The 57,671-nt window shown below is 39.9% G+C and carries 66 protein-coding genes and 2 riboswitches (2 of these 68 cut by a window edge); of the genes, 53 read left to right on the top strand and 13 right to left on the bottom strand.

Annotated features, from left to right (window positions below; all coding sequences use genetic code 11):
- Both ABD010_RS00610 and ABD010_RS00605 read left to right on the top strand, forming a co-directional pair.
- Positions 1-94 carry the 3' portion of a C40 family peptidase gene (locus ABD010_RS00610; protein ID WP_343809304.1) on the top strand. Its footprint begins 1,160 nt before the window's first position, so the window shows 94 of its 1,254 coding nt (coding positions 1,161-1,254); its start codon lies off the left edge, out of view; its stop codon occupies positions 92-94.
- Positions 95-319: 225 nt separating this feature from the next.
- Positions 320-910, top strand: a complete 591-nt coding sequence (locus ABD010_RS00605) for a nitroreductase family protein (RefSeq protein WP_343809302.1) — start codon at positions 320-322, stop codon at positions 908-910.
- Positions 911-977: 67 nt separating this feature from the next.
- Here ABD010_RS00605 and ABD010_RS00600 read toward each other — a convergent pair whose 3' ends face one another.
- The gene (locus ABD010_RS00600) at positions 978-1,544 is read right to left on the bottom strand and encodes a YitT family protein (protein WP_343809300.1); all 567 of its coding nucleotides are present in this window, start codon (positions 1,542-1,544) and stop codon (positions 978-980) included.
- Between the two features lie 127 nt (positions 1,545-1,671).
- Positions 1,672-1,763: riboswitch (guanidine-I (ykkC/yxkD leader) on the top strand.
- A gap of 47 nt (positions 1,764-1,810) precedes the next feature.
- Here ABD010_RS00600 and ABD010_RS00595 point away from each other — a divergent pair.
- The 4 genes from ABD010_RS00595 to ABD010_RS00580 all read left to right on the top strand — a co-directional run bounded on the left by ABD010_RS00595 (position 1,811) and on the right by ABD010_RS00580 (position 3,540).
- Positions 1,811-1,945 carry a hypothetical protein gene (locus tag ABD010_RS00595; RefSeq protein ID WP_343809298.1) on the top strand — a complete coding sequence of 45 codons (135 nt, stop codon included), beginning with the start codon at positions 1,811-1,813 and terminating at the stop codon, positions 1,943-1,945.
- 73 nt (positions 1,946-2,018) lie between these two features.
- Complete coding sequence (locus tag ABD010_RS00590; RefSeq protein WP_343809296.1) at positions 2,019-2,357, top strand: DMT family transporter; 339 nt, start codon at positions 2,019-2,021, stop codon at positions 2,355-2,357.
- Positions 2,354-2,668, top strand: a complete 315-nt coding sequence (locus tag ABD010_RS00585) for a DMT family transporter (protein ID WP_343809294.1) — start codon at positions 2,354-2,356, stop codon at positions 2,666-2,668. The genes ABD010_RS00590 and ABD010_RS00585 overlap by 4 nt, the downstream gene beginning before the upstream one ends.
- Before the next feature lie 68 nt (positions 2,669-2,736).
- Entirely contained in the window at positions 2,737-3,540 is an 804-nt protein-coding gene (locus ABD010_RS00580) for a VLRF1 family aeRF1-type release factor (RefSeq protein ID WP_343809292.1), read from the top strand.
- Between the two features lie 423 nt (positions 3,541-3,963).
- On the opposite strand, the gene ABD010_RS00575 is transcribed toward ABD010_RS00580, so the two are convergent.
- From ABD010_RS00575 to ABD010_RS00545, 7 genes are read right to left on the bottom strand one after another with little or no spacing between them, the layout of a single operon-like run.
- Entirely contained in the window at positions 3,964-5,157 is a 1,194-nt protein-coding gene (locus ABD010_RS00575) for an SH3 domain-containing protein (protein ID WP_343809290.1), read from the bottom strand.
- Between the two features lie 60 nt (positions 5,158-5,217).
- A complete protein-coding gene (locus tag ABD010_RS00570) occupies positions 5,218-5,553 on the bottom strand; it encodes a fluoride efflux transporter FluC (RefSeq protein WP_343809288.1) in 336 nt (111 codons plus the stop codon).
- A complete protein-coding gene (gene crcB, locus ABD010_RS00565; RefSeq protein ID WP_343809286.1) occupies positions 5,550-5,924 on the bottom strand; it encodes a fluoride efflux transporter CrcB in 375 nt (124 codons plus the stop codon). Before crcB ends, ABD010_RS00570 begins: the two co-directional genes overlap by 4 nt.
- Positions 5,924-6,337, bottom strand: coding sequence for a Fur family transcriptional regulator (locus tag ABD010_RS00560; RefSeq protein ID WP_343809284.1), 414 nt, complete (start codon positions 6,335-6,337; stop codon positions 5,924-5,926). The genes crcB and ABD010_RS00560 overlap by 1 nt, the downstream gene beginning before the upstream one ends.
- A complete protein-coding gene (locus ABD010_RS00555; protein ID WP_343809283.1) occupies positions 6,334-7,188 on the bottom strand; it encodes a metal ABC transporter permease in 855 nt (284 codons plus the stop codon). The genes ABD010_RS00560 and ABD010_RS00555 overlap by 4 nt, the downstream gene beginning before the upstream one ends.
- Positions 7,189-7,205: 17 nt before the next feature.
- The gene (locus ABD010_RS00550) at positions 7,206-7,961 is read right to left on the bottom strand and encodes a metal ABC transporter ATP-binding protein (protein WP_343809282.1); all 756 of its coding nucleotides are present in this window, start codon (positions 7,959-7,961) and stop codon (positions 7,206-7,208) included.
- 13 nt (positions 7,962-7,974) lie between these two features.
- On the bottom strand, positions 7,975-8,907 hold the full coding sequence (locus ABD010_RS00545) for a metal ABC transporter solute-binding protein, Zn/Mn family (RefSeq protein ID WP_343809280.1): 933 nt from the start codon (positions 8,905-8,907) through the stop codon (positions 7,975-7,977).
- Positions 8,908-9,134: 227 nt separating this feature from the next.
- On the opposite strand from ABD010_RS00545, the gene ABD010_RS00540 reads away from it, so the two are divergent.
- Positions 9,135-10,052 carry a proline dehydrogenase family protein gene (locus ABD010_RS00540; protein WP_343809278.1) on the top strand — a complete coding sequence of 306 codons (918 nt, stop codon included), beginning with the start codon at positions 9,135-9,137 and terminating at the stop codon, positions 10,050-10,052.
- A 131-nt stretch (positions 10,053-10,183) separates the two neighbouring features.
- Here the strand turns inward: ABD010_RS00540 and ABD010_RS00535 are convergent, their stop codons facing one another.
- Entirely contained in the window at positions 10,184-11,035 is an 852-nt protein-coding gene (locus ABD010_RS00535) for a YitT family protein (protein WP_343809276.1), read from the bottom strand.
- Positions 11,036-11,259: 224 nt separating this feature from the next.
- On the opposite strand from ABD010_RS00535, the gene ABD010_RS00530 reads away from it, so the two are divergent.
- The 21 genes from ABD010_RS00530 (at position 11,260) to ABD010_RS00430 (ending at position 34,134) form a co-directional block, all read left to right on the top strand.
- Complete coding sequence (locus tag ABD010_RS00530; RefSeq protein ID WP_343809274.1) at positions 11,260-13,659, top strand: 3-hydroxyacyl-CoA dehydrogenase/enoyl-CoA hydratase family protein; 2,400 nt, start codon at positions 11,260-11,262, stop codon at positions 13,657-13,659.
- Between the two features lie 21 nt (positions 13,660-13,680).
- A complete protein-coding gene (locus tag ABD010_RS00525) occupies positions 13,681-14,856 on the top strand; it encodes an acetyl-CoA C-acetyltransferase (RefSeq protein WP_343809272.1) in 1,176 nt (391 codons plus the stop codon).
- 238 nt (positions 14,857-15,094) lie between these two features.
- Positions 15,095-16,879, top strand: a complete 1,785-nt coding sequence (locus ABD010_RS00520; protein ID WP_343809270.1) for an acyl-CoA dehydrogenase family protein — start codon at positions 15,095-15,097, stop codon at positions 16,877-16,879.
- Between the two features lie 260 nt (positions 16,880-17,139).
- The gene (locus ABD010_RS00515) at positions 17,140-17,496 is read left to right on the top strand and encodes an arsenate reductase family protein (RefSeq protein ID WP_343809268.1); all 357 of its coding nucleotides are present in this window, start codon (positions 17,140-17,142) and stop codon (positions 17,494-17,496) included.
- 63 nt (positions 17,497-17,559) lie between these two features.
- Positions 17,560-17,943: a glycine cleavage system protein GcvH gene (gene gcvH / locus ABD010_RS00510; RefSeq protein WP_343809266.1), complete on the top strand. Its 384-nt coding sequence runs from the start codon at positions 17,560-17,562 to the stop codon at positions 17,941-17,943.
- A 190-nt stretch (positions 17,944-18,133) separates the two neighbouring features.
- Positions 18,134-18,487, top strand: a complete 354-nt coding sequence (locus ABD010_RS00505) for a toprim domain-containing protein (RefSeq protein WP_343809264.1) — start codon at positions 18,134-18,136, stop codon at positions 18,485-18,487.
- A gap of 10 nt (positions 18,488-18,497) precedes the next feature.
- On the top strand, positions 18,498-18,809 hold the full coding sequence (locus ABD010_RS00500) for a thioredoxin family protein (protein ID WP_390350875.1): 312 nt from the start codon (positions 18,498-18,500) through the stop codon (positions 18,807-18,809).
- Between the two features lie 362 nt (positions 18,810-19,171).
- Complete coding sequence (locus tag ABD010_RS00495; RefSeq protein WP_343809260.1) at positions 19,172-19,342, top strand: YuzK family famiily protein; 171 nt, start codon at positions 19,172-19,174, stop codon at positions 19,340-19,342.
- 306 nt (positions 19,343-19,648) lie between these two features.
- Positions 19,649-20,434: a Fe-S cluster assembly ATPase SufC gene (gene sufC / locus ABD010_RS00490; protein ID WP_343809258.1), complete on the top strand. Its 786-nt coding sequence runs from the start codon at positions 19,649-19,651 to the stop codon at positions 20,432-20,434.
- Between the two features lie 18 nt (positions 20,435-20,452).
- Complete coding sequence (gene sufD / locus ABD010_RS00485) at positions 20,453-21,763, top strand: Fe-S cluster assembly protein SufD (protein WP_343809256.1); 1,311 nt, start codon at positions 20,453-20,455, stop codon at positions 21,761-21,763.
- Positions 21,763-22,983, top strand: a complete 1,221-nt coding sequence (locus ABD010_RS00480; RefSeq protein WP_343809254.1) for a cysteine desulfurase — start codon at positions 21,763-21,765, stop codon at positions 22,981-22,983. The genes sufD and ABD010_RS00480 overlap by 1 nt, the downstream gene beginning before the upstream one ends.
- Positions 22,973-23,410, top strand: coding sequence for a Fe-S cluster assembly sulfur transfer protein SufU (gene sufU, locus ABD010_RS00475; protein WP_343809252.1), 438 nt, complete (start codon positions 22,973-22,975; stop codon positions 23,408-23,410). Before ABD010_RS00480 ends, sufU begins: the two co-directional genes overlap by 11 nt.
- Before the next feature lie 51 nt (positions 23,411-23,461).
- Positions 23,462-24,859, top strand: a complete 1,398-nt coding sequence (gene sufB, locus ABD010_RS00470) for a Fe-S cluster assembly protein SufB (protein WP_343809250.1) — start codon at positions 23,462-23,464, stop codon at positions 24,857-24,859.
- 313 nt (positions 24,860-25,172) lie between these two features.
- Positions 25,173-26,660, top strand: a complete 1,488-nt coding sequence (locus ABD010_RS00465) for an MFS transporter (RefSeq protein ID WP_343809248.1) — start codon at positions 25,173-25,175, stop codon at positions 26,658-26,660.
- Positions 26,661-26,940: 280 nt separating this feature from the next.
- Positions 26,941-27,756 (top strand): sulfite exporter TauE/SafE family protein, encoded by an 816-nt coding sequence (locus tag ABD010_RS00460; protein WP_343809245.1) that lies wholly within the window; start codon positions 26,941-26,943, stop codon positions 27,754-27,756.
- Positions 27,757-27,767: 11 nt separating this feature from the next.
- Positions 27,768-29,162, top strand: a complete 1,395-nt coding sequence (locus tag ABD010_RS00455; protein ID WP_343809243.1) for a bifunctional metallophosphatase/5'-nucleotidase — start codon at positions 27,768-27,770, stop codon at positions 29,160-29,162.
- An 87-nt stretch (positions 29,163-29,249) separates the two neighbouring features.
- Positions 29,250-29,552 (top strand): YunC family protein, encoded by a 303-nt coding sequence (locus tag ABD010_RS00450; RefSeq protein ID WP_343809241.1) that lies wholly within the window; start codon positions 29,250-29,252, stop codon positions 29,550-29,552.
- Between the two features lie 68 nt (positions 29,553-29,620).
- On the top strand, positions 29,621-30,409 hold the full coding sequence (yunB, locus tag ABD010_RS00445) for a sporulation protein YunB (RefSeq protein ID WP_343809239.1): 789 nt from the start codon (positions 29,621-29,623) through the stop codon (positions 30,407-30,409).
- Positions 30,410-30,455: 46 nt separating this feature from the next.
- Positions 30,456-30,635, top strand: a riboswitch (Lysine riboswitch).
- A 105-nt stretch (positions 30,636-30,740) separates the two neighbouring features.
- A complete protein-coding gene (locus ABD010_RS00440) occupies positions 30,741-32,291 on the top strand; it encodes a Na+/H+ antiporter NhaC family protein (RefSeq protein WP_343809237.1) in 1,551 nt (516 codons plus the stop codon).
- A 202-nt stretch (positions 32,292-32,493) separates the two neighbouring features.
- On the top strand, positions 32,494-34,035 hold the full coding sequence (locus ABD010_RS00435) for a sodium-dependent transporter (RefSeq protein ID WP_343809235.1): 1,542 nt from the start codon (positions 32,494-32,496) through the stop codon (positions 34,033-34,035).
- Entirely contained in the window at positions 34,036-34,134 is a 99-nt protein-coding gene (locus ABD010_RS00430) for a methionine/alanine import family NSS transporter small subunit (RefSeq protein ID WP_343809233.1), read from the top strand.
- Between the two features lie 203 nt (positions 34,135-34,337).
- On the opposite strand, the gene ABD010_RS00425 is transcribed toward ABD010_RS00430, so the two are convergent.
- Together ABD010_RS00425 and ABD010_RS00420 are read right to left on the bottom strand one after the other, a co-directional pair.
- Positions 34,338-35,300 carry a M23 family metallopeptidase gene (locus tag ABD010_RS00425; RefSeq protein WP_390350874.1) on the bottom strand — a complete coding sequence of 321 codons (963 nt, stop codon included), beginning with the start codon at positions 35,298-35,300 and terminating at the stop codon, positions 34,338-34,340.
- Positions 35,301-35,335: 35 nt separating this feature from the next.
- Complete coding sequence (locus ABD010_RS00420; RefSeq protein ID WP_343809229.1) at positions 35,336-35,887, bottom strand: YhcN/YlaJ family sporulation lipoprotein; 552 nt, start codon at positions 35,885-35,887, stop codon at positions 35,336-35,338.
- 140 nt (positions 35,888-36,027) lie between these two features.
- Between ABD010_RS00420 and ABD010_RS00415 the strand changes: the two genes are divergently transcribed.
- Complete coding sequence (locus ABD010_RS00415; protein ID WP_343809227.1) at positions 36,028-36,303, top strand: YutD family protein; 276 nt, start codon at positions 36,028-36,030, stop codon at positions 36,301-36,303.
- 20 nt (positions 36,304-36,323) lie between these two features.
- Here the strand turns inward: ABD010_RS00415 and ABD010_RS00410 are convergent, their stop codons facing one another.
- A complete protein-coding gene (locus tag ABD010_RS00410) occupies positions 36,324-36,665 on the bottom strand; it encodes a hypothetical protein (RefSeq protein WP_343809225.1) in 342 nt (113 codons plus the stop codon).
- 401 nt (positions 36,666-37,066) lie between these two features.
- On the opposite strand from ABD010_RS00410, the gene cpaB reads away from it, so the two are divergent.
- The 20 genes from cpaB to ABD010_RS00310 all read left to right on the top strand — a co-directional run bounded on the left by cpaB (position 37,067) and on the right by ABD010_RS00310 (position 53,683).
- Positions 37,067-37,885, top strand: a complete 819-nt coding sequence (gene cpaB, locus ABD010_RS00405) for a Flp pilus assembly protein CpaB (protein ID WP_343809223.1) — start codon at positions 37,067-37,069, stop codon at positions 37,883-37,885.
- A 35-nt stretch (positions 37,886-37,920) separates the two neighbouring features.
- Positions 37,921-39,048, top strand: coding sequence for a CpaE/TadZ family protein (locus tag ABD010_RS00400; protein ID WP_343809222.1), 1,128 nt, complete (start codon positions 37,921-37,923; stop codon positions 39,046-39,048).
- Between the two features lie 18 nt (positions 39,049-39,066).
- Positions 39,067-40,437: a TadA family conjugal transfer-associated ATPase gene (locus ABD010_RS00395; protein WP_343809221.1), complete on the top strand. Its 1,371-nt coding sequence runs from the start codon at positions 39,067-39,069 to the stop codon at positions 40,435-40,437.
- Positions 40,409-41,338 carry a type II secretion system F family protein gene (locus ABD010_RS00390; protein WP_343809220.1) on the top strand — a complete coding sequence of 310 codons (930 nt, stop codon included), beginning with the start codon at positions 40,409-40,411 and terminating at the stop codon, positions 41,336-41,338. Before ABD010_RS00395 ends, ABD010_RS00390 begins: the two co-directional genes overlap by 29 nt.
- 3 nt (positions 41,339-41,341) lie before the next feature.
- Positions 41,342-42,277, top strand: coding sequence for a type II secretion system F family protein (locus ABD010_RS00385; protein ID WP_343809219.1), 936 nt, complete (start codon positions 41,342-41,344; stop codon positions 42,275-42,277).
- A 17-nt stretch (positions 42,278-42,294) separates the two neighbouring features.
- A complete protein-coding gene (locus ABD010_RS00380) occupies positions 42,295-42,516 on the top strand; it encodes a Flp family type IVb pilin (RefSeq protein WP_343809218.1) in 222 nt (73 codons plus the stop codon).
- Between the two features lie 88 nt (positions 42,517-42,604).
- The gene (locus ABD010_RS00375) at positions 42,605-42,826 is read left to right on the top strand and encodes a Flp family type IVb pilin (protein WP_343809217.1); all 222 of its coding nucleotides are present in this window, start codon (positions 42,605-42,607) and stop codon (positions 42,824-42,826) included.
- A 53-nt stretch (positions 42,827-42,879) separates the two neighbouring features.
- Positions 42,880-44,295: a VWA domain-containing protein gene (locus tag ABD010_RS00370; protein ID WP_343809216.1), complete on the top strand. Its 1,416-nt coding sequence runs from the start codon at positions 42,880-42,882 to the stop codon at positions 44,293-44,295.
- An 18-nt stretch (positions 44,296-44,313) separates the two neighbouring features.
- Positions 44,314-45,750 carry a hypothetical protein gene (locus ABD010_RS00365; protein WP_343809215.1) on the top strand — a complete coding sequence of 479 codons (1,437 nt, stop codon included), beginning with the start codon at positions 44,314-44,316 and terminating at the stop codon, positions 45,748-45,750.
- A gap of 65 nt (positions 45,751-45,815) precedes the next feature.
- Positions 45,816-46,637, top strand: a complete 822-nt coding sequence (locus ABD010_RS00360) for a hypothetical protein (protein ID WP_343809214.1) — start codon at positions 45,816-45,818, stop codon at positions 46,635-46,637.
- 34 nt (positions 46,638-46,671) lie between these two features.
- The gene (locus ABD010_RS00355) at positions 46,672-47,382 is read left to right on the top strand and encodes a YciC family protein (protein ID WP_343809213.1); all 711 of its coding nucleotides are present in this window, start codon (positions 46,672-46,674) and stop codon (positions 47,380-47,382) included.
- Positions 47,383-47,444: 62 nt separating this feature from the next.
- A complete protein-coding gene (locus ABD010_RS00350) occupies positions 47,445-48,797 on the top strand; it encodes a hypothetical protein (protein ID WP_343809212.1) in 1,353 nt (450 codons plus the stop codon).
- Positions 48,798-48,846: 49 nt separating this feature from the next.
- A complete protein-coding gene (locus ABD010_RS00345; RefSeq protein WP_343809211.1) occupies positions 48,847-49,677 on the top strand; it encodes a hypothetical protein in 831 nt (276 codons plus the stop codon).
- 31 nt (positions 49,678-49,708) lie between these two features.
- Complete coding sequence (locus ABD010_RS00340) at positions 49,709-50,116, top strand: TadE/TadG family type IV pilus assembly protein (protein WP_343809210.1); 408 nt, start codon at positions 49,709-49,711, stop codon at positions 50,114-50,116.
- Positions 50,113-50,784, top strand: coding sequence for a Tad domain-containing protein (locus ABD010_RS00335; protein WP_343809209.1), 672 nt, complete (start codon positions 50,113-50,115; stop codon positions 50,782-50,784). The genes ABD010_RS00340 and ABD010_RS00335 overlap by 4 nt, the downstream gene beginning before the upstream one ends.
- A gap of 18 nt (positions 50,785-50,802) precedes the next feature.
- Positions 50,803-51,321 carry a hypothetical protein gene (locus ABD010_RS00330; protein WP_343809208.1) on the top strand — a complete coding sequence of 173 codons (519 nt, stop codon included), beginning with the start codon at positions 50,803-50,805 and terminating at the stop codon, positions 51,319-51,321.
- Positions 51,322-51,342: 21 nt separating this feature from the next.
- A complete protein-coding gene (locus ABD010_RS00325; protein ID WP_343809207.1) occupies positions 51,343-51,540 on the top strand; it encodes a hypothetical protein in 198 nt (65 codons plus the stop codon).
- Positions 51,541-51,660: 120 nt separating this feature from the next.
- Positions 51,661-52,683 (top strand): hypothetical protein, encoded by a 1,023-nt coding sequence (locus tag ABD010_RS00320; protein ID WP_343809206.1) that lies wholly within the window; start codon positions 51,661-51,663, stop codon positions 52,681-52,683.
- Positions 52,684-52,713: 30 nt separating this feature from the next.
- Positions 52,714-53,292, top strand: coding sequence for a hypothetical protein (locus tag ABD010_RS00315; protein ID WP_343809205.1), 579 nt, complete (start codon positions 52,714-52,716; stop codon positions 53,290-53,292).
- A gap of 22 nt (positions 53,293-53,314) precedes the next feature.
- A complete protein-coding gene (locus ABD010_RS00310) occupies positions 53,315-53,683 on the top strand; it encodes a hypothetical protein (protein WP_343809204.1) in 369 nt (122 codons plus the stop codon).
- 36 nt (positions 53,684-53,719) lie between these two features.
- On the opposite strand, the gene ABD010_RS00305 is transcribed toward ABD010_RS00310, so the two are convergent.
- Positions 53,720-53,923 carry a hypothetical protein gene (locus ABD010_RS00305; protein WP_343809203.1) on the bottom strand — a complete coding sequence of 68 codons (204 nt, stop codon included), beginning with the start codon at positions 53,921-53,923 and terminating at the stop codon, positions 53,720-53,722.
- Positions 53,924-54,020: 97 nt separating this feature from the next.
- Between ABD010_RS00305 and ABD010_RS00300 the strand changes: the two genes are divergently transcribed.
- From ABD010_RS00300 to ABD010_RS00285, 4 genes are all read left to right on the top strand, one after another.
- Positions 54,021-54,716 carry a hypothetical protein gene (locus ABD010_RS00300; RefSeq protein WP_343809202.1) on the top strand — a complete coding sequence of 232 codons (696 nt, stop codon included), beginning with the start codon at positions 54,021-54,023 and terminating at the stop codon, positions 54,714-54,716.
- Between the two features lie 312 nt (positions 54,717-55,028).
- The gene (locus tag ABD010_RS00295) at positions 55,029-55,631 is read left to right on the top strand and encodes a hypothetical protein (protein WP_343809201.1); all 603 of its coding nucleotides are present in this window, start codon (positions 55,029-55,031) and stop codon (positions 55,629-55,631) included.
- Positions 55,632-55,660: 29 nt separating this feature from the next.
- Positions 55,661-56,671, top strand: a complete 1,011-nt coding sequence (locus tag ABD010_RS00290) for a hypothetical protein (RefSeq protein WP_343809200.1) — start codon at positions 55,661-55,663, stop codon at positions 56,669-56,671.
- A 33-nt stretch (positions 56,672-56,704) separates the two neighbouring features.
- Positions 56,705-57,671 carry the 5' portion of a vWA domain-containing protein gene (locus ABD010_RS00285; protein ID WP_343809199.1) on the top strand. Its footprint extends 386 nt past the window's final position, so only the first 967 of its 1,353 coding nucleotides appear in the window; its start codon is at positions 56,705-56,707; the stop codon falls past the right edge of the window.

The raw sequence follows: 57,671 nt of genomic DNA, 5'->3' as shown, positions 1-57,671 counted from the left end.
CGGTGCGCAAAGCAGTACCGGCGTGGCGGTTGCCAGTGTGAATAATGTTTATTGGAGCAAACACTTCAGTGGTCATGTACGTCGTATTAAATAGATAGTGCTATTATCTAAAAGATCTATCCTTAAAACAGGGTAGGTCTTTTTTGTAGGTTAATGAATTGGGGTAGATGGACCATGTATCTAAAAGCGAATATCACCGGAGATGAAGGCAGCATTCACAACTCAAGCGTATAAGTTACATAAATAATATAAGATATGTATAATGAATTTCGGGATTCTATATTTATATGATTTAAACACCAGAGGAGGGAACTGCAATATGCAAGATGTTAAAGAACTTCGTGCGGCAGCACACGATATTGATCCGATCTATATTAACAGATGGTCTCCGAGATCATTTTTGAATAAAGAAGTTCCTGAGGATGTTCTGCAGAGTGTATTTGAAGCAGCTCGCTGGGCACCATCGGCAGCAAATATTCAGCCATGGAGGTTCATCATCGCCCGTAAACCTGAAGATCGCGGCCGTTTCCATTCCTTTATTTATGATGGGAATGTTGCATGGTGTGAAAAGGCACCTGTTCTTGCAGCGGTTGTTTCAAAAACTGATGCCGAATTTACAGGTGGACACAATCCTTCACATGGATTTGATACGGGCGCTGCATGGGGCTACCTGGCACTTGAGGCAGCAAGGAAAGGTTTATCTACACACGCAATGGGCGGCTTTGATAAAGAAAAGGCAAAAGCAGTACTTGGTATTCCCGATAACTATGTTGTACATGCTATTGTAGCGATTGGTTATCAGGGGGACAAAGCAGCATTGCAGGAACAATTCCGTGACCGGGAAAAACCGTCTGATCGAAATGAGAAAGGATCATTTATTTCAGAAGGATTATTCAAGGAAAAATTATAATATCTATAAATAAACGTTCCAGGAGGAAGGAATAAATGAAAAGTAAGCAGTTGACAGTGGTGCACTGTCAGCTGCTTTTTTTCGTAATAACTGATGTGGTCAATCCAACAACACCAACCATCAGACTGGAATAAAAAATGGTTGTTTCCTTAATAACAGTTGATCCAATCAAAATGACAAGGCCATCAATGAAAAGGATAACCATTCCGACATTCAGGGAAGTACTTTTTGAAATCATTAAAGCGAGAAGGTCAGTCCCGCCCGTGCTTATCTTTGTATACAACATCATTCCAATACCTGTTCCGATTAACACACCTCCAGTTAACGCACTGATAAGAATCGGTGCTGTATGCAGTGTGGATAATGGGTGAAACAAATCAATAAGAAATGATGAAACTAGCAGACCATGTATTCCATTGTAGAAATATGTGCGAAAATAAAACCAGGCATACATGTATAAAGGCAGGCTAAGCAGGATAATGGTTAGACCAGGCTTTAACCCGATGGTATATTTGGCAATCAGACCGAGGCCGATAATTCCGCCATCCACTAAATGATGCGGAATAACAAAACAGTTAATTCCAATTGCAATCAGGCAGCTGCCGAGCAATGTGGAAATCATTTTTTTGAACATGTAAGCAGTCACCACATATCTCGTCCAAATTTCGTTCCTTATAAATAGATATGTACATGCAGCAGGAAATATCCGTCCGTCTTTCAAAAAAAGTTGACCGGAAAAGCAATATTGGTTATACTCATGTTATTAAGTCTTCTAGGGTTCCGCGGTGATGACCGGACTGGTCCAAGAGAAGACGCACGTACGTGTACACGGAGGGAGAAAAGCCCGGGAGGATATCAGCGCGATATCTTCCCGGGCTTTTTGTTTTGGATAGCCGGCTATTGGCGAAACGAGAGGAACATCAACTGGTTCCGGATGAAACATCAACCGAGTGGGGGAGAACATCAACCATTGAGGCGAAACATCAACCGTTCCCAGGAGAACATCAACCGATTGTGACACAACATCAACCGTAAACGGGGAATATCAACTGATCAGTGTAAAACATCCCCATTAACGGAAGGTATTAACACTTCAGGAGGCTGAAAAATGAACAAAAGCTGGAACATTGTATTTTTGGCAGGGTTATTTGAAATTGGCTGGGTAGTTGGACTAAAACATTCCTATAACGTTGGAACTTGGCTGTTAACAGCACTTGCGATTTATTTCAGTATGCACTTGCTGATCATTGCGTCAAGAAACTTGCCGGTTGGGACTGCGTATGCGGTTTTCACGGGAATGGGAACAACTGGCACTGTAATTCTGGGCTTTACCGTTTTCGGTGAGCCGTTCAGTCTGGCAAAAACAGTCCTGATTGCAATTTTGCTTACCGGGGTTATCGGGTTAAAAATGATTACGTCTGAAGAAGAAGGGGAGCGGGCATCATGAGCTGGGTATTTTTACTTGTTGCGGGAGCTGGTGAGATTGTTGGTGTTATGGGAATAAACAAAGTAAATACTAAAAAAGGTATTGCTTCATTTGCCTGGCTGCTGGGAGGCTTTGCCATCAGTTTTATTTTCCTGACTATTGCTATGCAAACAATCCCGATGAGCACTGCTTATGCGGTCTGGACAGGAATTGGAACGGTTGGCAGCGCCCTGGCAGGCATTATATTCTATAAGGAATCCACCGACTGGCGCCGGGTGCTGTTCATCAGCATGGTGCTGTCAGCTGCCGTGGGACTAAAACTGTTCTCCTGACATGTTTATTAAAAGGTAATATCGGAAACGAAACAAGTAACAACTATTTAAAGGAGTGCCGATATTACATGGAATTGACCGAACAAATCAAGCAACTGGAAAATGTTAAAAAAGGCGGTACAAATAAAGTTTTCTCAATGTATCTGAATACCGATTTATCTGATCCGGAGCAGCAGGCAGGCGAGTGGAAGATTCATCTTAAGAATGGCTTACGGAATTTTGAAAGTTACCTGGAGCAATCCGATGACCAGGAAGAACTAAAGAACTTTCAACTTGTGAAACAGAAAGTGGAAAAATATATTCACTCAAATGAGCAGCACTTGCGCAGAGGGGTCATTCTGTTTGCTTCTGCAGATGAAAGTGTGTGGTATGCAGACAGGGTTCAAATGCGTTTAAAGACAGAATTTTACTGGGAGGAAACCCCACAGCTTGATCAACTGAGAAAGCTCCATGAACAATTTCCGAAGTCCGGAATTATTTTGGTGCAGCAGGATCAGATTAAAGTGATAGAAACAGCGTTAAATGAAATTCTGGATACATCTTATTATCAATTCGATTTGGATACAGACCATTGGCGTCAGTTTACAGGGCCGCATAAAGCGGATGCATCGATGGGATCCGGTGGTAAAAGTACACAGCAGGATGAATTCAAAGAACGCTATCAGGCCAATAGGCAGCGCTGGTACAAACAAATCGCCCCAAAAATGGACAAGATGGCAAAGGATCATGACTGGGAAAAAATATATGTTGTTGGTGAATCGGACGGATCACATGAGCTGGAAGAACAGATGAATAAACAGGCGGAATCTGTCATTCATAAGAACATGCTCGACCATGAGGAAACAGAAGTCCTGCAAACGGTATTTGGGTAAAAGGAATGTTTATTAAAAGAAAAATATGAATTATCTTGGGAAGGCTCATCTAGCCGCTCCGGTACTATATTTCGTTTTTATTTTCGAGTGAAAGCGCGACATCAGCTCAGGTTAAAACCTCTGCATTGTCTTTTTTACCCGGGCGGCTGGTGAGTCTTCCTGGCAGATAAAAAACTATAAAACTTTCTTACTGCAACTAAGGCTGTCACACAAAGACTTGGTGACAACCAAGTTTTCTAATAACGTCAGAAAGTATAAATTATGGTTGACCTTATAAGAAAAACTTCGGCAATCGCTATAAGACGAGGCGAATGCCGAGTTTTTCTAATGTTTGGTGTTGACCGCACTGCGGAGTCCCACTTATACTTTTCCTTACGCTGGGTTTGCGTATATTCCTACAGCTAAATTTCTAACCTATCCTAATCAATAATTTCCCAACGCACTTCTTGGAGTCTGGATAATTACCGGGTTTTTGGCTGGATCAAGCCATTGCAGAATTTTAATTACATTGCCTTTTGAAACGCCGGTACAACCGAGTGTATAACTGTTTGAAATATGAAAGAAAATGGCGCTGCCGGCACCTGGTGTTTTCTGCGTATTGTAGTTAATGACGAAACCATATGTATATGCCGGGATGTTCATGTTTTCTGCACTGTTCCATTTCTGCTTTGTTGCCTGTTTGGATTGCCATGTGTTGTACAATGCAGAATCTGAATCATCCACCCAAACAATATCAGATGTGATGTTTCGGAATGGTAGCTTTGTACCGGGATTCCCGCTTCGTCCAAAGGCAAAGCCTATTGAGTATTTACCAGTCGGACTTTTTCCGTCACCTTCCACTTTGTTTGCCGCAAAACCATTTTTACCAATATGCCCTGGAACGGACAGTATCTGTTCCCATGATCCCGTTGAGTCACGTTCAAATGTCTGAACGGTGGCCGAACTCGTTCCATATCCATTGGTCGTTACCAAAATTAATTGGTTACTTGCGCCAACGGTATCAAGTTTCCGTGCATCATTCTTTGGAGGAGTTGGTTTCTGTTCGTTTGAATTATTTTTTGTCGAATCCTTTTTCTGTTTATTGGTATCTTTTTTAGTTGAATCCTTCTGCTGATGCGAATCTGAGTTTTGTGGTTGGTCCTTTTTTTCATTTTTATTGTTCGTGTCGCCGCTCTTGGTTGCAGCGGAAACTACTTTGATTTTTTCATCGGAAAGATAGTTTTGATTTACATAGCCCTGAAGATTATCACCATTTACTTTCACCCAGCCGTTGATTGCATTTTCCATTGCTGCTTCAATTGTTTCGTTTAAGGTCAACACGTCTATTACGTCATGTTCAACACCTGGACCGCTACGGACATTCAGTTCAGAAACTGCTATATATTTGGTGGTATAGGATTGGGTATTTTGTTTGTTTCCCGGTGCTGCTTTTTTGTTTTTTTCTTTTTGGGGAGTCTTCACGACTACTGATTTTTCTTTAAGCGTATTTTCCATGGGATTATGTAATTTTGCTTCATGGTGTGTTTTCTTTTCATTTGCGTTCACAGTGATAACTAAAATAAGTGCTGTCAGGAAAAAAATAGCAATCCCCAGCATGACGGATTTTCCTTTCGACATATAACTCCTCCTTTACTTTCTTAGTATACAGGAAAAAAAGGGGAGTTTTGTATAAAAAAGTTAAATAATTAAACCTGCAGCAGTCAGGGTGATTGCCAGAGATCCAAACACATACAATGCTGCTGTTTTATACTTTTGTGCCAGTACTAATTGCAGTGTTTCATTGCCGAATGTGGAAAACGTCGTAAATGCACCGCTGAAACCTGCTCCCGCCAGGTGCCAAAACCAGTCGGGTAAATGGCCGTTCAGATAAAAACGCAGTAGTGCCGCCAATAAAACGGAACCTAGTGTATTTGCGATCCAGGTGCCAATTGGCCGTTTTCCAGTTTTTTGCACAATAAAAAACCGTGCCATACTGCCAAAAAAACCGCCAATCGCTACCAGTAAAAAATTCATCTGTCCACCTGCTTTCCGGCCGTTCGGAATCCTGCATAACAAAACAGAAGACCGCCAACTACGCTGATGATTGAATAGGTAATGGCCAATCCCGGATGTTCATGCCATAATTTGATTGTTTCAATGGTAAAGGTTGAAAAGGTGGTGAACGATCCTAACAATCCAGTACCAAGAGCGGTGAATACATTTCTGGACAGTATTGATTTGATTTTTGACTGGTTGAATAGAAAACTCAGCAGGAAACAGCCAGTTAAATTGACAAGTAACGTTGCAAACGGGAATCCGGAACCTGCCACAATTAGAATGGAAACTGCGTAACGTGCTACCGCACCTGCCATGCCACCAATGCCAACAGCTAAATAAATAGACATCAGGCACTCTGACACATTGGACACAAACCATAAATCTCGAATTTGTGCCCCTCAATGGAATAATTACCAAGGTCGTTTTTTATTTCATCCATCGGACAAACAGCAATTTCTTTTGTCTTGCCGCACTCCTTACAGATGAAGTGATGGTGGTGGTCGTCGGTGCAGGTGAGCTGAAACTGTTTTTCTCCGTTTAAAACGGTTGTTTCCAGGATACCGACTTCATCAAACAGGTGCAGGTTCCGGTAGACGGTGTCAAAGCTGATTCCCTTGTACGTTGGCTCCATAAATTGAATCAGGTCTTTGGCCGTTCGGTAACCGTCAGCTTTCGCAAAAAATGTCAGCATATCTTTTCGTTTTGCTGTTGTCTTGTAACCTTTTTCCTTTAGTTGATTAATAGCTTCCCTCAGTTTCATTTGAGTTCACTCTCTCCCTTTGATTTTAATGAAAATCGTTTCATTCCAATTGATATCAGTAAAATAATGATGGAGATAACAACAATCGTTCCTCCAGGCGGAATGCTGAAATAATAGCCGCTGATCAATCCGAGAATAACGGCAAGTTCACCAAAAATAATGGAAAGCACAAGCATTTGCTTAAACCCCCGTGCCAGCCGCATGCTTGCTGCAACCGGCAGAGTCATCAGCGCAGATACAAGCAGGACTCCGACAACACGGATGGATGCAGCAATGACAAGTGCCGTCATTACAATGAAAAGCAGATGGATCCGCTTGGAATGGATTCCTGAAACAATGGCATGCTCTTCATCAAACGACAGGGTGACAAGTTCCTTATAAAAAACCCGGATGACGATTATAATGACAATGGAAATGCCCAGAATGGAATAAAAATCGGTTTTACTTACCGCCGAAACGGAGCCGAACAGGTAATTAAACAGTTCGGTGTTAAATCCGTCCGCAAGTGAAATAAAGATCACACTCAGTCCAACGCCTCCTGACAGGATAATAGGAATCGCCAGTTCTTCGTATGCCTTATAAACACCGCGGAGTTTTTCGATAAGGATGGACCCAAGCACCGAAAATCCCATTCCGCTGTATAGTGGTGTGATGATTCCCGCCGCAACTTTTTTTTCAATTAATAGACCAAAGGCGATTCCGGCAAGTGTCACATGTGATAATGCATCTGCAATCAATGACAGACGCCGGACAACAATGAACGTTCCCAAAAGCGGGGCAATAATTCCGATCAGCAGCCCGGTCAGAAATGTATGTCGTAGAAAATCGTATTGTATAAAATCGGCCAGCATGATAGTTCCCCCAACAGTTAGTGATCGTGTGCCACAATATTTACAGGGTGTCCGTAAAATCGTGATAAATCTTTCTCAGACAATGATGTGTATTCTTCCGGCTTTCCATGAAAATGGAGTGTCTTATTCAGACAGACAATATCGGTTGCATGCTCAGTCATCGTGCCGGTATCGTGTGTAACAAGCAGTAATGTAATATTATTTTCATCATTGAGCCGGTGCAACAGTTCATAAAACCGTTTGACATTTTCGTAGTCAACCCCGACCGTCGGCTCATCCAAAATCAGCAATTCCGGTTCACTGACAAGGGAGCGGGCGATAAATATCCGCTGCTGTTGGCCACCTGACAACGTCCCAATATTTTCATAGGCATACTCCCGCATTCCCACCTGATCAATAGCGTGCAGGATTTGTTCTTTGTGTTTCGGTTTAAGAAATGAGAAGTAACCGACTTTTGCAGTCAACCCCATCGAAACAACTTCAAAAACGGTTGCAGGAAAGCCCTTGTTGAAGGAATTTGCTTTTTGGGAAACAAAACCAATCTTACTTCTTGCTTTCAATTTCTCAAGCGGCCCACCGAATAGCCGGATCGTGCCTTGATCCGGCTTCAGCAACCCGAGAATCAATTTAATCAGCGTCGTTTTTCCGCCGCCGTTTGGGCCCACCAGCCCCATAAAGGCGCCGGTTGGAATCTCAAAATTAATTTGGTTCAGGACGGTTTTATTTTCGTATGCGTACGTGATATTTTCCATGGAAACAATCGGTTCACCCAAGGTTATACCTCCCTTACTTGGTTGCTTTATCAAGCACTTTTATATTGTGTTTCATCAGCGATAAATAATCTTCACCATCATCAATATTCTCCTGGGTCAGAACGGAAAGGTTATGGATGTGCAATGCTTCCAAACCAAGCTGCTCCTGAATTATTTTGGATACCTGATCGGCTCCGTTCTGTTCAAAAATGACATACCTCATATTATGTTTTTTTGCGGTATCGATAATTTGCGTCAATTCCTTTTGTGATGGTTCTTCGCTTGATGACAGTCCGCTGATGGCAATTTGTTCGATACCATAGCGTTCTTCCCAATATCCATAGGCGGCATGTGCCACGAGAATTTTTTTGTTTTCCTTATCTTTTAACGTTTGTTTAAACTGTTTATCCAATGCAAGCAAATCTTTTTTCAGCTTGTTAAAGTTATTGATATAGACTTGTTTATTTTCCGGATTCATGTCAATCAGTTTCCCTTTAACGATTCCGGCCATATCAAGCATGCGGGTCGGATCAAGCCAAATATGCGGATCTTTATCCCCATGCTGATGTCCTTCATGATGGTTGTGTTCATGGTGGGAATCTTTATGAAAAAGTTCCTGCTGTGTTCCGAGTTCAATAAGATTGACATCCTGCGAACCGAGTGCGTCTGCTGCGGATTCGGCAAAGCCTTCCATGCCGGCACCAAGATAAATGAATGCATTAGCATCGGCAATATCCGTCATTTCCCTTGTTGTTGGTTCGTAAGTGTGTGCATCAACTCCGGGCGGGTACACGGATTCAGCATCCACTGTATCACCGCCGATTCGCTCCACCGCATATTGTATCGGGTAAATTGATGTGTAAACGGTAAGATGCGCATTATCGGATTGACTTGACGGGGATGAAGCGCATCCTGTTGTAATAATTACTGTAATTACGAGTGTAAGTAGTAGTTTGTAAAAACGCATGGTTAATTCCTTTCTCTAATTAATGGACTTCACAATCATATCGTAATGATTACGATTTGTAAACAGGAATGATTCCGGTTTTATACTGTTTTCTAAACTAAATAAAATTTAAGTGAGACTAAACTTATCTTTCGACAAAAAAGTAAAAAATATATCCTTTTTGAAAAAATAATGATAAAGTAATAGATATAGAAATCAGAATAAAATTTTGTTTGGGGGTAATCTACGTGGAACAGCTTATGCGTAACTTCTTTTTATTTTTATCCAATAATAAAACGCTTACAAGATTGGCGAAAAAATACGGATTTAAATTTGGAGCATCGCGGTTTGTTGCCGGGGTTGATTTTGAACATGCTTCACGTAAGATAAAAGAAATTAATGATGATGGTTTTGTTGTTACGGTTGACCATCTTGGTGAGTTTATCGACAATGAAAAAGAAGCAAGAGAATCTGCTGATGAGTGTATTCATGCAATCAAAATTATTCATGATAAGAAGCTTGATTCACAGCTTTCCCTGAAATTAACGTCATTGGGACTTGATATTTCAGAAGATTTGGTAATGGAAAACATACGTCGGATTTTGGATGCCGGCAAACAATATAATGTAACCGTCACAATAGATATGGAAGATCAAACAAGACTAGATAAGACACTGAATATCTTTAAAGAATTGCGTAACGAATATGATAATCTTGGTACTGTTCTGCAGGCATATTTATATCGTACGGAAGAAGATTTGGAGAATCTGGATAAATATGATCCATATCTTCGTCTTGTTAAGGGTGCTTATAAAGAACCGGAAGAAGTTGCTTTTCCAGATAAAAAAGACGTTGATGAAAACTACAAGAAACTTATTAAACAGAGCCTGGAAAATGGAAATTATACCGCTATCGGAACGCATGATGATGCTATTATCGCTTATGTAAAACAATTGGAAAAGGATATGGGTTTGTCTCGCAATCAATTCGAGTTTCAAATGCTGTTTGGAATCCGAATTGAGCTGCAAAATAAATTGGTCAAAGAAGGCTACAAAATGCGTGTTTACGTTCCATATGGCGATGACTGGTTCGGGTATAACATGCGCCGCCTTGCCGAGCGCCCGGCCAATGTTATGTTTGTCCTGAAAGGTGTATTTAAAAAATAACCAGGCAGCGCTAGTGCGCCGCCTGGTTATTTATTGGCAGCTACTGCATAACTACAACGAAGACCTTCACTTAAAGGATTGGTGACAAATACCGATAAAACATCAAACTGCAAAAATGAACGGGCCATGGATTACAATTTCTGTCCATAATACTTGTCCAATGAGAAGCCGCGGCCGAGTATTTCCGACGCATTCAGGAAAATGACAAATGAAGTTGGCTCTTCATGCTGCAGCCTCCGTTTCAGTTGTACCGCTTCCTGTTGTTCGGTGACACAGAGGATCATCGTTTTGTCCTCATTCGAGTATCCGCCTACCGTACGGATTTTCGTCATGCCGCGGTCAATTTGCTCATTAATGATGCCTTGAATTTTTTCCTCGTTCTCGGTGATGATCAGAATAAGCTTCGATGCTGATGTTTGCAACTGTACCATATCGATTGTTTTACTTGTAATGTAAATACACATTAATGCAAATAATGTCAATTCCAAATTAAAGACAATGATAGAAGAGATAACGACAAATCCGTCAACGATCAATTGCGAATATCCACTGGAGAGCCCGGTGAATTTTTTAACAACCTGGGCAATTGCTGCTGTTCCGCCGGTGGATCCCCTTCCTTTATAAACTGTCCCGAGTCCAATACCAAGGATGATTCCGCCGTAAATGGCTGCCAATAATGGATTGGTAATGGTATATGGAATATCTGCACTCAGATAAATGACAAATGGAACCCAAAATGTCCCGACCAGGGTTTTCCAGCTGAAGTCTTTTCCTAAAGCAATCCAGCCCAGAATAAAAATCGGTAAATTAATCAGAAACTGCGTATACGCAGGACTCAGCCCGTACATTTCATACAGAATCGTACTAACTCCGGAAATCCCCCCCGCTGCAAGTTTTGCCGGCAGCAGGAATATATTGTAAGAGAGTGCGACCAACGTTGCTCCGACAATAATCAAAAAGTATTCATACATTAACTTTTTCATATCTGCAAATTCCTTTCTGTGAATGATGCCTATAATAGTTTAACGCAGTTTGCAACGGGGTAACAGTCTGACGGACGATAAATTTCATTAAAACAAATTCATTTTTATTTGCTAAAAGTCAGATAATAATTTATAATTGAGTTTAGATGGATAGGGAGCTATCTTTTATTTTTACGATAAAAATGAATGAGTATTCATTCAAATGGGAGTTAGGGGGACAAATTATGAAGCACTCAATCAAGCGTGCCGCAGTGTTGGGCTCAGGTGTGATGGGGTCCGGAATCGCTGCTCACCTGGCAAACGTGGGTATACCGACAATCATGCTCGATATTGCACCGCGTGAACTAACCAAGGATGAAGAGAAAAAGGGATTCACACTGGAAGCTAATGCGGTCCGAAATCGGCTGGCGGCACAAAGTAAGAAAGCATTGCTTAAACAAAAACCGTCACCTATTACATCCAAAAAAAGCCTTGATTTAATTGAAATCGGCAATATGGATGATGATATGGAGAAACTGGCTGACGTTGACTGGATTATTGAAGTCGTTGTTGAAAACCTGGATATTAAGAAGAAAGTTTTTGCCGATGTGGATAATTACCGCAAAGAAGGATCAATTATCAGTTCCAATACATCAGGAATTTCTGTGGAAGCAATGGCAGCCGATCGTTCAGAGGATTTCCGCAAGCATTTTCTCGGAACACACTTTTTCAATCCGCCACGCTATCTGAAGTTGCTGGAAGTTATTCCGACGCAAGATACCAATCCGGAAATTCTCGAATTCATGAAAAAGTTTGGCGAGGATGTGTTAGGAAAAGGTGTTGTGGAAGCGAAGGACACACCGAATTTTATTGCAAATCGTATCGGAACGTATGGACTTTTGGTAACAGTTGAGGAAATGCTGAAGGGTGGCTACAGCATCGGGGAAGTGGATTCTGTAACAGGTCCAATGATCGGACGTCCAAAAAGCGCCACATTCCGCACATTGGATGTTGTCGGACTGGATACGTTCATTCATGTTGCCAATAATGTGCATGATCAGGTGGAAGGCAAGGAAAAAGAATTATTTAACGTGCCTGATTTTATGCTGAAAATGCAGGAGAAAGGCTGGATTGGTGCTAAGAGAGGTCAAGGATTTTTCCTGAAAAAGAAAGGAAAAGGCGGCAGTACAATCTATCAATTAAATCCGAACACACTGGAATATGAGGATCGTGGAAAATTAAAGACCCAGGCAACAGAAATGGCCAAACAAGAGAAAGGTTCAAGGCAAAAATTGAAAGCGCTTGTAAACGCGAAAGGTGACCGTGCGGGCGATTTGGTATGGGCTGTACTGAAACCGGCATTACTTTACTCAGCTGAACTGACTGGTGAAATTGCGGATGACATTGTTTCAATTGATCAGGCAATGAAGTGGGGATTCGGCTGGGAAATCGGTCCGTTTGAAACATGGGATGCCATCGGTGTGAAAAAATCGGTTGAACGTATGCAGGAAGAAGGGGAAACCATTCCTGAATGGGTATTAAAAATGCTTGAGAACGGTAATGATTCTTTCTATAAAACGGAGAATGGAAACGTCTATTACTATGATAAAGGTGAATACAAGCAACAGTATTTTAACCCGAAAGAGATTAATATAAAGCGGATGAAAAATGTGAAAGGGGTTATTAAGAAAAATACCGGTGCCAGTTTGATAGATATGGGTGATGATGTAGCCCTGCTTGAATTCCATTCCCAAAGCAATGCCATAGGGCTTGATATCATTCAAATGGTAAATTACGCCATTGAGGAAGTCGGAAGAAATTATAAAGGACTTGTCATCGGCAACCAGGGCAAAAATTTCTGTGTTGGAGCCAATCTTGGCATGATGCTGATGGAAGCACAGGATGACAATTTCTTTGAACTCGATATGGTTGTCCGCCAGTTCCAGAACATGGCGATGAACATTAAGTATTCCGTAAAACCGGTGGTCACTGCGCCATTTAACATGACACTCGGCGGTGGTGCGGAAGTTTCCCTGCCAGCAGCAGCTATTCAGGCATCAGCTGAAACGTATATGGGACTTGTTGAATTTGGTGTCGGACTTATTCCGGGCGGTGGAGGAACGAAAGAACTTTATTTAAAGGAACTCCGTAATCTGCCAAAAGGAGTTGACCTGGATTTGACAAAAGTTGCCAATGATGTTTTTGAAAAAGTGGCAATGGCAAAAGTCTCCACATCTGCGGAGGAAGCGGTGGAAAATGGATATCTAAACAATAACGATGCAATCAGTGTAAATCCTGATCATCTGCTGCATGATGCCAAGCAACGCGTGCTTGCTCTCGATCAAGCAGGCTATAAAGCACCAAAACGGGAAAAAATTCCGGTTGTTGGGGATGCTGGCTATGCTGCAATGCTTTTGGGTGCCAAAACACTGCGCTTTGGCGGATATGCATCAGATTATGATGTGAAAATCGCAGAAAAACTGGCATTTGTCCTATCAGGCGGACGTATTAAAGAGGGAACTTTAATTGATGAACAGACAATGCTTGATTTGGAACGGGAAGCATTCCTGAGTCTGATCTCAGAACCACTGACACAACAGCGCATGCAGCACATGCTGTTAAAGGGTAAACCATTACGCAACTAATTAGAAGAGGGGGAAGAAATTGTGAAGGAAGCAGTAATTGTTGCAGGTGCAAGAACCCCTGTGGGTAAAGCAAACAAGGGATCACTGGCAAATACAAGACCTGATGATCTGGCAGCATTAACAATAAGAGAAACGTTAAAACGGGCCGGAAACTACGACGGCAATATTGATGATGTCATTATCGGATGTGCGATGCCGGAAGCAGAACAAGGTATGAATATGGCGCGAAATATTGCGGGGCTTGCCGGACTGAAAAATGACGTACCGGGAATAACAATCAACCGCTACTGTTCATCCGGTCTGCAGAGTATCGCTTATGCAGCAGAACGCATTATGATCGGTGCCAGCAATACTATGATAGCCGGTGGCGCAGAATCAATGAGTCTCATTCCGATGGGCGGTCATGTGATTAAGCCAAATACAAAGCTTGTTCAGGATGCACCAGGCTATTATATGGGAATGGGTTATACCGCAGAAGAAGTGGCAAATCGTTTTAATATTTCCCGTGAAGATCAGGATAAGTTCGCGGCACAAAGTCATGAACGTGCAGCAAAAGCAATTAATGAAGGGAAATTCAAAGATGAAATCGTACCGGTTGAAGTGACCGAGCGGGTTGTCGGTGCAAAGAATAAAATTGAGGAGAAGAAAACAACCTTTGAGATGGATGAAGGCGTACGGGAAGGCACTACACCGGAAATCCTGGCAAAACTTCGTCCAGCTTTCCATGTGAAAGGCTCCGTGACCGCTGGAAACGCTTCGCAAATGAGCGATGGAGCGGCGTCGGTTCTGGTGATGGATCGCGAAAAAGCCGATGCAGAAGGACTGACGCCATTGGCAAAATTTCATTCCTTCGCGGTGGCCGGTGTCGAGCCGGAAATTATGGGGGTCGGCCCGGTCGAAGCAGTTCCGAAAGCATTGAAAATTGCTGGGCTTGATTTGAAAGACATTGGCTTGATTGAACTGAATGAAGCCTTCGCATCTCAATCAGTGCGTGTTATCCAAGCACTTGATCTTGATCCAAACATTGTCAATGTGAACGGCGGCGCAATTGCGCTTGGCCATCCGCTTGGCATGACAGGAACGAAATTAACGCTCAGTCTAATTCATGAAATGAGACGCCGCAACGTACAATATGGTGTCGTTACCATGTGTATTGGCGGAGGAATGGGCGCTGCCGGCGTATTTGAATTGCTGTAAGTGTCCGAAAGCACTGATGTGAGGTCTGACAGCACTTGAATTTTGCTAGAATGCTTTCGTTACAAGTGAATCGGATACGAACATATTCACGTTTACTGGAACTTACTGAACTATTTATACGGCGCATTTTGACACATTCCCCGGCAACGGCACGGCTATAAACGAATAATACGGTTTACATTTGACGGGTAAGCGTATGGCCTGACCAAGTATTCCATAATAGAAAGGGACGATTATAATGGGCGAAACGAAAGAAAAGCTTTTTAAGGGTGGGGCATTTTTAATTGAAGACCTGACAGGCGATGATGTTATAACACCTGAAGATTTTACCGATGAACATAAAATGATAGCTAAAACAACGGAAGATTTTGTATCCGGTGAAGTATTGCCGAAAATAGATAATCTGGAAAATCATGAATTTGAACATTCCGTTGATTTGTTGAAAAAAGCAGGGGAACTTGGTCTGCTTGGTGCTGATGTTCCGGAAGAATATGGCGGTCTGGCGCTGGACAAAATCAGTTCCTCTTTGATCACGGAGAAATTTTCACGGGCAGGCGGGTTTTCGGTAACACACGGAGCGCATGTCGGGATCGGCTCACTGCCAATCGTATTTTTCGGGGATGACACACAAAAAGAAAAATACCTGCCAAAACTGGCGACAGGTGAATTGCTGGCCGCATATGCACTGACCGAGCCAAGTTCAGGTTCTGATGCGCTTGGTGCAAAAACGACGGCAAAATTGAATGACGCCGGTACACATTACCTTTTAAATGGTGAAAAACAATGGATTACCAATTCAGCTTTTGCTGATGTCTTCATTGTTTATGCTAAAATTGATGGCGAACATTTCTCTGCTTTTATTGTGGAACGTGAATTCCCGGGTGTTTCCACTGGTCCGGAAGAGCACAAAATGGGGATCAAGAGTTCATCGACTCGCACACTTATTTTAGAAGATGCGGAAGTTCCTGTGGACAATCTACTCGGTGAAAAAGGAAAAGGACATAAGATTGCATTTAATATTCTGAACGTTGGCCGGTATAAGCTGGCAATCGGCGGTGTCGGCGGATCAAAACGCGGAATTGAACTAGCAACAAAATATGTAAATGAACGTAAGCAATTTCATACACCAATTTCCAGTTTCAGCCTGACGCAGGAAAAATTGGCAACAATGGCAGCACGCACATATGCCAATGAAAGTGCCGTTTACCGGACAGTAGGATTGTTTGAACAGCGGATGGGAGCATTAACCGATGAACAGTTAAAGGATGGACGTGAGGTTGCAAAAGCCATCGCAGAGTATCAGATTGAATGCTCGATGAACAAATATACAGCGACAGAGTGTCTGGATTATGTTGCTGATGAGGCGGTACAGCTGCATGGTGGGTATGGTTTCATGGAAGAGTATGAAGTTGCCCGGATGTATCGTGACTCACGGATCAACCGAATTTTTGAAGGAACCAACGAAATTAACCGGTTGATTGTACCAGGAACATTACTGAAAAAGGCAATGAAAGGCGAATTGCCGCTGCTCCAAAAAGCACAAACTTTGCAGGAAGAGCTCATGATGATGATGCCGGAAGAAGTTGGTGACGAACCACTGGAGCAGGAAAAACATCTGTTGAAAAACGCGAAGAAAATGGTGCTGCTTGGCGCTGGTCTTGCTGCACAGAAATATATGAAAAAGCTGGAGAATGAACAGGAAATCCTGGTTAACCTGGCTGATATGACAGCAGAAGTTTACAATATGGAAGCTGCCATTCTCCGTACTGAAAAAGCACTCAATAAAGACGGTGCAGAAAAAGGGAAGCAAAAACTTCTGTACACGCAAGTATATGTACAGGAGGCATTTAACCGTATCGAAGCGGACGCGAAAGAAACGTTAATTGCTGTTGAATCCGGTGACACACTCCGCATGATGCTGTCATCACTGCGGAAACTGACCCGTCACACACCGACAAATGTAATTGAGAAAAAACGTGAAATTGCAGCGGGAATCATCGAAGCAGAAAAATATTACGTGTAGGGATGAAACAAAACTGCCGCATTATACCGGTGCGGCAGTTTTGTTTTGCTTGGCAGATAAGAAAGGATAAAACTTTCTTACTGCATAAGTGCAACTAAGGCTGTCACCTAAAGGCTTGGTAATAACCAAGTTTTCTAAGCATGCCCTCGCTTGACAAGGGCCCTGAATATTGTCGGATTTTCTTATTGGTTTTTCCATCGACCTTTTTCTAAGATGTTTGCTATAATATACCTAAAAGAGGCAAATGGAGGGATAACGGAATGGGATTAACATTTTACTGGTATCCGAACTGTGGTACTTGTAAAAAGGCGAAGAAATGGCTGGACGAACAGAAGTTGGACTATCAGCCTGTACATATTGTGGAAACACCGCCGTCCAAAGATAGGCTGCTCGAACTGATTGATAAAAGTAATCTGCCAGCCAAAAAATTTTTTAATACGAGTGGAAAAAAGTATCGGGAGCAAAATATTAAAGAAAAAATTAAAGATGCGGATATCGAGGAAATGGCAGCATTGCTTTCGTCAGACGGCATGCTGATAAAGCGTCCGATTGTTACGGATGGGAAAAATGTAACAGTTGGATTTAAGGAAGAGGTTTTTGCGGAAACCTGGAAGTAATACTGGAAAAAACAGACTGGACTTAGTATAGTAAAATTGCAATCTATAATCGGAGGGATTTAAATGAGTTTACCGAAAGATTTATTATATTCAGAGGAACACGAATGGGTAAAAAAAGAAGGCGACAAAGTGCGGATTGGGATTACGGACTTTGCACAATCCGAACTAGGTGACATCGTATTTGTTGAACTTCCGGAAGCTGGTGATAAACTCGAATTGGACGAGCCTTTTGGCAGTGTGGAGTCCGTCAAAACAGTATCCGAATTATATGCACCAATCAGCGGCAAAGTAGTTGAAATCAACGAGGAGCTGGAAGACAGTCCGGAATTTGTTAATGAATCTCCATACGACAAAGCATGGATGGTAGTAGTGGAGCCATCAGATGAATCGGAACTTGATAAATTACTTTCACCGGAAAAATACGAAGCAATTGTAGATGAAGATTAAGAACCAAAGCGGGCTCACGGCCTGCTTTTCTTTTTGCAAAAAGGGCAGTTGTTATAGAAAGTTTATTTTAATGGTGGCCAAACGTTGTAATCGTAATGAATTATTGTTCCAAGGCATAAAATAACAATACAGACTGGGTGCTGTGTTATAATTTAAAATAAATCTGTTTTCAGCTGGGAGCGATATGGTGATGACGGATGATCCGGGAAAGATAATTATAGTGGAAGGCCTTACAGATAAGAAGCAAATTAAAAAGGTTATAACGGAAAAACTGGATATCGTTTGCACGAATGGAACGCTTGGCGTTGAAAAATTTGATGAGTTGCTGGAGATATATGACTTGGATGATCGCGAAGTCTATATTTTAGTTGATGAGGACAGTTCCGGAATAAAATTGCGGCGGCAGTTGACACGGGAACTTCCCCATGCCGAGCATATGCATGTCAGCGGTGAATACCGCGAAGTTGCAGCAACCCCGGAACATGATATAGCAGTGGAATTGGCTGGTAAAGGGATCAAGGTCAATCCAATTTTTCTACAATAGGGTGATGATTTTGCAAGAAGTAACAAAAGAAGTTCTACAGCAGGAACGTTTTCTGCTATATATATATACACCATTTTGCGGAACGTGCAGTCTGGCGCGATCGATGCTTGATAAAATTGAATCGGTGCATGGCGAGCATATTTTTTATGAGTTGAATGCATCTTTGAATCCTGAGTTTATGCAGGAAAATAAAGTGGAAAGTGTTCCGTGTCTGCTGATTAAAGACGGCAATAAAGTGAAGGAAAAGATTTATGCATTCCGTTCCATTTCAAATATTTATAATTACCTGATGGAATATAAGCCGGAGTTATTTGTGAAATAATAATAATGGACATTTGCGTCTTTCTGTATATTTACAGAAAGACGTTTTCAATTTATATGGCGCAGAACGATGACTGCAGTATACTGATTTGAGTTGAGTTTATAAGATATAGCCGTTAACGGCTGTTGAAGCTGGACGGCGAATGTTTTCCTGAAAAAGTCGAATTTTAAGGAAATCATAGCAATCGGGAGTATTTTGCCAAATATTTTTATGGTGGCTGGCTATCTATTTTTCAGCGAAACAAATATGGAACTGGGGTGTCACACTGGTTTAAATCGCTTTTGGAGCGGGAATTGTTCTGTGTTACGATAATTGTTGTAAATAATTTGAAAGGATGATTCACTATTTATAGTGGAATTAGAATGAATTACACTCCAGAGATGGAGAAAGCGATGCAACAGTCGCACAAAATTGGATTTGCCGAGTATGAAAGAAAGCTTGAAAAACGCATTTCCGTTGAAAAGAGACGACACCATGAATATGATAAATGTAAGAAAATTGTAGCTGAAATTGACAATCAACTCCATAAATAGAGACAATCGCTGGTACTTCATAGGTGCCAGCGATTTATTTTTTCCGCTGTCTAAGAGAATCTGGATGAAAAGTATCAATCCTTGATAACCCGTTACAGTTAATTTTTTATAAAAAATATTATATAATAATGAAGAAACTTGGCTTTAATCCTGAAGTTTTTTTAAATTCAAATATCTTATTTCATACGTATTAAAGAGTTGATTATAGATTCGAAATGATTTAAGATTATAATGAGAATAGATTGAGAATGGATATAAAAAGTCCATTTGAGATAATGAACATAAATAGTATCTGGAGGTATTGATATGGCAGGATCAACGTTAGAAATCAAGAATCTTCATGTAACCATTGAAGGTAATCAAATATTAAAAGGTGTAAACCTTACGATAAAGGGTGGCGAGTTCCATGCAATAATGGGACCAAATGGTACTGGTAAGTCAACATTGGCTTCAGCCATCATGGGTCATCCGAAATTTGAAATCACAGAGGGCGAAGTATTCCTTGACGGTAAAAACGTTTTGGAAATGGAAGTTGATGAGCGTGCACGTGCAGGGATGTTCCTGGGCATGCAGTATCCAAGTGAAATCAGTGGTGTAACAACATCTGATTTTCTGCGTTCATCCATTAATGCACGCCGTGAAGAAGGCGATGAAATTTCGTTGATGAAATTCATTAAAGAAATGGATAACGTACTTGATTTTCTGGAAATTGATAAAAACATGGCACAGCGCTATTTGAATGAAGGATTCTCCGGCGGTGAGAAAAAGCGTAATGAGATTCTTCAATTAATGCTTATTAAACCGGAAATTGCCATCCTGGATGAAATTGACTCCGGATTGGATATCGATGCATTGAAAGTCGTATCGAAAGGGATTAATAAAATGCGTGATGACAACTTCGGCTGCCTGATTATCACGCACTATCAGCGTCTGTTGAACTACATTACTCCGGATAAAGTCCATGTTATGATGCAGGGACGTGTAGTGAAATCCGGCGGACCTGAACTGGCCCAACGCCTTGAATCAGAAGGTTATGACTGGATTAAAGAAGAACTTGGCATTGAAGACGAAACAGTTGAACAACAAGCGTAAAAAGTTAGGAGGGGTAATATGACTGTAGAAACAAAGCTGCCATACGACAAAGACTATATCAGCCAGTTTTCACAAAATAAAAATGAACCGGAATGGATGCGGGATTTACGCCTTCAAGCTTTGGAGCAAGCTGATTCGTTGGAAATGCCACAACCTGATAAAACGAAAATCAACAGATGGAATTTCAGCAGGTTCAAGCATGAAGCTGTTCAAACCGAGGAAATTTCATCACTCAATGATTTACCGGAAAACATTCAGGAATTTCTGGACATGGAAAAAGAATCAGGTAATCTTTTAATTCAGCGCAACCATACACTGGCATATGCATCGGTAAGTGACGAACTGAAAGAAAAAGGTGTTATCTTTACCGACATTTTCACAGCGCTGAAAGAACATCCAGAATTGGTACAGCGTTATTACATGAAAGATGCAGTTTCAGTTGATGAACATCGTATGACTGCACTTCATACTGCATTAATGAACGGTGGAGCATTCGTTTATGTTCCCAAAAATGTACAACTGGAAGAACCGCTTCACGTTGTTTTCTGGCAGGAAGATCCGGAAACAGCGTTGTTCAATCATGTATTGGTTGTAGCGGATGATAATAGTTCCCTCACATATGTGGAAAACTATGTATCACAAAACACTGAACAGGAAACCGCTGCGAATATCGTAACGGAAGTCATTGCAAATAATAATGCACAAGTTTCATTCGGTGCTGTTGACAACCTGGCGGCAGGGACAACAACCTATATCAACCGCCGTGGTGTCGCATACCGTGATGCCAAGCTTGATTGGGCATTAGGTCAGATGAATGATGGGAATACCATTTCTGAAAACATCACACATCTTGTTGGAAATAACTCCGAATCAAATGCAAGAGCCGTTTCAGTTGGCCGTGGAAAACAAACACAGAATTTCACTGCCCAAATTGTTCACTTTGGTACAGATACGGAAGGTCATATTTTGCAGCATGGTGTTATGAAGGAGCAATCAACAGCAATCTTTAATGGTATTGGAAAAATTGAACATGGCGCAACGCGGTCCAATGCTGAACAGGAGTCACGTGTACTGATGCTTAGTGAAAAAGCACGCGGCGACGCAAACCCGATTCTGTTAATTGACGAAGATGACGTTACAGCAGGGCATGCTGCATCTGTCGGACGTGTTGACCCGCTTCAATTGTATTATCTGATGAGCCGTGGAATAACCCAGCATGAAGCAGAGCGTCTGATTATTCACGGGTTCCTTGCACCGGTTGTTAATGAATTGCCAATCGCGTCCGTTAAAGAACAACTGACACAAGTAATTGAAAGGAAGGTTTACTAATGGATGTAAAAGCCATACGGCAGCAATTTCCTGCATTAAACCAGGAAGTTAATGGACATCCCTTAGTATATCTGGATTCGTCTGCAACATCACAAAAGCCGCAATCGGTCATCGATGCTGTAGATACGTATTATCGGCAGGATAATTCAAACGTACACCGCGGGGTTCACACGCTGGGTACCAGAGCTACGGAGAAATATGAAGGCTCCCGTGAAAAAGTTCGGCGCTTCATTAATGCTGACAGTACCGCGGAAATTATATTCACACGCGGTACAACAACATCGATCAACACGGTAGCATACAGTTATGCCAGAGCAAATCTGACAACCGGGGACGAAATTGTGATTAATCCGATGGAACATCACAGCAATATCATCCCATGGCAGCAGGCAGCAAAGGCAACAGGTGCAACATTGAAATACATCCCATTGCAGGATGATGGAACGATAGCAATCAAAGATGTTCAGGAAACTGTTACAGCTAACACTAAAATAGTTGCAGTAACACACGTCTCCAATGTGCTTGGAACCATTAACCCGGTTAAGGAAATCGCTCAAATCGCTCATGACAATGGTGCTGTGATTCTGGTTGACGGAGCACAGGGTGCACCACATATGAAGGTTGATGTTAAAGCTATTGACTGTGATTTTTATGCGTTTTCCGGTCACAAAATGTGTGGTCCGACCGGGATTGGTGTTTTATACGGCAAGCGGGACCTTCTCGAGAACATGGAACCAGTTGAATTCGGCGGGGAAATGATTGATTTTGTGAACCTGTATGACTCAACCTGGAAAGAGCTTCCGTGGAAATTCGAAGGTGGAACCCCGATTATTGCCGGAGCAGTTGGATTGGGTGCAGCAATTGATTTCCTAAATGAAGTCGGGATGGATAACATTGCAGCACACGAGCATAAACTCGCGGCATATGCACTCAAGAAAATCCGCTCAATAGATGGTGTCTCTGTCTTTGGTCCGGAAGAACGGGCAGCACTTGTAACCTTTAACCTGGATGATGTTCATCCGCACGATACCGCTACAGTTCTTGATGCGGAAGGAATTGCGGTCAGGGCAGGACATCATTGTGCACAGCCGCTTATGAAATGGCTTGATGTAACAGCAACTGCACGTGCAAGCTTTTATCTGTATAATACAGAGGAAGATATTGATCGTTTAGTCGATGGACTTTTGAAAACGAAGGAGTATTTTGGTGATGTCTTTTAACAACCTTGATACACTATACAGACAGGTAATCATGGATCACTATAAAAACCCGAGAAACCGTGGGACTGTTGAAGGTGATGCGCTAACCGTTGACATGAACAACCCGACTTGCGGGGACCGGATTCAGCTGCAGCTGCAGGTGGAAGATGGAATTGTCAAAGATGCCAAATTTACCGGTGAAGGCTGTTCCATCAGCATGTCATCCGCATCCATGATGACACAGGCAATTAAAGGGAAAAAGCTGGACGATGCATTGAACATGTCAAAAGCTTTTTCAAACATGATGCTTGGGGAAGAAATGGATACCGATGATCTTGACTTTGGGGATGTTGAAGCATTGCAGGGGGTTTCAAAGTTTCCTGCACGTATAAAATGTGCTACCCTTGCATGGAAAGCAATGGAAAAAGGTGTTCAAGAGGATAACTGAAAAGAACAGTTTTAGAAATATAGGCACGAACACTATAAGGAGGTATTCAGCATGGCTAAAAACATGCCAGAATTGGAAGAGTATAAATATGGCTTCCATGACAAAGATGTATCAGTTTTTCGCTCTGGAAAAGGTCTGACACGTGAAGTGGTTGAAGAAATTTCCAGAATGAAGGAAGAACCGCAATGGATGCTGGATTATCGTTTAAAAGCATTGGAACAGTTTTATAAAATGCCAATGCCACAATGGGGCGGCGATCTTTCTGAATTGGATTTTGATGAGATCGTGTACTATGTGAAACCATCTGAAAGACAGGGTAAAACATGGGATGAGGTACCAGATGAAATCAAGCAGACCTTTGATAAACTGGGTATCCCAGAAGCGGAACAAAAATATTTGGCTGGTGTATCTGCACAGTATGAATCGGAAGTTGTTTATCACAACTTGAAAGAAGATTTGGAAGAACTTGGTATCGTGTTTAAGGATACAGATACAGCACTTAAAGAAAACGAAGACCTTTTCAAAGAATATTTCGGGAAGGTTATCCCTGCATCGGACAATAAATTTGCTGCATTGAACTCAGCAGTATGGTCTGGCGGATCATTCATCTACGTTCCAAAAGGTGTTCAAACAAATACACCATTGCAAGCATATTTCCGTATTAACTCGGAAAACATGGGACAGTTTGAACGGACGTTGATTATCGCTGACGAAGGCTCATCCGTACAATATGTGGAAGGCTGTACAGCACCGGTTTACACAACAAATTCATTGCACAGTGCGGTTGTTGAAATCTTTGTTCATAAAGATGCATACTGCCGTTACACAACAATTCAAAACTGGGCAAATAATGTGTATAACCTGGTTACGAAGCGTACATCCGTTGATGCAAACGGAACAATGGAATGGATTGACGGAAATCTTGGTTCGAAATTGACGATGAAATATCCTTCATGTCTCCTGAAAGGTGAAGGAGCACGCGGTAATACACTGTCGATTGCAATAGCTGGAAAAGGGCAAGTTCAGGATGCTGGTGCAAAAATGTATCATTTGGCACCTAACACATCCTCATCGATTGTTTCCAAGTCCATTTCCAAGCAAGGTGGTAAAGTTAACTACCGCGGACTTGTTCATTTTGGACGTAAAGCAGACAATGCCCGCTCCAACATCGAATGTGATACATTGATTATGGATAACGAATCAACATCTGATACGATTCCATACAATGAAATCAATAACGATAACATTTCACTGGAGCATGAAGCCAAAGTATCCAAAGTATCAGAAGAACAGCTTTTCTATCTGATGAGCCGCGGACTTGGTGAAGAAGAAGCAACTGAAATGATTGTCATGGGCTTTATCGAGCCATTTACAAAAGAACTTCCAATGGAATACGCAGTCGAAATGAACCGGCTGATCAAGATGGAAATGGAAGGTTCTGTTGGCTAATCAAAGCAAAACCCTTGCCACATGAATGATTGTGGCAAGGTTTTTTTTATGGCTAATACACGAAGGTTTTGATCCGAATGAAAAATAAGATATTTGGACGGTTTCGGCACAATAGCATCATTGTTATAATAACACGGTACATATTTATTCGGGCACCACATTTTTAATCAGCTGGTGAATTTTCCTTCTATCCATTATGTGAAATATGTTTAAATTTAACTTTTAGAAGGAAATAAAATTCTGTGGATATAAAATATTAATTCACGTTTCAGGTTAAAATGAGAAAGAGACGAAAACGAGGAGGAGCAAATAAGTGGACAAAAAGAAAAAAAATCGTAAGAAAAATACGCAGGACTTACATAAGGATGATGTTACGGTCGTTGATACAAAACTAGCGAAAAAATCGGTTATTGCAACGGCGATTGGTAACGCAATGGAATGGTTTGATTTCGGTATTTATTCCTATCTAGCTGTTATTCTTGGTGCATTATTTTTTCCTGAATTCAGTGGTCCATTACAATTAGTGTTCAGTTTTGCTACATTTGCTGTCGCATTTTTAGTTCGTCCATTTGGCGGTTTGTTTTTTGGAATGCTTGGTGACAGGATTGGACGCAAGAAGATACTGGCGATCACACTGATCATCATGGCGTTTGCTACATTAAGTATTGGACTGATTCCAACATATTCTTCCATCGGTATCACCGCTCCGATATTATTGCTTGTTGCAAGGCTTATTCAAGGGTTTTCTGCAGGTGGGGAATATTCAGGTGCTATGACGTTCATTGCAGAATCAACCGCGGACAAAAAGCGGGGATTTTTATCTAGTGGCCTTGAAGTTGGCACGTTAGTTGGGTATATCACCGGTGCGGGAATTGTAACACTGCTCACATTTGTATTAGGCTCAGAAACCATGCATGACTGGGGATGGAGAATCCCGTTCTTTATTGCTGCACCGATTGGCATCATCGGTTTTTACCTGCGTAGTAATTTGGAAGAAACACCAGCTTTTGAAACCAGAAATGCGGAAGAAGAGGAAGATAAAAAACAAAAAGCATCCCTTAAAAATATTTTCGTATATCATCGCAAATCATTACTGATTGGTTTAGGACTGGTTTCGTTTTATAATACGGTTTACTACGTTATTTTGACTTATATGCCTTCCCATCTGAATGCTGTGCTTGGCTATGGGGATACAAAAGGACTGTTATTGATACTGGTTGTGATGGTCATTATGATTCCATTTGTCTTAACGGCAGGATATTTTAGTGACCGTATTGGAAACAAACGGATAATTTTGTTTGGCATATCCGGAATGATTGTCTTATCAATCCCTTCTTTCCTATTAATCGGAAGCGGTAATAGCTTGCTGGTTTTCTTAGGATTAATGATATTGGGTGCGCTACTTGCATCCTTTCAAGGTGTCATGCCGTCATTATTACCATCACTCTTTTTTACGGAAGTTCGGTATGGGTCACTGGCGATTACGTATAATGTCGCCACATCGGTATTTGGTGGTACCGCTCCACTCGTTGTTTCATGGCTGATCAGTGCAACGGCGAGCAGGCTGGTTCCGGCATATTACATTATGTTTGCTTCTATTATTGGCATCCTTATTGTTGCATTTTTCGTTGTCGAGACATCAGGAAAGTCACTCAGGGGACAGCCGCCTGCTGTGGAGGAAAAGCATGAAATAAATGATGTCTTGGAGGACCCTGAAGAAGCATTGTGGTGGAAAGAAGAAAAAAGTGAAATAGCCGAAAGAAAAGAAGATGATAGTCAAGATGATGACCATGAAAATTAAGTAAATATTTCCTTTACACAGTGCCGCATAGATGATGGATTTATGCGGCACTGCACTTATCTGGGGCTGACGGCTACATCTACTTTCGAATTGTATATTCCCATAATATAAATCGTAATCAGACATTAAAAAGTGATATATTTAAAAAAATATATAAATCGTGCCACAAAATCGGCATTGGTTTCGATTTTAGGTTAAACGGTGCTATAGTTTAAATTCGTGTCATTCCCTTTCATTAATGCTACCATGGTTACAGAGAATTGGATAGGCAGGGATTGTTTTGGTTTATATTTTATGTTTTATGATAGCTGTCACAGCAGCGTTTGTCGGCAGTCTGATTGGGCTTGGCGGCGGGATCGTTCTTATTCCAAGCCTGTTATTTTTATATAACTATTCCGCAGCGTTCGGGTGGGCTGAACCGCAGATGATTGTTGGAATTTCCCTGGTTACAATGGTGTTTACCGCTTTAGCTTCAACGTTTTCCTATATGCGGGAGGGGAGAGTGGATTACAAAACAGGTCTACTGTTTCTGATCGGATGCGTTCCAGCTGGTATTTTTGGATCGTGGCTGAATCAATTCGTGGATACGGAGCAATTTACACTGTACTTTGGTATCCTGATGATTGGTTTATCCATGCTTTTTTTAATCAAACGAAAGCGGCCGGACAAGGATTTGTCCAATGCACCTAATGTCCGTACCTTTACAGTCAATCAGGAGACATATCATTATAAAGTCTCCATCTGGCAGGCTGTATTCCTTTCAGTTGTTGTTGGAATTCTATCGGGATTATTCGGAATCGGCGGCGGATCCATTATGGTTCCGGCTTTAATCCTGCTTTTCGGTATACCGGTTCATATCGCAGCTGCAACATCGATGTTTATGATCTTCTTTGTCAGTATGATCAGCGCCGGAACCCATATTTTCCTTGGGCATGTCATTTGGGAATATGCAATTCCGTTTATTCTGGGGGCATTAATTGGCGGGGTTGTCGGTGCAAAGGTTAATCAGCTGATTAAAGGCAATATATTGGAATGGGCACTAAGGATCATACTGGTTATCATTGGAATACGATTAATTATTGAAGGAATTATGTAAGGAGTATTTACATGCAGGAACAAATACATTTTTATTATACAAACGATTTACATAGCAACTTTGAAAACTGGTCGCGTGTGGTCGGCTATTTCAAGGCGGAGAAAGAACGCCGCATATCTGAAGGTAGTTCGTGCTGGATGATTGATATTGGAGATCATGTGGACCGCGTTCATCCGATTGCAGAGGCATTTATGGGAAAAGCCAATGTACAGCTTCTGAACGATGCTGGATATGACTTCGCGACGATTGGAAATAATGAAGGAATTACCATGGCTCATGATGATTTGCACCATTTATATGATGATGCGGAATTTCGGATAACGTGCGCCAATCTGCACAGTATGACTGACCATGAACCTGAGTGGCAAGAACCGACGATTAACATTCAGTCGGCAGGCGGGGTAAAAATTGGTATGATCGGCTTGACAGCACCGTTTAACGCATTTTATGAACTGCTGGACTGGCATATGTCACCACCGTACCAGACGTTGGAAGCATACATTTCAGCGTTGAAAAAAGAAACGGATGTAATCGTGTTGCTGTCCCATCTCGGCATCACGGAAGACCAGGAAATTGCCCGTCGTTTTGACGATATTGACTTAATCATCGGAGGTCATACACATCACCTGCTCCGTACAGGAGAAACGATTAACAACACTCTGATCACTGCTGCCGGGAAGCATTGTGCTTTTGTCGGTGAAGTGACGTTAACGTGGGATCATACAGCTGAATCCATTGTTAAAAAAGAAGCGCATACGACTGACATCACACATATGGCCAAAGATCTTCGGACTGAGCAAACACTTTATGATCTTAGTATCCGTGCCGATGATATGCTCGGACACCCTGTCACTCATTTGGAACAACCTATCGAGGTTAAATGGTTTCAGCAAACGGAGATGATGCAGAAATTGACTGATACACTGAAAGCATGGACCGAGGCGGATGTTGCGATGCTGAATGCAGGGCTGCTGCTGGATCAGTTTCCGGCGGGGGATGTGACATATAAAGATATTCACCACATTTGTCCGCATCCGATCAATCCATGTACAGTGGAACTGGATGGTGATGAACTGGTTGAAGTAATCCGCGCGTCCTACACGAAAGAATTGACTGAACTGAAGCTGAAAGGGTTCGGCTTTCGCGGTGAAGTGATTGGGAAGATGATATTTTCCGGGGTGGAAGTGGATACTGTTATTCGTGAAGACGGTCATGAATATGTGGAATGGGTCTCTTTCAATGGCCGTCCGCTTGACCCTGACAAGACATATAAGGTAGCAACTGCCGATACGTTTACATTTGGGCGGTTGTTGCCGGAAATAGCCAAATCGGAATCGAAGCAGTTCTATTTACCGGAATTCCTGCGTGATTTGCTTGCGGACACGTTACGTACCCATTTCAGTTGATCAAAGCATCCCAATTAAGTGATGGTGACATTATGTCTTTCGCCTGCATAACTTATTATGTAAAGCAGGAGGGAGGCATTTTTCCGTATGATGACCGTTAATCCGTTAGAAGTGGATGGTATGTTTTTTACGGCAATAACTGTAGAACTTCCGAAAACCAATTTACTGGTGATTTCCAACGAGGTCGGCTATATTATGTGTGGTGCACTTGATGTCGATGTTTTAAATGAAGTGCTTAAAGATAGAAACGTCATCGCCGGACGTGCACTGGGTGTGAAGACGATTGATCAATTGCTGGATGCACCGCTTGAGAAAATCACCGATGCATCCAGAGAATACGGCTGGGAGCCGGGAATGATTGGCAAAGATGCACTGCTGAAAATATCCTGACTGCTCCGGCTGAAAAATAATTCTAAGCCCCCATAAACAAGCATACGTTGTTTTAGGGGGTTATTTTAATGATGAAGCAGCCAATGGTATTCCGCAAAAAAAGAACACCACGGTCTCCAATTCGGACAAAGAATATAATCGTTATTACCATGATTTTATTTGTCGCTGCCGTTTGGTTCAGCTTTTGGATTATTAATCAGGGTTTAAAACCTGTCCTGATGGATATAGCGAAAATTAAAACGGAGGAGTTTGCAACAAGAGCCATCAACCAGGCTGTTCGATTCGCCGAGAACTACAGTTTTGACGATTTGATTGTTTATACAGAAGATGATGCCGGCGACATTTCATCGTATGGATGGAATTCAAATGTGGTCAATAAAATCAACCGGGTTACTACAGATCGTGTGGAAGAGTTTTTTATCAGCATGAATGAAGGAAGGCAGCCGCAATATGATGAGTCACTGCAAGACCCGATTGAATACGATGGAGGTGCCGAAAATCTGCCCAAAAAAGATCCTACAGTTGTGGAAATTCCATTGGGACAGGTAACAGGCAATTCGGTTTTGGCGAATCTGGGACCGAAAATTCCGGTGAATATGCAATTGGCCGGGAGTGTTCGGACAGACGTGATTAAAAAAGTTAAGGAATTTGGTATTAATAATTATATGGTTTCCATTTATATCATAGTTGAAGCGGATGTGCAGGTGATTATTCCGTTTACCTCGGAAGTAGAAGAAGTCAGTACCCAAATTTACATAGATTCGAGAACTATTGTAGGTCCTGTACCGGAGTTTTACGGGAACGGTGAAAACCCGTCAATTTCCGTTCCAAAAGACTCCTTGAAGAAAGGGGAATAAACTGCTATACTATGTGAGGAATTAAATAAGCATTACCTTATCAGATCGGTGAGGTAGAGGTGCAACCGGCATGAGTAATCAATCTGAGTATGACATCGATGACGATTGATGAAAGGGTCGACTGCCGAAGCATAATGAAGAGTCACAAACCATTATTGCTGGTGTGTTTTTGAATAAAGGATACACTGTCATGCTGATACTACATGCATGGAGAACTACTGATCGAAATGGAGGATAACGGATACTAAAGCAATGGTAGGTTATTTTCTATCGTTGCTTTTTTGTTGTTTTTAGATCAGTAAGCGCATGAAAGAAAATGGAGGAAGCAATTATGGAAGGTACGATTTATTCAATTATTCCGGCACTGCTCATGCTTGTGCTCGTATTGCTCACGAAGCGCGTTTTGCTGTCACTTGGTGCCGGAATCATTGTCGGGGCATTATTCATTCATGATTTCGCTGTGATTGATTCGATAGCCGAAATCTGGAACGTCTTTTATGGAATATTTGTTACAGGCAGCCAGCTTAATATCGGAAATCTTGAGCTGTTGGCATTTTTATTGCTGCTCGGCATTTTGACAGCATTTTTGACAGCGTCAGGTGGAAGCAGGGCTTTCGGTGATTGGATGATTAAACGGGTGAAATCGCGAAACGGAGCACAGCTGATGACTAGTATTTTAGGATTAATTATTTTTATTGATGATTATTTCAACAGTCTTGCTGTCGGGCAGATTGCACGGCCGCTGACAGACAGACATAAAATTTCACGAGCCAAGCTTGCGTATTTTATTGATTCCACTTCAGCACCGGTCACTGTTATTTCACCAGTTTCCAGCTGGGGAGCCTATATCATCGGAATTATAGGTGGCCTGCTTGCGGCGAATGAAATCACAGATCTGCAGCCGTTGGAAGCGTTCATTAAAATGATTCCAATGAATTTTTATGCACTTGCCGCGTTACTGCTGGTATTTATGGTAGCCTATTTTCGTATGGATATCGGCCCGATGCGAAAACATGAGGAGCGGGCAGTGAACGAAGGACAGCTGTTAAATCCGGAATCGGAACATGTCCCGGGTGATTTGGGTGATGCATTTGACCCGCACAGCAATGGAAAAATCTATCACTTGCTGGTCCCGATTGGAGTTTTAATTGTTGCGACGGTTGCTGCAATGATTGTAACCGGTATGATGATGATTAGTACAGAAGTCACGCTATTATCCATTTTTGCCAATACAAATGTAAATCTTTCCTTGCTAATCGGCGGACTTGCTGCGGTTTTAACTGCATTGGGATTCCATTGGCTGCAGAAAAAACCGAAGCCGGGACTTTGGAAAATCAGTATTGAAGGAATGAAGACAATGATGCCAGCAATCTACATTTTGCTGTTGGCATGGATGATTGGGGCAATTATTGGTAGCTTGGAGACCGGCGAATATTTATCCCGTATCGTCAGCGATGCATCCATCAGCCCGGCATTATTGCCATTTTTATTCTTTTCGATTGCAGGAATTATGGCACTGGCAACAGGGACATCCTGGGGTACATTTGGCATCATGCTTCCGATTGCGGCAGAGGTTGCATCGATTACCGATATCACCATGCTGTTGCCATCACTTGCGGCGGTGTTGGCCGGGTCAGTATTCGGTGACCATTGTACACCGATTTCCGATACGACGATTCTGTCATCGACCGGTGCCGGATCAAATCATATTGACCATGTTCTCACACAGCTGCCGTATGCCATCATTGCAGCCATTTCTGCAGCTGTCGGCTACCTGGTAATCGGTTTTACCGGGTTGGTCTCGGTTGCCCTGCTTGCATCATTAATTATTATTATTGCCGCGGGCTTGTTTATCCAATTTATGGAAACAACAAAACAGTAGATTAAAAAACTCTTTTGCTTTTGCAGCAGAAGAGTTTTTTTGAAAAAATATATAATACTGAATAGTATAGTTATCTTTTGACATAGGCGGAAAGTACCGTTATAATACAAGCATAAATATCTGAAAAAAACAAAGATTAGTAACATTACCTGTTACAGTCGCACATACATTGGATTGTAATAGGGAAGGGGGAGGTCTAAAAATGGAAAATCGTTCACAATGGGGGTCAAGAGCAGGGTTTGTAATGGCAGCAGTTGGTTCTGCTGTCGGTCTGGGAAATATTTGGCGGTTCCCGTCCGTAGCATACGAAAATGGTGGTGGAGCATTCTTTATTCCATACCTGATTGCATTGTTGACAGCCGGTATTCCAATTCTGATTATGGAATTTACCATGGGGCACAAATACCGTGGTTCCGCACCGCTGACATATAATCGCATGGGTGGTAAGAAGGTGGAATGGATAGGCTGGTGGGCCGTGCTGGTCGCATTTGTCATATCAACGTATTATTCCGTCATTATTGCCTGGGCAATATCCTATTCCATCTTTTCCATTAATCTCAGCTGGGGAGAAGATACCGAAGCATTTTTATTTAGTGATTATTTAAACCTTGCTGACCCTGGTCAAGTTGGAGGATTTGTACCGGGAGTATTGATTCCGCTAATTATTGTATGGTTGGTTGTACTCGGAATTTTATTTAAAGGTGTTAAAAAAGGTATCGAAATTGCCAACAGAATTTTCATACCTGCATTAGTCATTATATTTCTTATTATCGTTATACGGGCTGTTACATTGCCCGGCGCAGCACAGGGCTTGAACGCATTTTTTGAACCAAACTTCAGTCAAATCTGGGATCCGAGTGTCTGGGTTGCAGCATACGGACAAATTTTCTTTAGTATGTCGATCGCATTTGCTATCATGATCACATATTCCAGTTATTTGCCGAGAAAAACAGATTTGACAAACAATGCATTTATCGTTGGGTTCGGTAACTCAAGTTTTGAATTGCTGTGCGGCATCGGTGTCTTTGGAGTATTGGGATTCATGGCTTCTCAACAAGGTGTTGCAGTTGATGAAGTGGTTGCTGGTGGTGTCGGTTTAGCGTTTGTGGTATTCCCTGCCATCATCAATGAGTTCCCGGCATTAAGTGAATTATTCGGTTTTCTGTTCTTTGCTTCACTGGTACTGGCCGGGCTGACGTCACTTATGTCGATTACCGAAACATACGTCGCCGGTTTGGTTGATAAATTTAAAATTTCCCGTAATAAAGCAGTACTTTTTGGCGGTGGGACAGCTGCAATCATATCCCTGCTGTTTGCTACACGGGGCGGACTGAACTTTTTGGACGCGGCGGATTATTTCATTAACCAGTTTGGGGTTGCCATGCTTGGTCTGGTTGAAGTAATTCTGATTGCATGGTTCCTGCGCAAACTAGGGACATTCAAAGAACACGCCAATGAAATTTCCGATATTAAACTTGGCGGATGGTGGACGTTCAGTTTAACGATCATCACGCCGATTGTCCTGGGATATACGATGTATGAATTGTTCAGAAAAAACCTGCTGCAACTGTTTGATAAACCAACAGGAAACTATGGAGGCTATTCTGATGCATTTATTCTATATGGCGGCTGGTTTGTTGCTGGTGGTGCACTCTTGCTAGGAATTCTGCTAGCACTTACTAAGTGGAAGTCATCCGGAAACACCAATGAAAAAGATAAAAAGAAATCTGAGGGGGCTAAATAAATGAGCGCTTCAGCTATCGTTGTTATGATCCTTGGTATGGTTATTATTTGGGGAGGATTGGCAGCAAGTATTACAAATGCCATTAAAAAATCAAAATAAATAAAACAGAGCCTTTACCTGTCTGGTAGAGGCTCTTTTTAAATGACTGCTGAATTCGAGCGAGGAATACTCGAATTCAAGCGAGTTGCACTGAAAATTGAGCGAACCCCGTCCAACATCAAGCGGGCAGCACTCAAAATCGAGCGAACCACACTTAAAATCGGGAGAGCAGCAACTAAAGTCATCTTCCACCTATTTAGCGCCTAATCCTTCGCCATGCGCTCCCACTTCCTTAAATACGGGTATGGGTCGAATGAGAATTCACTGTATCCATCATCTTTGTACATGCCATAATGCAAATGAGGTGGGAATTTTCCGGAGGTTCCCGGCGGACCATAGCCGGTGGAACCAACTTTTCCTAGCACATCGCCTGGCTTAACAACCTGTCCGACTTTTATATCATCATTGTACCCGCTCATATGACCATAATAGTGATAAATATTATAAATATCGCGGATACCGATGCGCCATCCACCATATAAATTCCAGCCCATCATTTCAATTACGCCATACGTGGTTGATTTAACCGGCGTACCATAATCGGCGAAGATATCTGTCCCTTCATGGATCCGTAAGCCTCCAAATCCACGACGGTCTCCCCATGTACTACGGTAACTGTAGTTATATTCAGTGGCAACCGGGAAATCCCGATCTTCCAGTTTAATTGTTCCAAACTTGCGGAAAACTTTGGCTGTATTCATGATGGTCTGGACCGTCAAATCCCGATGATAATAATTCCAGAGCGCAATTTTGACTTCATCCTTTGTCGGGCCGTACTCCATGATCATGTTTGCCATGGTATAGAGCACATCCTCAGGATTTTTCGGGTCTGCCTTATGATCTCCGTTCCCATCCATTCCCTGTCCATGGAAAAACTGAATAAAATTTTCCGCCTTAATCCGTGAACCGTTGCCAATTCCGAACCAGATCTCGGGAGGTATGGATATCGATATAACCTGTTCTTCATCATCATTTTTTTTGCTGTTTCGCTCGTACTGATCGATTGCAGCGATATAATACCACGGCAGCTGTGTCACTGCCTCGGTTTTCTTATAAAGTGCCATGCGTTCATCGTATAAGTCCTGTTCCTTTGCATGAACCGGTGGCACTTGACAAAGAAGCGTCAGTAACAAGGAGAAGACCATTATCTTTTTAATGTTGCTCATCCTGTGATTTCCACCTCCTTATCCGGGGGGTTATTCTATTCCTTTTCTTGTGGTGATTTCTTCATTTCACGAATAATGCTGTCAATGGTGTTTTCATAGCTGTTGTCCTGAATACTGGAATTATGCAAGCTTTGAATATCCTGCATAAGTGTTGCATTCCCGGATACATATACATGAAAGTAACCTGGAACGGCAGAGACCGCAGTCTTTTTAGCAATATCCGCTGCATCTTCCGCATTCAGTGCATCATTTTTTTCATAGGCAATCAACACTTCCTGATCCGTAACAAGGGTTGCGACTTCCTCAAATCCATCATTTCGTAAAATAATCCGTGTGATCATGTTGGCCATCTTTGTACGGTCTATGTTTATCGAATGATTCTGTTCCGCATCATTTTTCAGTTGATCTTTCGTGTACCTGACATAACCCAGTTTATTATCCTGTTCGGGGTTATCCGGTGTATTCTCGTTGGATGGATCCAGTTCCTCAACAATCTGGTCGTGTTCTTCAGTTGCATTATCTGTAGTTCCGCATCCCGCGAGTGCTGCACACATCAATATGAAAGAAAGCATAATTATTCTAATCATGGTTATCAGCCTCCATTAATTTTCTATGGCTATAGTTTGTTGAAATATGAAAAATTCATACAAAGTAATTCAGGATACGGTGGTTAAGCATATTCAATATATGATAAACTAAAGACAGTTTGATGTGAGGTGACGCGTAATTGATTGAAATCCAAGGGAAAACATATGAAATCATTGAGAATGTAAAGGATGGATTCCAAGAAGACCGACTCAACGAGCGATATTCTGATATCTTGTCTAAATACGACTTCATCGTTGGCGACTGGGGATATGAACAGCTTCGGTTAAAAGGGTTTTACGATGACCAGAATCCAAAAGCCGTATTCGATACCAAAATAAGTACACTGGATGACTACCTGTATGAGTACTGCAACTTTGGCTGTGCTTATTTCATTATGAAAAAAATAGACAAATAAGAGCAGCAGTTCACCCGGAACTACTGCTCTTCTTCGTATGAATCGTCAGAAGGATTTACACCATCGTCTAAATCATCTGCTTCGTCGGTTGCATCGCCTGATTCATCATGCAGCGGATGTGATGTAGGAGCCTGCCTTGGCAGATCATCATGCTGTTCTTTATCCGGATAGATAAAAGCACTTTGACGCCGCTGTCCCTCAGTCCATGGAGTCGATTTACTATAGGGCGGTTCGTCCTTATTTATGGAAGATCCAACCGGACCCTCAGGGAATTCTTCAGGTATCAGATTCTCCCGGACATTTTTAACATTGGAAAAATCACGATATTCTTTCTTACTTCCTTTTGCCATTTTGATCATCATCCTTTCTCTCCACTTATCTTCTAACAAATACGCAACTGAAAACCTGCCAATTTCCACCAACTCACTGGTCCCTTTCTACTAACAAAATATCTTGAATTCGAGATAAATGTCACAACATATATAATTATGAAAAACAATTCGAAAGAACTATAAAAAATCCAATTTAATTCATATTTGGTAATATATGTTAATTATATAGGTCTTTCAACCTGTTTTTAACCATATTCCTAATAATGGTTTACCAAATTTATCCCAGTGGTATAGGAAGAAACAACTGGATATTTTTTCGTGACTCTTGTAACGGAATTGACATATTTTATTTTTATGTGATGATGTAGGATAGAAAATCATAATTAAAACAGTGAAGCGTTTTATTTAATGAAAGGAAAGAGGGTCAATGGATGCTTGAATCGAAAAGGAAAGCAATAATATTTTTTCTTATAGCACTTGTTTTGGCATTGATATCAGGTTTTCTGGTATTGAAAAAAGTTCAGGCTTTGAACACTAATTTAGGAACAATCGTGACGATTTACGTTGCTAAGGATGATATTTCATCTAGATCGGTAATAACACCGGAAGATATTACAACGGATGAGATACCAAAAAAGTATCTTCGGGATGAGCATATTACAAATGCTGAAACATTGGTAGGAAAAGTTGCAGTAGTACCAGTGGCTAAGGGTGAAATCGTTACTAAAAACATTTTAAAAAATGCATCAACCGTTACGGAAGCAGGAAACAGATTGATCACCATGATTAAATCTAAAAAAGTGACTTTCGATCAAGAGTTAATCGCATTGGATCGGGTTGATATTATTGTTTCACACAGCTTTGACGAGAAACCTGTAACTGAGGTTTTTATGAAAGATGTTAAAGTGGCAAGAGTAGCCAAGAAAAACGATCAATTTCAAGGTGTGCAATTGGAGGTTCCATTTGAAAAAGTTCCTGAATTGATACATATGCAGAACTACGCTGATAGCCTGAGAATCGTTAAATCAAGTGTGGGTCAGGTGCAGGAACAGAATTCAGAGGAAGGGAAAACTTCGGAATCTGACAAGGAACAGGAGCAACAGGAATCTGAGAATAAGCAAACAAAAGATAAGCAGGAAAAGTCATCTAAAGATTCAAAAGAAAAGAAAGAAGGACAGAAAAAGGAATCTAACAATGATAAAAAGAAGGATTCCAACAAAGATAAAAACAAAAAAAGTGATAAGAAATAAATGAAGCACATAGCTATTGTAGGTGGAGGACACAAATGAGCAAAGTTAATGATATTTACGTTTTAGGGGATAACGAAGAGTTAATTGCCTCATTAAATGAGCAAATTAACGAATCTTTTCAATTACATTTTGTTTCAGCAACAGATTTAACCAAATATAATGCTCAGTTAATTATCATTGTTAATCAAGATAAGTCTGCTGTTGATGATGCACAAATTGTTTTAGCAGAAAACCCAAAAGCATCTATTATCTGTCTAAATGATCAAGAGGATTTTGAGCTGCTAAGAGGACTTATTAGATTGGGAGTTTCTGAGTTTTTTGTGTTACCAGGAGAAGAACTAATTTTTATGGAGAGGCTTGAGGCCATGTCGAAAGAAGCCGGCAGCCTCGAAGAAAAATCCAAGGACAGCTTTAAGCGTGGCGGCGGTAAAGTGTTTGCCTTTTACAGCGGGAGCGGTGGTACCGGTAAATCATTATTAAGTACAACATTTGCCCAAACGTTAAAACTTGAATCGACTGCAAAGGTTTTGTTTATCGATTTGAATCTTCAATATGGAGGCTCTGAAACTTTTTTGGGAATTGAAAGTAATCGATCTATTATTGATCTTTTACCAGTTATGGACGAAATTGGAGAGCACCATATCAGGAATGTCTCCGAAAAAGAAGAGCATTCTGATTTAAATGTATTAGTTAGTCCAAGGGATGCCGAACTTGCCGAGAAAATTAATGATGAGTTTGTATTAAAACTTTTAAGGGCCGCAAAACGGAGCTATGATTTTATAGTAGTGGATTTGCCGGGTTGGATGGATGAAAGAACATTTACAGTATTGGAAGAAGCACATCGAATTTATTATGTAATGAATATTGATACTGTCGCAATAAGCGTGTTAAAAAGTGTAGAATCATTATTCCAGCGTTTAGGTATCATTACGGATGACCGAATGGAATTTGTAATGAATTTTAAGAGCAAAGAAAAGGAGTTAAACAAAAAAGATATGGAACGATTTGTATCCTATGGTATAGCAGCCGAAATTAGAAAGGATATTAAACACGTTCAAGCTTATATAAATCAGGGTGATCCATTGCGTAAAGTACCACAGGAAAAGAAAATGACTCCAGTAGCGAAGGATATACATAAATGGGTTCACTCTATGTTGAAATAAAAAATGGGTGGTGGTATCATGTCTCTCTTTCAAAGAAATTCAACAAATAAAACTGACAACGACATAGATACTAGTTTTGTGTCCAACAACGGCTACATAGATGAATTAGTTGAACATTATAAAAGCAGACTTTTAACAGAAGTGAATTTGGAGCAGATTACCAGTTTAAGAGACTCAGACAAACGTTTGAAAATTGAACGATTTATCAACCAGTTTATGTCGGAGGAAAAAGTAGTCATTCCGAGGCAGGATAAAGAATCACTTCTATCCATGCTTATTGATGAAAGTGTCGGTTTTGGACCATTAGAGCCTTTGCTTAAAGATGATTCCATAACAGAAATTCTGGTGAACTCCCCTACAGAAATTTATGTGGAACGGAGAGGACAACTGGAGCGCGTGAATATTTCATTTAAAGATGAGTCACATGTTCGTCATATTGTGGACCGGGTCGTAGCACCATTAGGCAGAAGGATTGATGAAAGCTCCCCAATGGTCGATGCCAGGTTACCTGATGGCAGTCGTGTAAACGCAGTTATTTCCCCAATCAGTCTGGGAGGGACGATTCTATCTATTCGTAAGTTTAGAAAGACGCCTTTTGTAATGGATGATTTACAGGAATATGACACGTTTACTGAGCATATGTCGATATTTCTGGAATCACTGGTTGAAACAAAATTAAGTGTCTTGATCTCCGGGGGAACGGGTAGTGGTAAGACTACTTTACTGAATGCAATGGCTAAATCAATACCGCTTGGGGAACGAATTATTACTATAGAGGATTCAGCGGAACTTAGACTTGACAGACCAAATGTTGTCGGAATGGAGGCACGTCCGCCAAACGTTGAGGGCAGTGGTGAAGTTACGATTCGAAATCTTGTAAAAAACTCTCTCCGAATGCGGCCTGACAGAATTATTGTTGGTGAAGTTCGTGGATCGGAGGCATTTGACATGCTCCAGGCAATGAATACTGGTCACGAAGGTTCGTTGACTACAGTGCATGCGAACACACCAATTGATGCGATCAATCGTGTTGAAGGAATGGTTGTTATGGCAGGTATGGATCTTCCGACACATGTAATTCGTGATTATATTGTTGGCGCATTGGATTACATCGTGCAGGTACAGCGGCTTACAGATGGAACTCGTAAAATCACCAATATATCAGAAGTAGAAAAAACAGCGGACGATAAAATTGAAATTCGTGATATTTTCCATTTCCAACGAACAGGGGTTGACGGTGAAGGTAATATCAAAGGCTATTTTACACCGACGGGGATTATTCCTAAATGTATTCCGCATTTGAAAGTATTTGGTATTGACCTGAATATGGATTTCTTTACGCCGGTAGAGGAGGCAGATTATGAACATAGCAGTATCTATACTTTATAGTTTGGCTGTGCTGTCACTTCTCATATTTGTTTATTATTATTTGGGTTACCGGTCACAAAAGAAAGAATGGAAACAAAAAGTTAAAAAGTGGTTTCCGGAAGAAGAACGTAAAAGTTTTATCAGTAAGTGGGGGGACAATTTTGACCAGAAAGAGTCTTCCCAGGCATTACGCAACAAATTACAGAATGCCAATTTAAATCTTCTGCCTTCAGAATACATAGGAATTTTAGTAGCAGGTTACCTTACATTATTTGTCTTGTTTTATTCAGTTTTTGGTATGCCAATTCTGGTGGCGATGCTCCTTCCGGTACTGTTGATGTTCCTTGCGAATTATTTGCTGTTTTACTTCAGGAAAAATAATTATGAAGTCCGGTTCAATGAACAATTAGGTGAAATATGCAGGATACTTGGAAATGCGGCACGATCCGGTTTAACCATTAATCAGGGAATAGATATTGTTGCAAGAGAGGTCTCAGCTCCAGCCGGTGATGAATTTAAACGGATTTCGAATGAATTGAAACTTGGAGTTACGTTGGAGAAAGCCTTTCGTTCTGTGCAAAAACGGAATAAATCCCGGGACTTTAATTTGTTTATCGCAACATTGCTTATTCAGAAAAAAACGGGAGGTAATTTGGCACTAACTTTGGATACAATGGCAGACACATTTGAAGAACGCAAGGTGCTGAATCAGGTAATTAAAACGATGACATCGGAAGAAAAATATATTTCATTTATTGTACCTGCACTACCCATATTTCTGTTGTTGGTCATGAATAATGTAATAGATGGATTTATAGAACCATTATTTTCCGGATTTGGCTTGATTATTTTGATTATCTTTCTTATTGCAATTGTTTTATCATTTTTCCTGATACGAAAAATAACGAATATAAAGGTGTAGTATATGGATGCATTAATAATTTTATCGATAATCGCTTTTTGGTTCTGCTGTTTGATTGCAATGAAACATTTTTGGTCATTCCTTCGTGAGAAACGATATGCGATCGACCATGTTGCAGATGTTACGCATATAGATCCGTTTGAAAAAAAAGTAAAAAAGAAAAATCGAAGGGCTGAATTATTCAGTCGTATTACGAATTACGCAGATGACTTTGCAGATTTGGGACAGCGAATTAATTTTTTCAGTGAGAACCATATGGTGGAAGAATGGCTGAGAAAATCCGGAAACCCGTTAAAGTTAACGGTGTCCCGTTTCCAGGGATTAAAAATATTTTTATTCATCATAGGCTTTTTTTCCGGATTGCTATCCATGGTGATTGGGCTGCCATTCTCTCAATATATGATTATATTTAATCCGGTAATCGGTTATTTCATACCGATATTACTAATACGAAGGGAGGCCAAGAAACGTCAAGCGTTAATTCGAAGAGATTTACCTGATTTTATGGATACCGTAAGTACCAGTCTTCAGGCAGGAGTCAGTTTAGATCATGCATTAAGGGAGGTGATTCGATATTTCGACGGTCCGATTCGTGAAGAGTTCACACGATTTAACCAGGAAATTGACCTTGGTGTCCCAAGGGAAAAAGCTTACCGCGAACTACTAAAACGAAATGACAACGATGAATTTCAATCATTAATTAAGGCTTTAATTCAGGGATTGGATCTAGGAATACCGATAGCGAAGACGTTTAAAATTCAGGCAGATGATTTAAGGCAGATAAGACAGGAGCAGGTAAAAGAACTGGCGGCTAAAGCTTCGCCAAAAGTAACTTTGGTAACAACGTTTTTAATTGCACCTGTTTCCATATTGATGATTGCAGGGTTGATGATCATGAATATGTTGATGGGTGAAAATAGTATTTTTAAATTATTTTAGTTTAAAGGGGCAATGATATGAATTTTTTAAATGAAATTTACGTAAAGTCAATGAACAGACTGGAAACAATCAAACAAGATGAAAAAGGTTCACAGACATTAGAGTGGATTGGTATTGCTGCGGTAATAGTAATTCTTGTGGGCATTGTATCTCAAGCTTTTTCAGAAGGGGACTTTGGAAAAACATTAGTTAATAAGTTTAACACCTTAATAACTCAAATTGGAGGAGGAGGTAAATAACTATAAGATTAAAACGTATTAATATCTTTAAATTGATAAGTAAAAATGCTTAATGAAATAATAACATTTTTAAATAGGAGGAGTTGTAATGAACTTTCTGAACGGAGTCTACGTAAAGGCGATGAACAAAATAGAAGAAATGAAACAAGATGAAAAAGGTTCACAGACATTAGAGTGGATTGGTATTGCTGCGGTAATAGTAATCCTTGTAGGTGTTGTATCTCAAGCCTTTTCAGAAGGGGACTTTGGAAAAACATTAGTTGATAAGTTTAACACCTTAATAACTCAAATTGGAGGAGGAGGTAAATAATACATTTATTGAGGAAATGAAAAAGTCATTTGAATAAAAAGGAGCATTAACTCATGTATAAAAAGATGTGTTATATTTTTTTAATCATTGCTGTCATAATGATGGTATCGGGGTGTAGCAGTGATGATAAAAAAGAAAATGAGACATCGAGCGAAGCGGATAGTAAAACTGAACAAAGTGAAAACAATCAGTCGAAAGATAATATTAAAAGTGAGCCAGACGACAATAGTACTGACAGTAACAGTATACCAAAACTGGAGAAAGCAACTCAGGTTCCAAACACAGTTGACGGATTTATCAAACAGACACAGGGTAAATTTGGTGGCATTAGTGTATACGACAATGAAAAAAAAATCAGTAAACACTTTAAAAAATTGCCTTCGTTAAGTGAGAATGCTTCTGAAAAAGAGCTGAATAAGTATTTTAACTATATTTATTCATTAGTTGCAAGGGATTTTCCTAACCCCCAGGACATGGTAAAGAAATGGGAATTCGCTTCATTTGGAAACCCTAACTTACCAGATTCCCGCTACCATTTTAAAAAAAACTATAATATTGAAATTATTTTGGATGCCAGCGGTAGTATGGGGGCCATTGCTAGTGGCGGAAAGACTAGGATGGAGCTTGCTAAAGAAACTATTAACGAATTTTTATCAAATGTTCCGGAGAAAGCCAATGTTTCGCTTAGAGTATATGGTCATAAGGGCTCCGGTTCTCAAGCTGATAAAAAAATGTCATGTAGTGCGATTGAACAAGTATACGGATTCGCGCCTTATAAAGCTTCTAAGTTTAAAAAAGCTTTAGATGAATTTTCACCGAAAGGGTGGACTCCAATTGCTTCCGCTCTTAAGCAGTCCCGAAATGCATTTAAAAATCTTGATGCTAAAAAAAATACTAATTTAATTTATTTGGTTAGTGACGGAATTGGAACTTGTGGGGGAAATCCGGTAAAAGTGGCTAAGTCCTTGTCAAACTCAAATGCAAAACCTATTATAAATATTATTGGCTATCATTCAGATGCTAAAGCGCAGAAACAATTACAAAAAATGGCTAAAGCATCTGATGGTGTTTACACCACTGTTAACGAGCAAAAGGCATTGGCAGAAGAATTTAACCGAGCAGAAGAAGTGTTGGAAGCTTGGAAGGAATGGAAGGAAAAAGCCATGCAGGATGTAGAATATTCTGGTGTTGAGAACGAAATTGACATTATGGAGTTCACAAATAATTGGTATTCAAAAACTCTTGGGCAAAGTAATAGTTTAATAGCTGCAATTAATGTGGCAGAGGACGCAGGATTAATTACTTTTGATCAAAAGATGAAGCTACAGGATCGAGCACATAAATTAAGGGAAGACCTAAAAGGAATGCAAGCACAAATTAAGAAAAATCTAAATGACATAAGCGCAAAAAATATCAAAAAGAAGAAAAAATCGATTAATCAAAAATATAACAAACAAACTAAGAATTAACACCTGGAAAACAATTTGATGGCATATGGGGTGATGAAAATTGCCAAATGGTTTAAAAAGTTATTAATTATAATAGCCATTACTTTTATAGCTTTCTTCCCCGTGTTGACACCGACGGCATATGCTGTAAGTTCATGGTCAGGAAATACATGGGAAGGTGATACATGGTCAGGAAATACATGGGAAGGAAATTCATGGGATGGATCTGAACTTGATTGGGATGGAAGTCCATGGAAAGGTGACGATTGGGAAGGAAAAGGTACTGATGGTTCAAAAACAGACGGCTCAGATTGGTTAGGCTATGAGTGGAATAGCATCCCTTGGTATATGAAGGGATGGTCTAACGAAGGATTTAATGGAAATGGAACGAGTGGAAACCCTTGGACCCAAAGTGGGTTTAACGGCAATGGAACAAATGGCCAAGGGACAACCGGAAATGGTACAACTGGAAATCCGTGGACCCAAGATGGATTTAATGGTTATGGAACTGATGGTAAAGGTACCAATGGGAACGGAACTAACGGCTACGGTACCAATGGAAATCTTACAAATGGCCAAGGAACAGTTGGAAACGGTATGAAAGGAAATGGCACAAATAGCCAAGGGACAACTGGAAATGGCACAAACGGCCAAGGAACTGAAGGAAACGGCGCCGATGGAAATGAAGCCGATATAGATCCCTTAAAAGTAGCAGAGTATGTTATCACTGATGTCGGAGGGGGAACCGCTGAATTTGTTAATGCTGGTTTAACACACCAAAGATACCTAGACGTTGGTAGAACAGATTCTGGTTTTGGTTCCACGGCAAGAAATGTATATAGTGGAATGCTAGTTAACGGATTGAAATTAGCTGGTGTGGATAATAAATTGATCGATGCATATGATACTTATGATAGTGTTAAGCAAGGAATTGAGGGATATCAAACCTTTCGGGGTGCAAGAAAAGCTTACAAAACTACTGACAGCGGAAGGGATATTGCTAATTTAGCAAATTCGACTAACAAGTCTTCAAAAGGTTTGTCCTTAACAAAAAAAATACCTGCTCCGCCATCAGGAGTATCAAAAGCATTGTCTAAGTTTAATGTAGCTACAGCAGCAGTTGGTACAGTCGCTTCGGGTATCGAAACTTTCGATAAGATTGGTACTGCTTCAGATGTTTTGGATAGCGATGCAAGTGGTGCTGAAAAAACTGCTGCAGTAGCCGATGCAACCGCAAGTGCTGGGAGCACACTTATGAATGCTGGAGTAGTAACTTCCGCAGTTCCAGTCCCTGGAGCTAGAGTTGCTGGAGGCATAATGGCCGCGGGAGGAGCGGTGTTATGGGGGGCCTCAAAAGCAACTAAATATGTCGCTGAGAATTGGAATTCTATTAAAGAGACTGGTAAAAAAGTCTGGGAAGGCACGAAGAATATAGCTCAAAAAGGTTGGGACGCTGTAACAGGTTTATTCGGATAACAGAAATGAGTTTTAGCTCATTTCTGTTTCCACTATTTTATTATTCAGAAGAGAGTGATTGCTAAATGATACATAATGATCCACTAGTAGAAAAAGAAGTGAAAAGACATAAAAAATTTTTAGAGTCATTTACCATTAATCCTGGATCTTTTCAAATAAATAATGATGAGTACTTTTTTGCAAATTATTATAGGTGGAATAAAATGAATGGATGTGCGGTTGTTTCTCCAACTTCTAAAGCTGAAAAAAAAGTATACTTGGACGCTTTCGATACATTATTGGAGTTTGCAGAACTGTTTCATTTGATTTTGACTCATGCTGGAGAAAGGGCAAACACTGATATGCAGGCTTTTACAACAATGCGAGAGTTTCTATCGGACGTATTAAATGGAGCTGATTTTTATTTAACAGAAGAAGGAAAGAATGTATTTGAATATTGTCTGAAAGGAACGGAGTTGATCTTAAATCTTCAGGAACGTATTATTAAAATATATCAGAACACTGAACAAAAAATAAAAATGTATCAGGATGGAACTTTGATAAATTTTTCGAAGAATGATTTAGAAGAGTTGGCTAATTATCTTGGTGAAGTAGATTATATTCAATATAGACAATTAGTAGCTGATTACGAGTCTATTCCAAAATATAAGTACATCAAAGAAATGGAAAATTCACCAGTGGGGGAGTATATAACTCCTGCCGTAAAAAGATATTTAGAAGAATTTTCTAAAAACGAAAGTGGGCAGCGTAAAAGAATCGAGCATATTAGTTTTCAACCAAATATGGAAGGACTAACAAAAAAAGAACACATTGAAGGAGCAAAGAAGGCATTTTATAATAGTTTAGCAGAAACAAATGCTTCTTCAAGAAAACAATTGAGGATCTAATTAAAATCTATTCATTGTTGATAAGGAGAATACCATGGAAAAACCACTTAGCAATGCATGGGAAGTTTATACAGGGAAATTCGAAAAAATACTTGTTTTAATGTTAACAACTACTGTGCCCCTACTCATGCTGCATTCATTTATAACAAACTACATATATGCCATAACCCCAAGTTATTCTGCTGTTTATTCCTTTGCGGACATTTATTATGGGTTGTTAACTTTAATGTTTTTTCTTTATGCGCAGGTTCCTTATATCCAGTTTGTATATAATGAATATAAGGGAATTGAAAATAATTTAGGACACTCTATTTTTAGCTTTTTGACCAAAGGTTTTACTGTCTTTGTATTTGCATGTATTGTTTCATTCCTTACTACTATTGGATTTATGCTATTTCTAATTCCAGGATTGATTGTTTTATCGTTATTGTTTCCTATCCCTTATATTAGTGTATTTGATAATAAGTCAGTATGGAAATCTTATAAAGAAGGTTTGCGAATTGGCAAGAAGAATTTTTTTAAGATTGTATTAATCCTTATGCTAACTGGAACGATAGAACTTTTAATAGGTATATTCATTACTTTTCAATTGTTTAATATAACTTCATCATTTGCAGCTCAGATGATTACCCAAATGACGCTGAACATTCTTTGTTTTCCATTTATCGTAATACTTATTACATCATACATAATTAAGTGGAGGGAATCGTTAGAAGTTTTGGATGTTAATGTTGTGGAGAATTGATATGGCCATAATTAGAAGGCAACGTTTTTCGTAACTATTTCAAGCTGAAATGAGGGAAGTTTATGGGTGCACTGATTAAAAAGGTATCGGTTTCCTTAGCAATTTTATTTGTTATTTTTCAATCTGTACTAACCCCAATTTCATATGCTGTTGGACCATGGGAGGGTAATACCTGGGAAGGGAATCCATGGGAAGGTGAAGCCTGGAAAGGAAATGATGTACGATGGTCCGGTGATTCGTGGACTGGTGATACTTGGCAAGGGAACTCATGGGACGGTGATAGTTTACTTTGGTCAGGAAATCCATGGGAAGGTAAAAGTTGGCAAGATAATGGAACGAATGGTAATGGTACCAATGGTAGTGAAACAGAAGGAAATGGAACGAGCGGAAACGGCACCAACGGTAATGGAACAGAAGGAAATGGAACAAACGGAAGCGGCACCAATGGTAATGGAACAGCAGGAAATGGAACAAACGGAAGCGGCACCAATGGTAATGGAACAGCAGGAAATGGAACAAACGGAAACGGCACCAATGGTAATGGAACGGAAGGAAGTGGAACAAACGGAAGCGGCACTAACGGTAATGGAACAGCAGGAGATGGAACGAATGGAAACGGTACGAACAGTAATGGAACTAATAATGATGTCGGTCTTGAAGAATACCCAAAACTCCCGCAGGAATATAACGTTGGCAAGTATATTTTAAATGATGTGGTAATGGGTCAGGCAAAGTTAGTTGGCGACTTTCAAACCTATCAAAATTTGAAAGATCTTGGCTACAACCCAAAATTTAATTACGGTGGCAGATTTTATTCCAATATACTTATGAATGGGGTTAAGCTTGGGGTTGGAAATAATGCCATAAACAGTATGTATGATACATATACGCATGTGGCTGATGGTGTTAAAGGAGTGCAGGATTTTCGTACTGCACGTCAATTTGCCTCAACGACTGATACATTATCGGATGCAGCTAGAACAGCTGATAATTTTACTCCACCAGCGGCTTCTGTGGGGGCACTATCAAAATTAAATGTTGCCGCAGCAGTTGTTGGCACTGGAGTGTCTGCATTCGAAACGGGATATAAAGGTGCTAAGGCATATGATGTCTTAACCAGTGATGCTTCCGGTGCGGAAAAAACATCTGCTGTAGCCGATGCAACAGCAAGTTTAGGAAATACGTTGATGAATGCTGGAGTTGTGACTTCAGCCATACCAGGCGGTCAGGCAATTGGTGCTGGTATGGTAGCTGTTGGGGCGGGTGTTTGGGTAGTTTCCAAAGGTGTTAAATTATTTGCGGATAATTGGAAAGGTAATGTATGGGATACTGGAAAGCATTTAGCGAAAAAAGCAGGAAACGCGATTAAAGATGTTGCGTCCAGTGCATGGGATACAGTAACTGGATGGTTTTAAAAATGAAGAAAGCTTTATCTAAGAATTTGTGTTAGAAAGGAGGCTAAGGTTGTCAGAGGTAGATCAGTCAATCAAACAAAAAGCCAATAAGTATAGAAAATTTTTAGAGAAAGTGAAATTTAATCCACAGCACTTTCGATTAGAGGATGTAGCTTATTACCTTGTCTATTATCAAAAGAGAATAGTTGATAAAACAAAGGCAGCCGTTTTGTCATCAGACAGTAATGCCCCCTTTGAAAACTATGAAAAAGCTTTTGAATCGCTTATATTGCTGTTAACAATGACTGGCAATATTCACAGGTATGGCACGGAACGGAAAAATATAGATATGCAAGCTTTTTATAAAACAAGAACTTTCCTGGAAACTGTACTTGAAAAAGCAGTATTATTGGATAGTGAATGTGAAAATTATAAAGCATGTTGGAATTCGCTTAATACACAAATAGAGCTTCAGGAAAAGCATGTGAAACTTATGGACGAATATACGACTTATTATGATCAAAAGGAAATTGATGGTTCCAAATTTTTTCCTGAAGATATTGAATACGCGAAAGAAGTATTCCTTGAAATGGATTATATACAATATAAGCAGTTGTTATTGAATCAGGATGCAATTGAGTTATTTGAAAAAGCAGACCAGATTCGAAAAAGTAATGATTCTGTAAAAACATTATCTAACTTTGAAATTAATCAATATATAAAAGAGTTCGCGAGTGGCAAACGGAAATTGGCAAAGGAAATTAACAGCGTAACTTACGTTGAGGGATTGGAAAATATGAAAAAAAGCGAACACAAAGAAGCTGTATGGGAGTATTTTTATAAGGGACAAAAAACGCGTATTAATTCTATGAAAAAGGATATTCGATATCCAAACCTATAGATGTTGTCAATATTTAAGGGTAGGAGAGTGCATGATGCTTAAATGGTGGAGAAATAAAACTAAAAGTGAAGAGGGTTCAGCAACAATAGAGTTTTTGGGAATTTTACCTTTGGCTTTAATGTTGCTAATGATTATCGTTCAATTTGTTGTTGGTATTAATGCCGTACTAGTTACGCAATCTGCTGCCAATGAATATGCTACGGTGTATTCAGTGACAAAAAATCCTGCAGAGGCACGTGACGCTGCCAACGAGATTTTGTCCGCTACCGGCAATTATCTTCAAGCAACCTCTATTTCCGGATCTGGTCTCGGAAGTAAAGAGTTTTCCGCCAATGTTAATGTTAATATTCAATTACTCTTTTTACCTGAGGAAATTTTTGGCTATCCATTACCTACCGTTCCTTATTCTACTACAGCCCACGGCAGGGTGATTGAATGATGTGGAAATCAATCAGGAATGAAGATGGAAATATTGCTCTGTTTGTACTCGGGATGTTGAGTATTATTATGATTCTACTTGTTTTTGTATTAAATTTGGGAGCAGCACTGGCTACGAAAGAGGATTCAGCAACAACAGTTCAACAGGCAAGTTTATCAGGGTCAAGTGTATTTTATGAAGAGGTTAGGAAAGTAATTTATGATTATGAGGATGAGACGTTGGAAGGGGCACTCCAAGCTTTTTTTGAGGACATCGAGGAAGATGTGAATGACAGGGCATCTGCACTTGCCAATAGTGGAGCTTATAATGACTGGTCCAGAAATGAAATTGAAGTGGAAGCTTTTGATCAAGTATTGACGGAAGAACTTAATAAAGATGTTGTCAGACAGAAACTCCACGAGCTACTTCGGGATGAGGATATCGAACAAAAGGTAATTAATGAAGTGAAGGAAACTATTACAGGAAATGGCGGCAAATTGGAAGGTGCAGTTTTATACATTCGAAATAATCAATTTTATGTAAGAGCCGCTAACGAAATGGAAGGAATTTCATTTGATGAATATATGGAAGGAATTAAAGAGAATGTCTATCAGGAGTCGGCAGGACCACAAATAGATTTTTTGGATGAGATTTGGAATTATAGTAATACGATTCCACTTGATAATTAACAGACGGGAGATACTTACATGAAAGTTCCAAAGTTTTTAGTTTTTATAGGTTTATCGATGGTTATGTTGCTCGCAGCTTGTGGTGCATCTGATCAAGCTAAAGAAATTGTTGAATATCACAACAGCTATCTCAAAAATGTAAATGACAAAGGGGAACAGTTGGATAAAATTATTAAACAGTCATTACAGGAAGCCAACCCTCAGGCTGCATATCAGATGCAGAAGGAAAAGGCAATGCCGATTGTACAGGAAATTACAGATTACATGAAGGCACAGGAACCTAAAACGGATGTTGTTAAGGAATTACATCAAATGCGGTTGGATCAATTTGAAAAATGGGAAAAGGGTATAAAGATGAAATTTGATGCAGTGAAGCAAATGGGAGAAGGTATCAGCCAACAAAAAACTAAGAAATTGGTTAATAAGGCGAATGAAGAATTAAAAAAGGCAATTGAATTAGGAAAGAAGGCAGATGAAAAGTTCTTGGAATTAGCCGAGGAATATAATATAGAGCTTGACACGGAACAATCTAATTAAATGTAGTCAGGGGTGTTCATCTTGTCGAAGTCCGAAAAGAACTGGCGAAGATTCTACATGATTTTAATGATTTTTATCTATGGTATTTTTGTACCTGTAACAGTGTTTGAATGGTTGGCAGGATCAGGAGGATTTCCATTGACAGCTCTAGTAGTTGGAACGGCTTTACCTCTTATGCGGACTAATCATATACGTCAAATTCAGGAAAAAGATGGTTAAATAACACCATACATTGAATAAGGGGGAAGACTTTTATTGCATTTCTCCTTTTCTTAAATGGAGAGTACAATAACGAGAATATTATGTTATACTTATAACATTTTGACTGGTTATCACGGGGTGATTAAAATTAATAAGTATTTTGGAAAAATGATGATAGTAGTTTCTGTATTTTTCGTTGTTTTTATGCCGTCATCATCAATTGTCTATGCAGTCGATTCGTGGACAGGTAATCCTTGGGAAGGAGACCCATGGAAAGGTGTACCATGGGATGGAACGGACTTACATTGGCAAGATAGATCTGATACTCATTATGAGAATAAGGATCAGCAAGAGAATAGTTATAACGAATACAATGAAAAGGTGCCACCATATAAGTACGGAAAAAATGATTCCACAAATCAAAATGGTAGAGGACAATTAAACTCTGAAGGTAATATGGAAGGAAAATCTAATATTCCAGAGAAGGGTTTCGATTGGTGGGCTAAAAAATCGGGGAGTCTGATTGCTAAATCTGGTCTCGGTTATATTGCTTACCATAATGGACATAGATTATTGACAGTAATTGAAGGTGGAAAAGTTACAGGATACTTATCATCTGGAGGAAAAAAGTTAAAAAGCCCCTTGCTAGAAATGACAAAAAAATTAGGTAGAAAGGGTAAATATATTCAAGGAGTAGAACAAGTACATTTACCACCAAAAAATCATTATAATAGTTTTGGAAAGGCATTTAAACATTCTGCTGTTTCAAAGGGGAATGCATTTCTTTCTAGTGCAGTAGGTATGGTTTCAGCTTATAATCAAAGTGATGGAGATATATGGAGCAGAGAATTTTTATCCGCTACAGTGACAGAAACTGCATTTGCGTGGGGAACAGCATCGCTGTCGACGGCTATTGGATCGTTGGGTGCAGGTAGTCTAGTTACAACTGGCCTTATAGTGGGTTCTGCTGTTCCGATTGCTGGTACAATTATTGGTGGCGCAGCAGGTCTAGCAATTTCGGGCATTTTATCGACATCATGGGGAAGAAAATTGAAGAATGGTGTACAAAACTTTTTTGAAAAAGGATTTAAAAACGCAGTTAATAAGACCAAATTAGTATATCAAATGACTAAATACGGGTTAACTAAATTATTTAATTAGTCGGTTCCTATTCAAAAGGTGGTGTAAAAAATGAATCTGGGCCCAAAAAGTGAACATCCAAATTCAGAAAGTATATATGGTATGGCTATATTTCCAATTCTCTTTGGTTTATTCGCTTCAGTTAGTCCTACAACAAGTGCAATTGGCTTTTGGTTGCTGGGGCTATATATTTTTCTTTGTTCGATCATTGCTTTGTTTGGGAAAAAAAAAGAATTACATTATTATGTTCCCCCTAGAGTTATATATATGATAATACAGATTGATGTAGCTGCTATTTGTATAATCGTTCTATACTGGAGGTCGGTTTCACGAAACTTATTTCTACTTTTGTCTTTAACGTTTCTGATGGTTATTGTTGCTTATATTGGTTCTCGATTTAGTAAAATAATTAATCAAGAATTACGGGCTCCGAAAACCGGTATTGGAAAAGGCATTTATGCTTTTGGAAGTGTCGGTGCAGGCATTGCGGGAATTTCTGGATATGTTATTGGGCAAGGATCACCCAGTGCAGTTATTATAAGTATATTATATGTTTTCATGTTGGCAATTGTATTAATGTTTCACGCTCAATGGTTATTTATTAAAGAGCCTTATTGGCGGCCGGAATAAAAGTGAAAGGGTATTTTTAATTATGTTATTTACGCGTATAACCCAGGGAATTGGAGCTGGTTTTTTAGGAGCCATTATTATGGGATTTATTATAGGGTTTTGGAAAATAATTGATAATCAACTAATATCTATTGTAATACTAATAGCTATTTATTTTCCGGGGGGTATAATATCCTCGATAAATATTAAACGTCCTTTCTTTTCAGCCATCATTACTGGATTTTTATTGGGTGTTATTAATCAGTTTCTTTCAAGTTTTGTTATACAAGGTAACCTAAATTTGAATATACCATTACTAAAAGGAATTTTTATAGGCGTTATTATTAGTTTAATGGGGGCATTGATGACTTACATAATTGAACTTGCCGTGAAAACAAGGAATAATTTATAGAAAAATAAATTCACTGAATAAAATTATTAGATCAGTTTACTTTTTGGATCTGAATAGCAGCCTGAAGGGTTTTAAAACAAGTTGCAGTAATTCGTAAATAAGAAATAATGGTATTAAAAGATATTGGATTGTATCCTTGATGTGAAATTTTATGGCACCTTTAAAACTGCCATCATGTCCTTCTTGATTTTTTGTCTTTCCAGGCTCTTGTTGTTTCCGGCCACCCTGAATGACTTTCATTTAACTCACTCCAATTCATATGCTCTTATTTTTTATACTACGTTAATTGTTCAGATTTGTCTATATAGTTGATGGTCTTAATTAGGAAGTGTTAATTGTGATTAAAATTTTGGATAGCCTTTTATATTCTATTAAGGAAGGTGGTTCATTATATATAAATAATATTGAAAAGATTTTTGTCATTGGTGTTATTTATATGTTTCCTATTCAGTTCTTGATGGTTCTTGGTGTTTTTTCGATTTCTTTCTTATTTCCATTGACATTACAGGATGAGGTGAAAATTTTTTTTACATTATTCGCTGTAATAATTAGCCAAATCCCATATATTTATTACTTTCGTTTTTTTAAGTATAAAGACGAAATCCCAGAGTTGAAAAAGGTTTTGGGTAGTATATATAGATTTTTTTCGCCTGTATATATGTATGCGGTTTACTATTCTTTATTAGTAACATTAGGTTATCATTTTTACCTGATACCTGGATTAGTTATCGGAATATTGTTTTATTCGTATCCGTTTTATTTGATTATTAATAATGGAAGTAATTACTCTTTAAAAATTAATTTAAAAAGGACATTAAGCTTTGGCTATGATAGATTTGCAAAATTATTTACTATTATATGCTTTGTGATTTTTATTGAAGTTACATCTTGGTTTGTCTTATTAAATATTTTTCATATTTTGTCCAGTAAGCTATCTTTGTTTACTCTTACATTTTCTAGAATAGTACTTGATTTGCTTTTGTTTCCTTTTCTTATTTTTATCATATGCAGTTATTTTTACAAACACAACTAAAGGTTATTAAATAATAGCATAATTCAAGAACAATTTTTATCAGTAATAACTCCAGAAGGATCGTTATCCGAATCTGGCGATAAAACAGGTATAGATTGGATGGCACCTTACATGAATAGCAAATTGGTAGAGATAAATAGTGCTGCAAAAAAATTAATCCAATGTAACCTTTAAAAACAGCCTTATGACAGGGTGTTGAATTAACTAATTAGTTTGAAAAGCGTCGTACAACTCTGAAGGAATATAATAGGCAATTGTTCAAAAATAAGGAAAAGGGATTAAACGCTGAGAAAAAACACTTCGATCCATGGGTTGATAAAACCATGGACAAATATTTGGAAGGTAAGACAGAGAAGACATCAGGATCAACAGAAAGACCAGCAAAAACCAAAAGATAAAAAGCCTGATTTACAAGGCAAAACCGTATTAAAAAATATTAAACTGCCATTTTTAAAAATGAATGAAAGGTGGGAAGTTGGTTACAGCAAATTAGGTAAAGAAAGGCTTATATTTGAATTTGTGCACAATGGTGAAACAGTTCAAAACTGGATAGAATTGATTACAGTTCAGTATTTTTCGTACAAAACCACACTGTTTTCATCTTCCAAGAAATATGCAGAAGCACTTATGCAATATCTTAATAAACAAGTGAAAAACGGAAATGGAAACATGAAAGTGAATTACTTGCAAGCGAGTAAACAGGAAACATTTTTTGAATTTATGGTTACTGATGCAAAGGGCTGGAATGATCAGCATGAACTTGAAAGATTATTCCTTGGTGAGGATGGAATTTGGATTCTCCATTACGTTATCAAGGATGAATTTCCGATGAATGAAAAACGCCGGAAAAAGTGGTTTGAAATACTGAAAAATGTGGAGGTTCAAAGTGATTTCAGGAAGTTAGAGTTAATATAATTTTTTACTTAAAGAAAGACGGGATCTAAATGTCAAAACGATGCGGTATGCGGAGGTATAGCTTTGAAAAAAATAGGATTTTTACTGTTTCAATTATTACATTAACGCTTATGTTTTCCGGGTGCAGTAATGAGAATGCCGGAAAAGCAAACAAATCCAAAGAAACAAGTGGTTCAACTGAGACGCAAGAGCAAAGTGAAAAAGATAAAAAACCAATAGAAACAAAAGGTCCGTTGAACGTTCAATTTGGTGGGTCAGTGACATATTCAGATCATCATCTTACGGTGGAAGGCAAGACGAATCTTCCCGCTGGTGCATCCGTATTCGTGAATCCAATGGCTCTGACAAGCGTAACGTTGATGGGTACTTCGGGGCCGACGGAAGTAAGACAGGATGGTTCTTTTGTTTATGAAACTGAGATTCCAGAAGAATACGAATATGGATTGAATGTAAAAATCAGGTTTCGGCCCGAAGATCAAACTTCAGAATCAATTAAAAGGAAATATGGGGAATTTGGTAAAAAACTTAAAGGTTCTTTTGTTCGACTTTATGCTATTAATGAAAAGGTGAGCAGACAGGCGAGCACCACTCTTTATATGCCTTTGAAAGAGAATGGATCTGCAACAACTGAAATTGTGAAGCCGGACTGGGAAAAGCCTGATGATTATGGGAATACGAACATTCGAATGGAAGCTGATGTTAGATATAACAAGAAGTTTGTTTTTATCAAGGGGAAAAGCAATTTAATTGAGGGTAGTCAGTTGGATATATCGGTATTAACCCCAGAAGGATCGTTATCCGGATCTGGTGATAAGGTGCGTGTTAATCCTGATGGCTCTTTTCGGGTACAGATAGAAAATCCGTCAGATATCAAAAAATTAAGCAATTATACCGTTCGTCTAAAATTCGCTCCATCCCCTTACAGCTGGGATAATATTGTAGATAAATATGGTGAGAGTGGTCAGAAAATGACAGGTAAACTAGTTGAAAAAAATAGTGTGGGTGAAAAGAAAGCTTTTTTAAAGGTTAAATTGAATTGAAGTTTAATTGCTACATAAAAGGAGGAAAGTATTTTGAGATCACAAGTGAAGTTTATTTCTATTATTCTGGCAGTATTCATCCTAATTCTAGCAGGATGCTCAACTGATGAACAATCTGCCACCAAAGAAAAAGAAAAAGATAAAAAAACAGAACAGACAGAAGAAGAGAAGGAAGAACCAAAAGTACCTAAAGCTGCAACCAAGCCGGAAGCAATGGTAAATGAGGGGCCCGGTAAATTCTATTCATCTAGTCAAGAAAACATGGAAAAATGGTCAAAAACGCTGAAGGAACTGCCAAAAGATTTGACCGTTGATGAAGCGTATAATTACTTAATTCATTATCTGGCAGCAGATTATGGTCCGGTTTTGAAGAAATATGAAAATTTTAATCCATCATTTTTGGTTGATGGCGCACCGAAAGGCAGCAACGATTCCAAGAAAAAAGAGGAAAATAAAAAGTTGCATGTTGCTTTATTGCTGGATGCAAGCGGTAGTATGGGGGCATATGTTAGTGGGAAGATGAAAATGAAAGCTGCCAAGGAATCGCTGACAAAATTCGTTTCCCAACTTCCAAAAGATGCTGAAGTAATGCTCCGTGTCTATGGACATAAAGGCACCGGAAGTCAGGAAGACAAGAAAATGTCCTGCAGCAGTACAGAAGTGGTTTATCCGTTAAATACATATAATAAGAAAAAATTCGGCAAATCGCTATCTAAATTTAAACCAGCCGGCTGGACACCATTGGCGGCATCAATTAAGGCAGCCAAAAAGGATCTGAAAGGAAAGGCGGGGGATGACGTGAAAAATGTTGTCTACATCATCAGTGATGGTGAAGAAACATGTGGCGGTGATCCAGTCCAAGCGGCGAAACAGTTGCATGATTCAGGCATTGCGACGGCCGTGAATATAATTGGGTTTGATGTTGGGAACAAAGCACAGACTCAACTGAATAAAGTTGCTGAGGCTGGCGGTGGATCTTTCACGAATGTTGATTCCGGTA

This window comes from Virgibacillus siamensis (genome assembly GCF_039522605.1).
Lineage (GTDB): Bacteria > Bacillota > Bacilli > Bacillales > Amphibacillaceae > Lentibacillus > Lentibacillus siamensis.
This window is presented reverse-complemented; position numbering and strand designations above follow the sequence as displayed.

What these genes read in the sequence shown, in the direction of transcription:
- ABD010_RS00290 (WP_343809200.1), top strand. Translation starts at nt 55,661, where the DNA reads ATGTCAAAACGATGCGGTATGCGGAGGTATAGCTTTGAAAAAAATAGG.
- ABD010_RS00580 (WP_343809292.1), top strand. Translation starts at nt 2,737, where the DNA reads ATGGAATTGACCGAACAAATCAAGCAACTGGAAAATGTTAAAAAAGGC.
- ABD010_RS00350 (WP_343809212.1), top strand. Translation starts at nt 47,445, where the DNA reads ATGGGTGCACTGATTAAAAAGGTATCGGTTTCCTTAGCAATTTTATTT.
- ABD010_RS00590 (WP_343809296.1), top strand. Translation starts at nt 2,019, where the DNA reads ATGAACAAAAGCTGGAACATTGTATTTTTGGCAGGGTTATTTGAAATT.
- ABD010_RS00605 (WP_343809302.1), top strand. Translation starts at nt 320, where the DNA reads ATGCAAGATGTTAAAGAACTTCGTGCGGCAGCACACGATATTGATCCG.
- ABD010_RS00360 (WP_343809214.1), top strand. Translation starts at nt 45,816, where the DNA reads ATGATACATAATGATCCACTAGTAGAAAAAGAAGTGAAAAGACATAAA.
- ABD010_RS00370 (WP_343809216.1), top strand. Translation starts at nt 42,880, where the DNA reads ATGTATAAAAAGATGTGTTATATTTTTTTAATCATTGCTGTCATAATG.
- sufU (WP_343809252.1), top strand. Translation starts at nt 22,973, where the DNA reads ATGTCTTTTAACAACCTTGATACACTATACAGACAGGTAATCATGGAT.
- ABD010_RS00520 (WP_343809270.1), top strand. Translation starts at nt 15,095, where the DNA reads ATGGGCGAAACGAAAGAAAAGCTTTTTAAGGGTGGGGCATTTTTAATT.
- ABD010_RS00585 (WP_343809294.1), top strand. Translation starts at nt 2,354, where the DNA reads ATGAGCTGGGTATTTTTACTTGTTGCGGGAGCTGGTGAGATTGTTGGT.
- ABD010_RS00365 (WP_343809215.1), top strand. Translation starts at nt 44,314, where the DNA reads ATGGCATATGGGGTGATGAAAATTGCCAAATGGTTTAAAAAGTTATTA.
- ABD010_RS00545 (WP_343809280.1), bottom strand. Translation starts at nt 8,907, where the DNA reads ATGCGTTTTTACAAACTACTACTTACACTCGTAATTACAGTAATTATT.
- ABD010_RS00390 (WP_343809220.1), top strand. Translation starts at nt 40,409, where the DNA reads ATGAACATAGCAGTATCTATACTTTATAGTTTGGCTGTGCTGTCACTT.
- yunB (WP_343809239.1), top strand. Translation starts at nt 29,621, where the DNA reads ATGATGAAGCAGCCAATGGTATTCCGCAAAAAAAGAACACCACGGTCT.
- ABD010_RS00495 (WP_343809260.1), top strand. Translation starts at nt 19,172, where the DNA reads ATGAATTACACTCCAGAGATGGAGAAAGCGATGCAACAGTCGCACAAA.
- cpaB (WP_343809223.1), top strand. Translation starts at nt 37,067, where the DNA reads ATGCTTGAATCGAAAAGGAAAGCAATAATATTTTTTCTTATAGCACTT.
- ABD010_RS00450 (WP_343809241.1), top strand. Translation starts at nt 29,250, where the DNA reads ATGATGACCGTTAATCCGTTAGAAGTGGATGGTATGTTTTTTACGGCA.
- ABD010_RS00315 (WP_343809205.1), top strand. Translation starts at nt 52,714, where the DNA reads ATGAATCTGGGCCCAAAAAGTGAACATCCAAATTCAGAAAGTATATAT.
- ABD010_RS00380 (WP_343809218.1), top strand. Translation starts at nt 42,295, where the DNA reads ATGAATTTTTTAAATGAAATTTACGTAAAGTCAATGAACAGACTGGAA.
- ABD010_RS00570 (WP_343809288.1), bottom strand. Translation starts at nt 5,553, where the DNA reads ATGAATTTTTTACTGGTAGCGATTGGCGGTTTTTTTGGCAGTATGGCA.
- ABD010_RS00305 (WP_343809203.1), bottom strand. Translation starts at nt 53,923, where the DNA reads ATGAAAGTCATTCAGGGTGGCCGGAAACAACAAGAGCCTGGAAAGACA.
- ABD010_RS00400 (WP_343809222.1), top strand. Translation starts at nt 37,921, where the DNA reads ATGAGCAAAGTTAATGATATTTACGTTTTAGGGGATAACGAAGAGTTA.
- ABD010_RS00455 (WP_343809243.1), top strand. Translation starts at nt 27,768, where the DNA reads ATGCAGGAACAAATACATTTTTATTATACAAACGATTTACATAGCAAC.
- ABD010_RS00575 (WP_343809290.1), bottom strand. Translation starts at nt 5,157, where the DNA reads ATGTCGAAAGGAAAATCCGTCATGCTGGGGATTGCTATTTTTTTCCTG.
- ABD010_RS00410 (WP_343809225.1), bottom strand. Translation starts at nt 36,665, where the DNA reads ATGATGATCAAAATGGCAAAAGGAAGTAAGAAAGAATATCGTGATTTT.
- sufB (WP_343809250.1), top strand. Translation starts at nt 23,462, where the DNA reads ATGGCTAAAAACATGCCAGAATTGGAAGAGTATAAATATGGCTTCCAT.
- ABD010_RS00425 (WP_390350874.1), bottom strand. Translation starts at nt 35,300, where the DNA reads ATGAGCAACATTAAAAAGATAATGGTCTTCTCCTTGTTACTGACGCTT.
- ABD010_RS00330 (WP_343809208.1), top strand. Translation starts at nt 50,803, where the DNA reads ATGAAAGTTCCAAAGTTTTTAGTTTTTATAGGTTTATCGATGGTTATG.
- ABD010_RS00335 (WP_343809209.1), top strand. Translation starts at nt 50,113, where the DNA reads ATGATGTGGAAATCAATCAGGAATGAAGATGGAAATATTGCTCTGTTT.
- ABD010_RS00340 (WP_343809210.1), top strand. Translation starts at nt 49,709, where the DNA reads ATGATGCTTAAATGGTGGAGAAATAAAACTAAAAGTGAAGAGGGTTCA.
- gcvH (WP_343809266.1), top strand. Translation starts at nt 17,560, where the DNA reads ATGAGTTTACCGAAAGATTTATTATATTCAGAGGAACACGAATGGGTA.
- ABD010_RS00420 (WP_343809229.1), bottom strand. Translation starts at nt 35,887, where the DNA reads ATGATTAGAATAATTATGCTTTCTTTCATATTGATGTGTGCAGCACTC.
- ABD010_RS00430 (WP_343809233.1), top strand. Translation starts at nt 34,036, where the DNA reads ATGAGCGCTTCAGCTATCGTTGTTATGATCCTTGGTATGGTTATTATT.
- ABD010_RS00535 (WP_343809276.1), bottom strand. Translation starts at nt 11,035, where the DNA reads ATGAAAAAGTTAATGTATGAATACTTTTTGATTATTGTCGGAGCAACG.
- ABD010_RS00555 (WP_343809283.1), bottom strand. Translation starts at nt 7,188, where the DNA reads ATGCTGGCCGATTTTATACAATACGATTTTCTACGACATACATTTCTG.
- ABD010_RS00515 (WP_343809268.1), top strand. Translation starts at nt 17,140, where the DNA reads ATGGGATTAACATTTTACTGGTATCCGAACTGTGGTACTTGTAAAAAG.
- ABD010_RS00435 (WP_343809235.1), top strand. Translation starts at nt 32,494, where the DNA reads ATGGAAAATCGTTCACAATGGGGGTCAAGAGCAGGGTTTGTAATGGCA.
- sufD (WP_343809256.1), top strand. Translation starts at nt 20,453, where the DNA reads ATGACTGTAGAAACAAAGCTGCCATACGACAAAGACTATATCAGCCAG.
- ABD010_RS00560 (WP_343809284.1), bottom strand. Translation starts at nt 6,337, where the DNA reads ATGAAACTGAGGGAAGCTATTAATCAACTAAAGGAAAAAGGTTACAAG.
- ABD010_RS00355 (WP_343809213.1), top strand. Translation starts at nt 46,672, where the DNA reads ATGGAAAAACCACTTAGCAATGCATGGGAAGTTTATACAGGGAAATTC.
- ABD010_RS00480 (WP_343809254.1), top strand. Translation starts at nt 21,763, where the DNA reads ATGGATGTAAAAGCCATACGGCAGCAATTTCCTGCATTAAACCAGGAA.
- ABD010_RS00440 (WP_343809237.1), top strand. Translation starts at nt 30,741, where the DNA reads ATGGAAGGTACGATTTATTCAATTATTCCGGCACTGCTCATGCTTGTG.
- ABD010_RS00505 (WP_343809264.1), top strand. Translation starts at nt 18,134, where the DNA reads ATGACGGATGATCCGGGAAAGATAATTATAGTGGAAGGCCTTACAGAT.
- ABD010_RS00530 (WP_343809274.1), top strand. Translation starts at nt 11,260, where the DNA reads ATGAAGCACTCAATCAAGCGTGCCGCAGTGTTGGGCTCAGGTGTGATG.
- ABD010_RS00395 (WP_343809221.1), top strand. Translation starts at nt 39,067, where the DNA reads ATGTCTCTCTTTCAAAGAAATTCAACAAATAAAACTGACAACGACATA.
- ABD010_RS00600 (WP_343809300.1), bottom strand. Translation starts at nt 1,544, where the DNA reads ATGTTCAAAAAAATGATTTCCACATTGCTCGGCAGCTGCCTGATTGCA.
- sufC (WP_343809258.1), top strand. Translation starts at nt 19,649, where the DNA reads ATGGCAGGATCAACGTTAGAAATCAAGAATCTTCATGTAACCATTGAA.
- ABD010_RS00385 (WP_343809219.1), top strand. Translation starts at nt 41,342, where the DNA reads ATGGATGCATTAATAATTTTATCGATAATCGCTTTTTGGTTCTGCTGT.
- ABD010_RS00310 (WP_343809204.1), top strand. Translation starts at nt 53,315, where the DNA reads ATGTTATTTACGCGTATAACCCAGGGAATTGGAGCTGGTTTTTTAGGA.
- ABD010_RS00375 (WP_343809217.1), top strand. Translation starts at nt 42,605, where the DNA reads ATGAACTTTCTGAACGGAGTCTACGTAAAGGCGATGAACAAAATAGAA.
- crcB (WP_343809286.1), bottom strand. Translation starts at nt 5,924, where the DNA reads ATGTCTATTTATTTAGCTGTTGGCATTGGTGGCATGGCAGGTGCGGTA.